Consider the following 57,671-nt stretch of genomic DNA (forward strand, 5'->3'; position numbering starts at 1 on the left):
TTTGAACGAAACAGGTTTGCTTGACAAAATCAATGCCGAACTAAAAGGCTTGGACGTTGATGATGTTGAAAAACTTGCCGAAGTGGGGGCAAAAGTGCGTGGTTGGGTCATCGCCCAAGAGTTGCCAAAAGACTTAGAAGACGAGATTCGCACGGCATTTGATACACTTACAGGCGGTCAAGATGTGGCGGTGGCGGTGCGTTCGTCAGCGACTGCCGAAGATTTGCCTGATGCGTCTTTTGCAGGTCAGCAAGAGACATTCCTTAACATTCGTGGCATTGACAACGTACTGATTGCTATCAAAGAAGTATTTGCAAGTCTATACAACGACCGTGCAATCGCTTACCGTGTCCACAAAGGCTTTGAACACGCTGGTGTGGCGTTGTCGGCAGGCGTTCAGCGTATGGTACGCTCCGAGACTGGCACGTCTGGGGTGATGTTCACGATTGACACCGAAAGCGGATTTAATGATGTGGTATTTATCACGGCAAGCTATGGCTTGGGCGAAATGGTGGTGCAAGGGGCGGTAAACCCTGATGAGTTTTATTTATCCAAAAAACTTCTAGTCGAAAACCGTCCTGCCGTGGTTCGCCGTAACCTTGGCTCAAAACACATCAAAATGGTCTATGGCGATGAAGGCACGACCAAACGCTCAACCAAAATCGTGGACGTAGAAAAAGGCGACCGTCAGCAGTTCGCCCTAAATACCGACGAGCTAACTCGCCTTGCCAAACAAGCCCTTAGCATTGAAAAGCACTACGGCTGTCCTATGGATATTGAATGGGCAAAAGACGGCGATACTAATGAGCTTTTCATCGTGCAAGCTCGCCCCGAGACCGTCAAATCTCGCCAAGACAAAACCAGCATGGAGCGTTACGTCATCAATAGCAAGGGGGCAAAAGTGCTGTGTGAAGGGCGTTCTATCGGTCAGCGTGTCGGTGCAGGCAAGGTGCGTATCGTAACGAATTTGAACGAAATGAGCAAAGTTCAAGACGGCGATGTGCTCGTGTCTGACATGACCGACCCCGATTGGGAACCTGTGATGAAGCGTGCCAGTGCGATTATCACCAACCGTGGCGGACGTACTTGCCATGCGGCGATTATTGCTCGTGAGCTTGGCGTACCTGCCATTGTCGGCTGTGGCAACGCCACCGAGCTTTTGACAGACGGTCAAGCGGTAACGGTATCGTGTGCCGAAGGCGATACGGGCTTTATTTATGACGGCATTTTGGACTTTGAAGTGCAAAAAAATTCTGTCGCCAGTATGCCCAAGCTTGGCTTTAAAGTCATGATGAACGTGGGCAACCCTGACCGTGCCTTTGACTTTGCCCAAATCCCGAACGAAGGCGTAGGTTTGGCTCGCTTAGAATTTATCATCAACCGCATGATTGGTGTACACCCAAAAGCTCTTTTGAACGTGGACACCTTGCCCCAAGAAACCCAAGCCCAAGTGTTTGAGCGTATCGCAGGGTACAACTCGCCTGTGGAGTTTTATATCAACAAACTCATCGAAGGCATTTCAACGCTTGCCGTAGCGTTTAAAGACAAGCCTGTCATCGTGCGCATGAGTGATTTTAAATCCAACGAATACGCCAACCTAATCGGCGGTAAACTGTACGAACCACACGAAGAAAACCCCATGCTCGGTTTTCGTGGGGCGAGCCGTTATATCTCGGATAATTTCCGTGATTGCTTTGAGCTTGAATGCCGTGCCTTAAAATACGTCCGTGATGACATGGGGCTAACTAACGTGAAAATCATGATTCCGTTTGTGCGTACCACAGGCGAAGCTCGCCAAGTCATTGAATTACTTGAAAAAAATGGGCTAAAACGTGGCGAGAATTCTCTTGAAATCATCATGATGTGCGAATTACCAACCAATGCCCTGCTTGCTGATGAATTTTTGCAATACTTTGACGGTTTTTCAATCGGCTCAAACGACCTAACTCAGCTTACGCTAGGGCTTGACCGTGATAGTGGCATTGTGTCGCACCTGTTTGACGAGCGAGATCCTGCGGTCAAAAAACTGCTTGGCATGGCGATTGAAGCGTGTCGCAAGCAAGGCAAGTATGTCGGCATTTGCGGTCAAGGCCCGTCCGACCACCCAGACCTTGCCAAATGGCTCATGGAGCAAGGCATCAGCTCAGTATCGCTAAACCCTGATACGGTGCTGGATACTTGGTTGTTTTTGGCGGATAAATAAAACCTATAAGACTGGGCTGTCCAATCAGTCCAGTCTTTAAAATATTTTTAAAATTTTTTATAAAAACCCCTTGACGAAATTTTAAAATAAGCTATAATACGCACCCATAGCAAACAAGCTAACCACTCATGCCAGTGTGGTGAAATTGGTAGACACGACGGATTCAAAATCCGTTGCCTAATAAGCGTGTCGGTTCGAATCCGACCACTGGTACCAACTACAAACCCTTGATTTTTCAAGGGTTTTTTGTTTTTAAAAGCAAAATCATACCCCAACTCTTTAATCTGCTCTGTCATTCGCCATTTATCTGTAAAAATCTTAACAACTTAAAATTATAACCATTTTTTATCCTGTCCATTTGTGTTAAAATAACTCATTTACCAAAGCCAAAAGTGATGACCATGACACAAACATCAAAACAACCACTTACCTTTCAGCAAATTATCCTAACCCTACAAAACTACTGGGCAGAGCGTGGCTGCGTGGTCTTGCAACCTTATGACATGGAAATGGGGGCAGGGACGTTTCATACTGCCACATTTTTGCGTGCTTTGACGCCCGAAAAATGGAACGCTGCCTACGTTCAGCCGTCTCGCCGTCCCACAGACGGTCGTTATGGCGACAACCCCAACCGCTTGCAACATTATTACCAATTCCAAGTCGTCTTAAAGCCAAACCCTGCCAATATCCAAGAGTTGTATTTGGGCTCTTTGCAGGCGTTGGGTATTGATACACTAACCCATGACGTGCGTTTTGTGGAGGACAACTGGGAGAGTCCAACTTTGGGTGCGTGGGGGCTTGGCTGGGAAGTGTGGCTAAACGGCATGGAAGTTACCCAGTTTACCTATTTTCAGCAGGTGGGCGGGATTGAGTGTTTCCCTGTAACAGGCGAGATTACTTATGGCTTGGAACGCCTTGCCATGTACATTCAAGGCGTGGACAGCGTCTATGACCTTGTGTGGACGGACGGCGAGTTTGGGCGTGTAACCTATGGCGACGTGTTCCACCAAAACGAAGTGGAGCAATCTACCTATAATTTTGAATATGCAGACGTTGCCAAACTCTTTGAATTATTTGACTTTTATGAGCATGAAGCCGACCGTCTGGTGGGCGTAAATCTACCCCTGCCTGCCTATGAAATGGTATTAAAAGCAAGCCATACCTTTAACTTATTGGACGCTCGTGGGGCGATTTCGGTTACCGAACGCCAACGCTTTATCCTGCGTGTGCGGACATTGGCTCGTAAAGTGGCGGTCAGCTATGTACAAGCTCGTGCCAAACTGGGCTTTCCGCTTGCTGATGAAGCTCATAAAAAAGAAGCGTTGGAGAAGTGGTTGCCGAAAAATGACTAAAACAAAATTATATATAATGCAGGGCTTGTATGCAATCATTTGTGGATTGATACTTGCTACTGTCATTAAGGTATTTAAAGACTATGGCGATATTAGTCAATTCGTGATATATTCCATTGTGGCAACAATTCTAATTGTGGGCTATCCATTTTTCACATTTAGCATTTTTTTAAAATCTTGGGGTAGTAGTATAGAATGCACCTTAAAAGATGTGTATTGGATTGCAAAACACACACCAACAAATATTGCATTGCCCGATTTCTTGATAAAATGTTCAATTTTATTAACCTTAATTGCAATCGCATTTTCGGCTTGTTGGGCATTTATGCCAAATAATAAAATTGCACTAATGACAGTTACTATTGTTGTCTTGATATTGCAAAGTAGATTTTCAAACATTTTTGATAAATGGGTAAAATCACTATCTGACAACTTTCATATAGGATTGTTTGAATGCAATAAACACAAGATTGCAAAACACTTTTCAAATTATATGACCGAAAATTCTTTGAATGTGTTTTTGCAATTTTATGAACACCTACCTACACATTTAAGAAGAAAATATCCAAATATTGATGATATTGCTTTAATTGCAGGAATATCGGCATTATCAGGCAGTTGTTATCAGTGTTTTGAGATTAATAAAAGCTCTTTTTCAACCATTACTGCACCCAATGGGGATAGGTTGTATGATTATGACAATCCAATAGAAGTATTTCCAATGCAAATCTCAAAAAAACTTATGCCAATTAGGAGTTATTTATCGGAAGATAATCTAAAAGACATGGCTTTTGATATGCTAAAAATTAATAATGCAGTCAAAAGTTCTATTGGTAATGAAAAGTTTGGTGTGCCAACTTTAATGCGTCATTCAAATGAACAGCCACACCCATTAAAGATAGCAAAAGAAAATTTGGATTATTGCCAATCATTGATAAAAAGTGATTATCAAAATATGTCACAAGCCTTAATGATGTGTGCTTATTTGCTAAATCATAAAAATGTAATTTATAACAAGCCTTATTTGCAGGCAGATGATTTTGAAAAATTGGTTTTAGAAAGTGCTATTCCAGCGTCAAAAATTGATTTTGAACAATTAAAAACCAAACAATTTTAATAAGGATAAAAAATGAGCACCGCATCCTTTGATAAACAATTTATTGTGCGTGATAAAAAGGCGATTGAGCAATTTTTATATGATTTGGACAATGCCAAGCCGTCAAAACCAATCAATCTTGAACCCACACAAGATGAAATTGAGCAAAAAAATAAAGTATTGGCATTACTACAAAAGCGAATGAGTAAGTTATGCTAACTGTTATTGCATTGCAAGAATTATACAATGTGCAAGGTTATAATAAAGAGCAAGTACAACATTTATTAAAGGAATTTGCTTGTCCAAAAAATCCTGATGTAGAAAGATTTTTACATCAAAAAGCCTTACGATTTGAAGAAAGTCATAATGCCAGAACTTATTTGATTGCGTCCGAAAATGGCGAACTTTTGGCATATTTTTCACTATCATTTAAGGAAGTGGTTTTGCAAGTGGATAAAATAAGCAAATCTGAAATCAAAAATTTGGACGGCATTAATAAAAATGCTAATAAAATCCGAGTATTTTTGATTGGACAAATTGGTAAAAATAGTTTAATTACCAACAACCCCATTAAACTGGCAGATATTTTTAATGAAATTGAGAAAATATTATTAAAAGCCAAACAGTTAATTGGCGGCCGTGCGGTTATTTTAGAATGCCAACCGATTACCAAACTGCTTGATTTATATAGCCATCACGACTTTAAACAATTAGCCGTTGTGAATGATGATGAAATGCTAACCCTATATCGGGTTTTGTAATGTAAATTTTTAAATAAAAAGGTTAAATAATGAGCACAATCTTATTTGAACTTGGCACCGAAGAGTTGCCCCCAAAATCCCTAAAAACCCTACAAAATGCCCTATATGACCACGTCAAAACGGCATTGGGCGAGCAAAACATCGCTTTTGATGACATCAAGGCCTACTCTGCCCCACGCCGTTTGGCATTACTTATCAAAGGCGTGGGCGACTATCAGCCCGACCGCACCGAAACCAAAAAAGGTCCAAACATCAAGGCAAGTTTTGATGCTGACGGCAATTTATCTCGTGCAGGGCAGGGCTTTTTGCAGGGGCTTAACGCAAACGGTCTAAACCTTACCAAAGACGATTTAATCACAATCAGCGACAAAAAAGGCGAATACATCGCTTACGAGCTTACCATTAAGGGCGAGAAAGTTACCGACCTGATGCCAAGCCTTATCCAAAAGGCGTTGGACGACTTGCCGATTGCCAAACGTATGCGTTCTGGGGCGAGTAAGGACGAGTTTGTCCGCCCTGTACAATGGGTGGTACTCATGGCGGACGATACCGTCATTCCTGCACGCATTTTAGGGCATGACACAGGCAGACAGTCTCGTGGTCATCGTTATCACGCCCCTGATTTTTTTGTGATTGACCATGCTGAGCATTATGAAAGCCTGCTTGCCGAGCGGTTTGTGGTGGCGGATTTTGCCAAACGCCAAGCGGACATTGTTGCCCAAGTCCAAAAACTCTCCGATGAAATCGGTGCGACCGCCATTGTCCCTGATGACTTACTTGACGAAGTTACCGCCCTTGTGGATTATCCTGTTGCCCTGCGAGCCAGTTTCCCCGAGCGTTTCTTAGCCGTTCCTCAAGAAGCCCTTATCAGCACCATGCAAGCCGACCAAAAATATTTTTGTCTCACGGACGATAACGGCAAGCTAAAACCCAACTTTATCTTTATCAGCAACATTGACAGTAAAGATAAATCTGCGGTGATTTTGGGCAATGAAAAAGTGGTACGCCCACGCCTGTCGGACGCTGAATTTTTCTTTTTGCAAGACCAAAAACGTCCACTTGCCGACTTTGCCGAAACCCTAAAAACCCGAGTGTTCCAAGACAAACTTGGCACGATTTGGGAAAAAGGTGAGCGTATCGCCAAATTGTCCGCCTTTATCAGCGAAAACTTGCGTCCGCATGGTTGGGACGTGCCGACCGATGACGTGGTGCGAGCGGGGATTTTGGCGAAGGCGGATTTGGCGACCACGTTGGTGGGCGAATTCCCCGAATTGCAAGGCATTGCAGGGACATATTACGCCCACAAATCAGGCGAAAAAGCGGACGTGGCGAACGCCATTAGCGAGCAATACCTGCCAAAATTTAGTGGCGATGAATTGCCAAAAACGCCAATTGGTGTCGCCCTTGCCTTGTCTGACCGCCTAGACACTTTGGTGGGGATTTTTGGCATTAACGAAGCTCCGACAGGCTCAAAAGACCCATTTAGCCTAAGACGAGCAAGCATTGGCATTTTGCGTATTTTGATTGAAAATAAATTGCCATTAAACCTAGCAAGCCTTGTCGGTGAAGCCATTAAAAATTATGGCAATAAAATCAACAACATGAGCGAGACTTTTAATGCCGTCATGGAATTTGTCAGCTCACGCTATCGTGCCATGTACACCGAGCAGGGCGTGAATGTGGACACCATTCAAGCGGTGCAAGCGATAAATCCGCACATGCCCCTTGATTTTGATGAGCGTATCCGTGCGGTGCAGGCGTTTCGCGCGTTGCCACAGGCACAGGTGCTGGCAGAAAATAACAAACGTGTTGCCAATATCCTTGCCAAAGCCGACAACGTGGGCGAGAATGTAGATGAGAGCCTATTGACCGAGACGGCAGAAAAGGCATTGTATCAGGCGATTTTGAGTGCCAAAGAGACGGTAAAGCCCTTACAGGATAAGGCGGATTATCAAGGGGTATTGACCGCCTTGACCGCCTTGGCAAGCCCATTGACCGACTTTTTTGACAACGTCATGGTAAATGCCGATGACGAAAACCTAAAAAACAACCGCCTAGCTTTGCTTGGACAGGTGCGTACGCTGTTTTTGAGCGTGGCGGATATTGGGGTATTGCAAGGTTAATTTCAAATTTGGTATTGTTAATTGACTATACCTTTGGGTAGATTTGTAGGGGTAAATTGCAATTTGCCCTGTGATAAAATGTTGATTTTTGGGCGAATGTGATTTGCCCCTTGTATATCCAAAATAAGATATAATAAGCCAACCCACTTATCTGTCTTTCGTTTCGCCCCTAGAATATGGCATTGACTGACTTTATACTCAAATGCCTGTTGTTCGTTTTGTAGCATTGAAACCAGATAAGCACCCATCAACAACAACCGTACAGTTGCCAGTTTAACATCCGAATGCAAGGCAGGTTTATGATGAGTATGAAATCAGCAAGCAATGAGTTAGACAAACGCTATGTTCACTTTGTTGGCATTGACATCGCCAAAAAGAGCTTTGTGCTTGCCACTTCATTATCACCCAAAACCAAAAACTATGATAACACAGCACAAGGCATTGACCAAGCCATCTGTTTTATCAAAGATGAACAAACACAATGCGATAATGGCAAAACCTTAGTGGTTCTAGAAAGTACAGGTGGACTTGAAGTGCCCCTTGCCAAAGCCTTATGTTTGGCAGGCATTTGTGTCATGATTGCCAATCCAAGACAAACACATCAATTTGCCAAATCACAGTCCTTAACCAAAACAGATAACAAAGACGCTAAAATGCTTGCTTTTTATGCCAAAGTGATGGCACAAAGAGATGATTTAGCCACCTTGCTTTATTGTCCACCCAGTCAAAGCCAAGAGTTATTAACCGCATTGATTAACAGACGCAATCAATTTGTCCAAATGTGTACGGCTGAGAAAAACCGCTTAGAGCAATCTCATCACAGTCAAGTGGGCAGCATTCAAGCTCATATTGCTTATCTAACAGAGCAAATTCATGAGCTTGACAAGCAAATCAAAACCCATCTTGATGATGATAATCACCCAGACCTAAAACAAACCAGCAGTGTCATTCAAAGCATCAAAGGTGTTGGACAAACCACTACAGCCACCTTGTTGGCAATGCTGCCTGAGCTTGGCACAATTTCACACAAACAACTGGCTAGTCTTGTGGGTGTTGCCCCACACCCCAAACAAAGTGGAGAGACTAAGTTTAAAGGTCTGTGTCAAGCAGGGCGACCAGAAGTGCGTAAGGCACTGTACATGGCAACCTTAGTAGCTACTCGCTTTGATGAGAAAATCAAAACCTTCTATCAAAGATTAAGAACCAATGGCAAGCCCTTCAAAGTTGCCATTGTTGCCTGTATGCACAAACTACTAACCATTTTAAATGCACGGGTAAGAGATGAGTTAAAAGCCAACACTAATCTGGTTATTGCAAATTAACTTTTTTTACCTTTGCGTAAGGCTTTTGTATTGCACTTTGATGGGGAGTGGAATACAGTTGCTACACGTCCAAATTTTAAAATGTATTTTTATTGAACAATACCTTAAATTTTAGCGGTAGAGTGTGTCCCACGCACCTTTTAAATGAAAATCTTATTGGTGTGCAATATTAACCTTTAAACAGCAAAAAATCCGCCCTATGGTATCATCATAGGGCGGATTTTGTTTAGCACTTATTTTTGATTGATTTTTGCCATGGCTTTTTCATAAAACTCATTGAATTTGTCTTTGGCGGTGTGGACAAATTCGCTGTCGGCTTGCTCGTCAATCATGTCGCTGATTTTGGAGAACAGCTCTTTGGTTTTTGATTTTTGATAAACGGGCAGTCTTTGGCAAACTTCGGCGACTTTGGCACGCACTTCGCCGATAACTTTTTCATCGCCTTTGGCGTCCAAAATATCGCATACCCAGCCAGCCAGCTCCACGCACTCAGCTTCTTTAAAACCACGAGTGGTAACGGCAGGTGTACCAAGGCGGATACCGCTTGTTACAAAGGGCGATTTGGGGTCGTTTGGCACGGAGTTTTTGTTCACGGTAATGTGAGCGTCCCCAAGCCATTTGTCTGCTTCTTTGCCTGTAATGCCTTGCTTGATAAGGCTGATGAGCATAAGGTGGTTTTCGGTACCGCCAGACACCACGTCATAGCCACGAGCGATAATCGTGTCCGCCATGGCTTTGGCGTTTTTGACGACTTGTTGTTGATATTCTTTGTACTCATCGCTCATTGCTTCTTTAAAGCATACCGCTTTGGCGGCAATGGCGTGCATTAGGGGGCCGCCTTGCGTACCAGGGAAGACGGCTGAGTTGAGTTTTTTCTCAATCTCTTCGTTGGCTTTGGCAAGGATAAGACCCGAGCGAGGGCCACGCAAGGTTTTGTGGGTGGTGGTGGTCGTTACGTCCGCAATCTGCACGGGGTTCGGGTACACGCCTGCCGCCACAAGCCCTGCCACGTGTGCCATATCTACCATAAGATACGCACCGACTTCATCGGCAATCTCACGAAACTTTTGCCAATCCATGACTTGACTATATGCCGAAAAGCCAGCGATAATCATCTTGGGCTTATGCTCACGGGCTAGGCGAGCCACTTCATCATAATCAATCAAGCCGTCATCGGTAATGCCATAATGCACGGCATTATACGTTTTGCCCGAGAACGACACGCTTGCTCCATGTGTCAGATGTCCGCCGTGGGCAAGGCTCATGCCAAGCACGGTGTCGCCTGCTTCTAGTAGAGCAAGATACACCGCACTGTTGGCGTTAGAGCCTGAGTGTGGCTGTACGTTGGCATAGTCCGCCCCAAACAGCTCTTTGGCACGGTCAATGGCAATCTGCTCAATCACATCAACGTGCTCACAACCGCCATAATAGCGTTTGTTAGGGTAGCCTTCGGCATATTTGTTGGTTAGGTTTGAGCCTTGGGCTGCCATGACGGCAGGGGAGCAGTAGTTCTCACTGGCGATGAGCTCAATATGGTCTTCTTGACGCTCGCCTTCGGCATCAATGGCGGTGGCAATCTCGGGGTCAATGGCGTGTAGGGAGATGTCTTTGAACATGGTGGTAATTCCTATATTAGGTAAAAGGTGTTATAAGTGTAGCATATTTTAATGAAAATAACAGGGGTATTTTGGCATCAGAAGTGATAAATAGGTCACAATCATACCAAGATACTAGCCGATTATCAATTTGAAAAATCTGTTAAAAACACTTCCTGCACCAACACCACTCGCCCTTGCCAATCATAAACCGTATTTCGCCCCCAATATCCATTGCAACTGTCAAAAAAGTAAGTACGAGCATGGGGTAGATTTTTGTTGTGCTTAAACATGACATAGCCAATCGGCGTGCGTTTTAAATGACGTAGGCGTTTGGCATTACCGACTAGGCTTGTCAAAGGGAATACGCTTTTGGCACGTACCCACGCTTTATCATCATCGCCAAACAGCTCCACTTCCCGCACCCATGCAAGGGCAGGGCGGTGGACGGGCAATCCCAACAGCTTTTTGGTGGTAAAGTCAATCATTTGATGACCTTCACGTATCACATTCACACGCAAGGCTTGCCCTGCTTGCTGTTCTAATAAGGCGGTGAGCGAGCCGTGAGAATACAGATAAGGAGCTAGGGTGGTAGGTGGTGTGGTCATGATAAAATCGTGTGAAATTTGGCAAATTTTAGCACAAAATGACCAATGTAGGGGCGAGATGGGGCGATTTTTGAGATGTTTTGTTACAATTTGGCAGATTTTTCAAAAAATTTTTATAAAAAATCAAACATCATCATCAAGACAATTTATATACCCTATTTTGATAAAATCACCCCACTTTTCAAAGGGTTATCGCTTTGCTTGTCTTAATTATCATCAATTTTTATAATGAAAAAACCAATATCATTTTTTTTAAAAATAGTCATAATTTAAGCAGACTATTGGATAAATGCCAAACTTTTGGGTATGCTAGGCACATGAAAAACAAACGAGCAATACAGATGGTTTTGCATTGCTTTTTTCATAAGTTGGCAGTTTTGTCATTCACGGTCCTAGACCCATGAACCTATAAGGAAAATTCTCATGACTTACCAATCCGCCCTAGAACACGTTCGTAACGTTAAAGCCAAATTAGGTGGCACTTGGGACACTATCCGCCCAGAAGACGCCGCTCGCATGATTGTCCAAAACCGCTTCAAAACAGGTCTTGACATCGCCAAATACACCGCAAGCATTATGCGTAAAGATATGGCGGAATATGACGCTGACAACTCCAAATACACCCAATCACTAGGCTGTTGGCATGGTTTTATCGCCCAACAAAAAATGATTGCCAACAAAAAATACTTCGGTACCACCAATAAACGCTACATCTACCTATCAGGCTGGATGGTTGCCGCCCTTCGCTCTGAGTTTGGCCCACTACCTGACCAATCTATGCACGAAAAAACTGCTGTGCCAAAACTGATTGAAGAGATTTACACGTTCTTACGCCAAGCAGATGCCAAAGAGCTAAACGACTTGTTCCGTGCCTTACAAAAAGCCGAGCAAGCAGGTGATACCGCTAAGGTAAAAGAGCTGGAAAGCCAAATTGACAATTTTGAAACTCACGTTGTGCCAATCATCGCTGACATTGACGCAGGTTTTGGTAACGAAGAAGCCACTTACCTACTTACCAAGCAAATGATTGAAGCAGGTGCGTGTGCCATTCAAATTGAAAACCAAGTCTCAGATGCCAAGCAGTGCGGACACCAAGCAGGTAAAGTTACCGTACCACACGAAGACTTCCTAGCCAAAATCAATGCCGTGCGTTATGCGTTCTTAGAATTGGGCGTGGACGAGGGCGTGATTGTCGCTCGTACCGACTCAGAAGGTGCTGACCTTACCCAAAAAATCCCTGTAAGCCGTGAACCTGGTGATTTGGCAAGCAAGTACATCAGCTACCTAGAAACCACCGAGATTGATATTTCAGAAGCCAAAGAAGACGAAATCCTTATCAAGCGTAATGGTAAGCTTCACCGCCCAACTCGCTTGCCATCAGGTCTATACCAGTTCCGTGAAGGCACACAGCACGACCGTGTTGTCCTTGACTGCGTAACCAGCTTGCAAAACGGTGCGGACATGATTTGGATTGAGACCCCAACCCCAGACGTGGCAGGCATTGCAAGTTTTGTTAATGACATCAAAAAGCAAGTGCCAGATGCCAAATTGGTGTACAATAACTCACCGTCATTTAACTGGACAATCAACTTCCGCCAACAAGCCTATGACCGCTGGGTTGCCGAAGGTCGTGATGTGTCGGGTTACGACCGTGCTAAACTGATGGACGCTCAGTATGACGATAGCGAGCTTGCTCGTGATGCGGACGAAAAAATCCGTACTTTCCAAGCAGACGCTGCCCGTGAAGCAGGTGTGTTCCATCACCTCATCACGCTACCGACTTACCACACCGCCGCCCTTTCTACGCATGAATTGGCAAAAGGTTACTTCGGCGATGAAGGAATGCTTGCGTATGTGGCTGGCGTACAGCGTAAAGAGATTCGTGGCGGTATCGCTTGCGTGAAACACCAAGCCATGGCAGGTTCTGACATTGGCGATGACCACAAAGAGATTTTCTCTGGTGAAAACGCCCTAAAAGCTGGTGATGCTAGTAAGAACACGATGAACCAGTTTGGTGGTTAATGCCGTTGTAATACATTGATATTAAAAGAATGTTTTAATATCAAAACCCAAAACGGTGTTTGAAATCCAAGCACCGTTTTGGCAAACCAATAGAAAGTTGAGGTTATTCATCAGTTGGAAAATCAAACTTGGCAAAAAGATTTTATTCATTTTTTTGTTAATGGAGTAAAAATATGGACATAACTCATCTTGCCAAAATCTTATTTTGTGCAACAGCGTTGTTCATACCCACAGTTAGCTCTGCTTTGTCCTATGCCGTTCCAACTGTCTCTGTTCAAAATGTTGCCACAGCAATTCGTATGACAGGTGCTACACTTGCCGTTTCGGTAGCTGTCAAACAATTACTAAAAGGTGTTGACTTTGTAATGGATCCTGAAAATAATCAGGCACGAAGCAAGGAGAAGGTGGATTACTGCTCACATGGTGGTACTCCCTGCGTCAATACGCCAGAAGAGGCAGTAAAATATGCAATGCAAAGCGATTTTGCCGTGCATTGGAAATATCCATTTAAGGGATGTAAACTTGACCCTAAGCAGGGTAATGGCACAATCAACTGCACCTTTGAAAAAGATGGTGATATTAGAACGGTTGCCTTTTTTAGTTTTAATACAATCGTAAAATCAGCCAGTTATGAAGAGATTGCAGAACAGATAATTGCTAATGCAAAAAATGGAGACAAAGAAGCCATTGCATACCTGCAATCAGTTGTAAATCAAAACAAACTAAAACCGAGTGTACCTGCCAATCCACCAAAAGATGAAACAAAGCCTGATGTTAAGCCGAAGCCTGCGAATCCGCCCAAACTCCTCAATCCACCCAAGAAAAAGGAGGACAAAAATGAAACCGATAATGCACCAACCAAAGCAGAGTGCAATACAGCCATTAAAATTTTGGAGCAATATGAAAGACTTTCCAGTAAAAGCGGTTCAAGATTGTCCCCAAAAAGAATACAAGAGTTGAATGCTAAGCGAGATTTGAGAACAATTACCATATATGATTTACCTGCTAGTCTTAGAAGTAAATTTCCCGCAAGATTCTTAGGTATGACACTCTCAGAAATTCGTGCAGTATGCAGTAAGGCAAGATAAGGAGCCAATCAATGACTCAAAATTTATTTGATAATATTCACATTGCTAACAAAAGTTATCAAGAATTATTGGATTTATTTAATATCAACATTCAAGATGACTGCGACTATTATCCCATTATTGCTTATCATTTATTAAAAAATAATGAACAAAACATTATTGATAACTTTGAAAATTTTAATGATGTACAAAAAGTGGCGATTATAGACGCTTTTGGATTTTTTGATAATATTAGCAATAACGCACAAGATTTTTTATTAAGTTTTTTAGACAGTAAAAATAATAATTTTACCTTTTCTGCCATTTTATCACTAAAAAATAAAGAAAATTATTATAGTGATTTAATAGAAAAATTCTTATATTCTGATGATGTGATGATAAAAAATTCCGCCATTCAATATTTTGCAAAAAAGAAAGGACTATTATTTAAAGACGAATTAAGGAAATTGTTAAATGATAAAAATGAGTTTATTAGAGAAGTCGCATTGGACGAATTAGATGATTTGGACGATGAGGATTTGATAAATGACGCATTATATTGCCTAAATGATAATAGTGAAAGCGTCAAAGATTTGGCAAATTATATTGTTAATAGATTAAAACAATCTTAATAATATACAACAATGATTTTGATAATATATTATTGAGTGCCATTTATGCAAAAGCAAGATAACCCAGTCCTACACGCCTTGTTATTATCTCATCTTGTCCATTTTATATTATGAAAGTGGAAGTGGTTCTCTAACAAAAAAGTTTACACCTGTTTGTCAATCCCTCAATGCCAACCTTTTAATTAACCCAATTTATTTTTTAACTTTGTGAGGAAAAAATTATGCCCACCACCCGCATTCAAAAAAACACCCTTGCCATTGATAAAATTCTTTATGATTTTATTGAAAATGAAGCCCTGCCTGTCGCCAAACTTGACAGCGATACTTATTGGAAAAATTTTGAGCAGGTCGTTCTTGATTTGACCCCAAAAAACAAAGCCCTGCTTGCTCGCCGTGATGAACTGCAAGCCAAGATTGACGATTGGCACAAAAACAACGCCTATGAATTGTCATCTTACAAAAATTTCTTGACCGAAATCGGTTATCTTGAACCCGAAGTTGCCGATTTTGAGATTAGCACCCAAAACGTGGACGATGAGATTGCCACTATTGCAGGGGCTCAGCTTGTCGTGCCTGTGCGTAACGCCCGCTATGCCCTAAATGCAGGTAACGCCCGTTGGGGGTCGCTCTATGATGCGTTGTACGGTTTTGACGTAATCCCTGAGACAGACGGAGCTGAAAAAGGCAAGGGCTATAACCCTGTGCGTGGGGCGAAGGTTGTGGCATTTGCCAAAAATTTTCTTGATGAAACCTTTCCCCTAGCGGACGGCTCGCACGCTGATGTAACGGCTTATAGTATTGAAAATGGTCAATTATCCGCCAAAATTGACGATAAAGTAACCACTTTAACCGAAAATAAAGTGGTTGGCTACAATGGTACGCCTGACAATCCTAGCGAAATTATCCTAAAAAACAACGGCTTACACGTCATTATCCAAATTGACCCAAATAGCCCAATTGGCAAAGACGACAAAGCAGGGGTTAAGGACGTGGTGCTAGAATCTGCCGTTACCACCATTCAAGACCTAGAAGACTCTGTGGCGGCGGTAGATGCCGAAGAAAAAGTAGAAGGCTATCGCAACTGGCTTGGGCTTATGAAAGGCGATTTGTCCGAAACCTTAGAAAAAAATGGCAAAACCATTACCCGCACCCTAAACGCTGACCGCACTTATACTGACCTAAATGGCAATGCCCAAACCCTGCACGGGCGTTCGGTCATGCTACTTCGTAATGTAGGGCATTTGATGACGAACCCTGCTATCCTAGTGGGTGGCGAAGAGATTTTTGAAGGGATTATGGACGCACTTATCACGCCCATGCTCTCTGCCATTGACATTCGTGGTGAGAATACCTTGTGCAACTCTCGCACAGGCTCCATGTATATCGTTAAGCCAAAAATGCATGGCTCGGAGGAAGTGGCATTTGCTGTTGAGCTGTTCTCTCGTGCCGAAGAAGCGATTGGCTTGCCCAAAAATAGCCTAAAAATGGGCATCATGGACGAAGAGCGTAGAACGTCCGCCAACCTTAAAAACTGTATCGCCCAAGCTCGTGAGCGGACGATTTTTATTAACACAGGCTTTATGGACAGAACAGGCGATGAGATTCACACCGCCATGCACGCAGGGGCGTTTGTGCGTAAGGGCGAGATTAAGGGGCAGACGTGGTTTGGGGCGTATGAAGAACGTAACGTCTCAATCGGTCTAAAAGCAGGACTGCGTGGCAAAGCCCAAATCGGTAAAGGCATGTGGCCTAAGCCTGATGAGCTTGCTGATATGTATCGCACCAAGATTGAACACCCAGAGGCGGGGGCAAACTGTGCATGGGTACCGTCTCCAAGCGGTGCGGTGATTCACGCCATTCATTATCACAAATGCAATGTAATGAGTCGCCAAGAAGAGCTTGCACGCCTTGCCACGCCTAGTCTTGATGACCTTTTGACCATTCCACTTGCCACCGACACAAGCTGGACAGCGGACGAAAAACGCCGTGAACTTGAAAACAACTGCCAAGGCATTTTGGGCTATGTGGTGCGTTGGGTTGATTTGGGCGTGGGCTGTTCCAAAGTGCCTGACATTAACAATGTCGGCTTGATGGAAGACCGTGCTACCTTGCGTATCTCATCTCAGCACGTCGCCAACTGGCTCGCTCACGGTATCGTAACTGCCGATGAAGTTTGGGACACCCTAAAACGCATGGCAAAAGTCGTGGACGAGCAAAACGCATCTGACCCTGCTTATCGTCCGATGTCGGCTGACTTTGACAATAACATTGCCTTTAATGCGGCGGCGGATTTGATTTTTAAGGGAGCGACCGAGCCGTCTGGCTATACCGAACCACTGCTACACAAGGCACGATTAAAGCTAAAAGGCTATCAGGGCGATTGATAGGCTGATAATGGTAAAAGAAAACCCCAAATTAGTTTGGGGTTTTTGGGTTTTTTGGTAAATGGTAGTTGCCATAGACAGTAGGGTGCGTAGTACGCACCAATAAGATTTTTCACTTAAAAGGTGCGTGGTACGCACCCTGCCACTATCTACGTCTAAACTATGACCTATTTGCAGGGCACCCCATCAGACAACCACAATACTTTGGTAAAAAAGAATGGACTGGTGGGGTGAGTTTGGGGGTGGAGTTTTAATTCACAACAATCTGCATTATGCACCCATACACCCAATCTACCCACATGATAGGTGTGAAAGTCATCTACTTCAATGTTGTAGACGGTATCGGTGTGGTTTGGAATAAGAAATTGGCTTAATACTTCTACTTCTTGATTATTTCTATCAAGCAGTATCATCCCTTGTTCTAGTAAAGACGCTTTTAGCCAGTTCCGTAGCAACTGTATCCCTAAAGAATACAGTACCACCAACCCTCATTAACTTTGTTGGCTTGTGGATGTTACTTAACGCTAAGATTAAGATGATAATCCGCTTGCCAAACACTGTCATTTCTAACAATGGCGTTAATGACGATTAGGAGTTTACGCATACAAGCGTTGATGGCAACTTTAAAGGGTTTGCCTTTGCCTATCAAACGCTCATAAAACTGTTTAAATTTGGGTTCATATTGTCTTGCCACATTGGTGGCATTGTATAAGACATTACGAACCGATTGCCTACCCCCTTTGCAATGGCTCTTGTATTTAAGTGTGCCACTTTCTTTGGGGTGTGGGGCAACGCCCACTAAGGAGGCGATTTCTTTATTGCTTAATGTACCAAGTTCAGGTAACATTGACATCAAGGTAGCGACAGTAACACCACCAATCCCCTTGATGTCTTTAAACTTTTTTGTGGTGTCATCAAAATGTTTGCTTAGGGTGTCGATGTCTTGTTCTAACTTAGCAATCTGTTCATCAAGGTAAGCAATGACTTGTTTAACACTCTCAAGCTGACTTTGATGAATTTGCCAAATACGGTTCTTTTCTTGTACACGCATTGCCACAAGCTGATGACGGCGTACTACCAATGCCTCTAAGCGTTCTTGCTCTTCGCTTGGTGGGACATAGAGCAAATGAGTAAGTTTGCTCTCATCAAGACTTAAAAACTTGGCATAAAGAGCAAGCATTTTGGCATCTTGGTTATCTGTCTTAGCATTAGAATAAGACTTAGCAAACTGGCTGGTTTTATTAGGATTGGCAATCACCACATTAAAGCCTGATTGATACAGGGCTTTGGCAAGGGGGATTTCTAATCCGCCTGTACTTTCAAGTACTACCAAAGCTAGGTTTGTGCCTGCATTGGTATTAAGATAAGCCATCGCTTGTTTGATGTCGCCCCCAGTGTTTGAAAAGGTTTTGGTTTTATCCTTACAAGAAAGTGATACCACAAAGACCTTTTTGCCCACATCAATGCCACAGTAAATGGGTTCATTGGGCTTGTTCGCTACATTGGTTTTGGTTTGCTTGGTATTTTTGGTTTGTTTAGCATTATTCATCATTAACCTGCCTTGTATTCGGTTTAGAGTCTATCAACTGTACGGTTTTGATTGATGAAAGGTTATCCACTCTTAAAGCTACGACACGAACTTAATCTTGGGTGGTTGCCCTTATGGTTCTAAGGTGCGTACAAGATGTGGATAACGGGTTTTTGCTTATTATACCTTAAAAGGGGGTATACAAAGGTGTGTACCACGCACCTTTTAAATAAAAAAGCACATTAGTGTGTCATACGTATTACTATCTAGTTAAATCATGGTTTTATTAGGTTTGTCAAAAACCCAAATCACAACTTTGCCAACCACAAATTCACCCCAAACCCAATAAATAAACACCCCACGCCAAACATTGCCAAAGTCATGACAATCGGGCGAGAGCTAAAGACATCGGCAAGTTTTTTGCCACTAAATACCAAAAGGAGCAAATATAAAAAGCTGACAAGTTGCAAAATCACCGCCAGCACAAAAAACGTCAAAAACGGCTTATCATAAGTCGGGCTGACAAATTGCACAAAAAATGAGGTATTGTTAATTGAGTATACTTTTCTAGAAAGCCGTTCGTGGTGAGCTTGTCGAACCATAACGGTTTTCCTAGACTTCGACAAGCTCAGTCCGAACGGAAAACCTTAAAATCTATCTTTATTTAACAATACCAAAAATGACAAGAAAAACAAAATCGCCTTGGGGTTGGTAAGACTTAATGATAGCGAGCGGTAAAAGTAATTTTGGGATTGGACTTTGGGCGGATTAAAACTTTTACCCGCAATCGCATGGCGGTTTTTGAAGGTGTGATACGCTCCGATGATAAGCCGTGTCCCCAGATACGCCAAATAGCACCCACCGATGAGCTTGATGACATCAAACACCGCAGGATAGAGTTTGAGTAGTGTCCCCGCTCCAAAGACGGTTGCTAGGATTAAAAGCGTATCACCAAGCAAAATCCCTGCCATCGCCTTAGCACCTGCTTGCCTGCCTTGACTTGCTGACATCGACAAGCGGTAAGGCTGTTTAAATGATGACAATTACGTCAGCAAGGTAGAAGACTAAGTTCTGTGAAGTTGTGAATTAAAGAATAAGTACACAAAACTTAGTCCTTAGTGGATACAGCTGGCTTTACCAACCTAACCTTTGATCTTGTGTCTAAGTTTTGGATTGGTTCATTTTTCGGTTTTTTTTGTGTGTGTATTGGGGCGTGCTGAACATTGATAATATTTTATAAAAATAAGATAAAACTTATTGTTTTGTCAATTTTTGCATGAAAAATGACTATCCGACCGCTTAATTATGCAAATACCAATATTCAACACGCCCCAGGCAAGACTAAAAACGCTTTTTAAACTTACCGCCCATCGCATTACTGGCATTTTGTAACTCGTTCATTTTTTGGCGAACTTGCTCTTCACTCATGCCTAGATTGATGGTGCTGGGGTCTACACCCATCTCATGAATGTCACTGGTCATTTTGGCAAATTCTTGTTGTTTGTTACCGCCAAACAAAGGACCGCCACCGCCGCCAGACATGCCACGAGTCAGCCCTTGCACCGCTTTCATCATTTTCTCGATACCATCGGGACGACTAATCATTTTCATCATTTTTGCCATCTGCTTATGCTGTTTTAGCAGGGCATTGACGTCTTGGATTTGTTTGCCCGAACCTGCGGCGATGCGACGTTTACGGCTAGGGGTGATTTTGTCGGGATTTTGGCGTTCAAAGGGTGTCATGGAGTGAATGAGTGCTTCCATTTCTTTGACTTTCTCTTCGGGTTTGGCTTGGGCGAGTGCGTCTTGGATATTTGCCCCGCTCATGCCTGGCATTTTGTCCAAAAATCCTGCCATGCCCCCCATGTTTTTCATCTGTTGGAACTGGGTCAATAAGTCTTCTAAGTCAAACTCACCGCCTTTTTGGATTTTTTTCGCCATGCGTTCGGCTTTGTCACGGTCGATTTTGTTTTCAACTTCTTCGACCAATGACAACACATCCCCCATGCCAAGAATACGCTGGGCGATACGCTCGGGGTGGAACAGCTCCAAGGCTTCTAGTTTTTCGCCACGACCCAAAAATTTAATGGGCTTGCCAGTAATCACACGCACGGACAAAGCGGCACCGCCACGAGCGTCACCGTCTGTTTTGGTCAAAATCACGCCTGTTAGGGGCAGAGCGTCGTTAAAGGCTTTGGCGGTGTTGGCGGCGTCTTGACCAGTCATTGAGTCCACGACAAACAAGGTCTCGGTAGGATTAACAGCAGCGGTTAGCTCTTTGATTTCGGTCATCATCGCTTCATCAATGGCAAGGCGACCTGCGGTGTCGATGATGAGAATGTCAGCAAACTGGATTTTGGCTTGTTCAATGGCACGATGAGCGATGTCAATCGGATTCTCGTTCACGCTCGATGGCACGAACATTGCCCCCACTTGCCCTGCGACAAATTCAAGCTGATTAATTGCGGCAGGGCGATACACGTCTGCCGACACGAGCATGACTTTTTTCTTTTGTTTGTCTTGTAGGAACTTGGCAAGTTTACCTGCGGTGGTGGTCTTACCCGCCCCTTGCAAGCCTGCCAGTAGATAGACCACAGGCGGTTTGCCCGTCATCTCTAAGCCTTGGTTTGCCGAACCCATCATCTCGGTCAGCTCGTCATAGACGATTTTGACAAAGGCTTGACCAGGGGCGAGTTCTTTTAGTACTTCTTGCCCGAGGGCTTGTTCTTTGACTTTGGCGACAAAATCACGAGCCACAGGCAGTGCCACGTCCGCTTCTAGGAGTGCCATACGCACTTCACGCAAGGTGTCTTTGATGTTGTCTTCGGTTAGGGTGCTTTGACCTGCTAGTTTATGAAGTGTGCCAGAGAGTCGTTCGGTTAAGGTGTCAAACATGATGAGTTCCAAAAAATTAATAGAAAAATTTGGGTTATTTTATGCTAAATTTAAAAATTATGCTATTATTATTGCATATTTTGTACCAATTTTATGATAAAGGGGTGGTTGTGTTCGTTTTATACCTGATTGGCGTGATGATTTATGCAGGGGTGGGGCTTCATCTGTATCACGCTTTGGTTAAAAATAAGCCAATTTTTAAGACCGCCACGTTATCCGCCCTAACCATCGCCATCATCTTGCATGGCGTGATACTCGCCCCACAAATCATCACGCTCTATGGGCTTAATTTTAACATTTTTAACGTCCTTAGTCTAACAGGGCTGTTCTGCCTTATCTTTTTTGTGCTGTTTAGTCTGTATCGCCCCATTTTGAGCCTAGGCGTGCTTGCCGTGCCGACCGCCATTATTGGCATGAGTTTTGGCGAGTTTGGGCAAGCCCCGTATCAGCCGATTACTGACATGAACATGGGGCTACAAACACACATCCTGCTGTCGTTTGGGGCGTACTGCGTGCTAATGATGGCGTGCGTGCAAGCGGTGATTTTGCGACTACAAATCCGTGAATTAAAGCACCAGACGATACACCGCTTTTGGGTTGCCAAACTGCCGTCTTTGCAGAGCATGGAGAGCCTGCTGTTTGATATGATACTCATGGGTTTTGTGATTTTAAGTGTTGCCATTGGGCTTGGGCTTGTGACCACTTATGACATCATGACTCAGCATGTGGCACATAAGCTCGTGTTTAGTGTGCTGTCGTGGCTCGTGTTCGGGGTGTTCATTGCGGGGCATTACCGTTTTGGCTGGCGAGGCAAAAAAGCGTCCAATTTTGCCATTTATGGCTTTATCCTGCTTGCCATTGGGTTTGTGGGGTCAAAGGTGGTGTTGGAGCTGATTTTAAAATAAAATGCGTGCAGGAGCAGACCATATTTAGCTAATCAAAGCCTGATGGGCAGATAAATCGCCCGACAGAATGCCCAATTTATGTTAAATGCCAAATCTATTAAACCAAGGAGCAGACCATGAAAGCCAAAATCATATTCATCCTATCACTCATCCTGTCATCCTCCCTAACCCTAACCGCCTGTGACCCATTTAAAGGTCTAAGAGACTATGGACAAGAGGCAGGGGCAAATGGGAAATTTAAAGGATTTAAAAATGCTAGGGGGGGAATATGCCAGACTGCGATGGTGAAATAATGAAAGCCAATGAAGGCAATAGTTATTTGAAAAAATATGGTCTCCCCCTAGAAATCGGTGGTAACTTTATCTGTGAAAATGGCAAGCCCAAACTCCCCAAAGACTGTCAAGGTCGGGAGTTTAGAAGTGAAGCAGAACTTAGAGTATATTGGGAAAAACATCAATTGCCTGTTGGGCTAATCCGTTTTGACTGTAGTAGCGGTACACCAAAAGTAAGACCGCAGGGTATGAAATTTTGGCAAGAAGAAGAACAACTTATGCCAACCTGCAAAGATTCTCGTGGTCGTAAACGCCCTTGTGTCTAATGATAGATAATTAAGTAGCGTGAACAAACCAAATTCACGCTACTTTTATACTTTTTACACTACCCCAAAATCGCCACCAAACTGATGTTTGACATTATGACTGATATTGGTGTCAATCGTAATTATAATTTGGACAAATACCATGCCGATAAAGTCAAAGACCCTTATTTTCAAGCATTCTCCGAAGAGTTGATTGGCGAGGCTATGAAACGATATAAGGACTTTAAAACCAACAAAACCCAATACTTTGTTAATGAAAATATCATCAATGGCACACAAGAGGGTAAAGACTACTATGTTGGTATTAAAGACATAGACAAAAACAAAATCTTATTCCACGACTACCTACACTGGTGTAGCACCATGAAAAGAGACCCAGCCAGTCTCTTACTGGCTTATGTCAGCGTTCCCCACATCAACCCAAAAACCAATCAATTTTATAGAACAGTCTATCAAGGCTAAATCACACAAGGAGCAATGCCATGAAAGCTTTTAACATCTGCCTTATCATTATGATAAGCTTATCATCTCTAACTCTAAGTGCCTGCGACCCATTTAAAGGTCTAAGAGATTATGGACAAGAGGCGGGGGCAAATGGGAAATTTAAAGGATTTAAAAATGCTAGAGGGGGAGATGTTTGGACTTGTAAAGATAATGTTATACATGCCCATGAAGGCAATAGTTATTTAGAAAAATATGGTCTCCCCCTAGAAATCGGCGGTAACTTTATCTGCGATGGCGACACCCCCAAACTCCCCAAAGACTGTCAAGGTCGGGAGATTCGTAGTGAGGCGGAATTAAATGCTTATACCACCAAATACCAACTTCCACAAGGTATGATTATTTATGATTGCAGTACTGGCACTCCAAAAATACTTAGTCATCAACTAGAATACTGGAAAAGAACAGAAAGTAACAACCCCACCTGCAAAGATTCTCGTGGTCGTAAACGCCCTTGTGTATAAATTTTTGGTATTGTTTAATAAAGATACATTAGACTTCTTGCGAAATCCTGAATCAAAAAAACCGTTCGTGGTGAGCTATGCCTGTCCATAACGGTTTTCTACCACCCACAGGCATGGCTTAGGGTGAGCGGAAAACCTAGTATCGCAAGAAGTCTATTTTAAAATTTGTCCCTACAAGCCTATCTAAGGCATAATTTATCAACAACGCCAAACATTTAAATAAATATTACACCAAAAAAGGATGAATCATGATAAAAAAATCACTCTGTATCATTATTGGTTTATGTATGGCAATGTCTGCCCATACTCACTGTATTTATAAAAAGCCCTTGGATGAACCCATAACCGATTTTCGCTGTGTTGGCAATCTCATTGAACGCAATCACGATTATGAATATTATAGTGTCATAGATAAACAGGGCAATGTTTTATTTGCTAAGGTGGATTTATTATATGATGAGTATGATAGAGGGATTGACATGGTTATGAATGGTAAAACAGGATTGATTGATAAAGATGGTCGCATAAAACTGCCTTTTAAGTATGAACATATCGGTATCTTTGAAAAAGATGACAATCTTATCTTAGTCAAATCAAATGGTAAATTTGGCTATATCAATCAACAAGGCGAAACAGTCATTGATTTTATCTATGATGATGCTTGGGGGTTTAGAGAAGGTTTGGCTTGGGTTGTACAAAAAAGAGCGGATGGTAAAGGTCGTGATTATTATTTTATTGATGAAAAAGGCAATAAGGTATTTGATGTGCCAAAAGAGCTCTCATCAATGGGGGTGAGTTTTAATGATGGGCTTTTTATGGTTAAAAAGAATGGCAAGTTTGGCTACATCAATAAAAAAGGAGAGTTTGCCATTGATTATCAGGATTATGATTATGTTGAGGGTTTTCAACATGGGCTAAATGTTGTTACTAAAAATGATAAAGAAGGTGCGATTGGCCGCATGGGTAATATTGTCATTCCCATAAAATACGATAATATCGAATATGTGGATGAGCATTATTTGATATTAACCTTGGGTGATGATATTTTTATTGCAAATTTTAATGGCGATATTTTAAAAAAGGACATGAGACTATACCGCTCATCTGACCTTTATGATGATAACAATCACCCCATATACATCGCAACTTTGACAAATGAAGAAGACTATCCAACGGCATTGTTTAATCACGAATTAAAAGAAATCGTCCCTTTTCATCGCTTTGATGACATATTTGTATTAAACGCTAATTATTTTGAAGTAAAAAATAAGCGTTTAAATCAAGATGAAGCCATGCTAATAGATGATGAGAGATATGGTATCATTGACAATCAAGGCAGGCTGATATTTGAGCCTGATTATCAAATTGATAAAACCTATCATGGTAAGGTTATGGCTGATTATTATATTTTAAAAAATAAACATCATGCAGGCGTGATTGATAAAAACATGAATGTGCTATTACCTTTTGATTTTGATGATATTTATTCGCCTGACATGCCATTTTTTATTATCAAAAAGGATGATAAAGTGGCATTGTATCAATATGACAAAGCCATGACGGGTTTTGATTATCAAAAGATTGAATTTATCACGCCAACGCTATGGGCGGTTCAAAAAGATGATAAGTGGGCGTTAATCAATGAACAAAATAAGCCTTTGACCAAATTCATATATGATGATATGGATGAGTTAAAATATGGCATGATACCTGTTTTAAGACAAGGAAAATGGGGCGTGCTTGATGAGCATTACCAAGAAATCATTGCTCCTGTGCATGACGGTTTATGGATTTTGGATAATGGGGCGATTGGCGTGAGCACATTAATCGATGGTTATCATAAGTATGGCTTGGTGGATAAAAAGGGCATGCCATTGACCCAGATTGAGTTCGATGACTTGTCAAGTTTTGGGGCGACAACAATAAGAGTGGCAAAGCAAATCGGCGATAAGCAGTACTATGGACTGCTTGATACCACGGGTAAGGAGATTTTCCCTGTCAAATACGACTTCATCACACAGTCAAATGGGGCGGCCGAAGAGATGTATCTTAATGATGAGACCATTACCATAAATAAGGCAGGCAAGATATTGACAAATAGGTAATGGCTAAGTAACGGCTAGGTAACAGCTGGGCGATGTGTATCATCACAGCCCATTTTGGCTAAGTACGCTCTCGCCTGCTTGCTTGATGTCGTCCACGGTGAGATTTCGTTTACCGCTCAAATCTTGTCGCCATTTTCTTGCTCCTGTCAAGCCTTGAAACAGCCCCAGATAATGCCGTGTCAAGGTTGCCAAATTCGCCCCTTGCTCGGCTCGTTTTTCAAGATAAGGGTGGAGATTTTCTAGGATTTCACGGTGCGTTGGGATAGGCTCGCCCCACAGCTCATTGCACGCCCCCATGAGCATGGGATTATGATAAAACGCCCGTCCTACCATCACGCCGTCCACATGGGTTAGGTGGATTTTGATGTCATTAAGATTGTCTACACCGCCATTGATTTCTATAAACAGATGGGGAAACTCTGTTTTTAGGCGGTAAATATCATCGTAGCGTAGGGGCGGGATTTCTCGGTTTTCTTTGGGGGATAAGCCGTTGAGCCATGCGATACGAGCATGAGCGATAAAGTGCGTACAGCCAGCGTCCGACACTGTCCCTACAAAATCACGCATAAACTCATAACTGTCAAACGTATCAATGCCAATGCGGTGCTTGACGGTAACGGGCTTGTCCGTACTGTCTTTCATCGCACGCACCATGTTCGCCACCAGTTTTGGCTCTGCCATAAGGCACGCCCCGATTTTGTTGTGCTGAACACGGTCGGACGGACAGCCCACGTTGATGTTAAATTCATCATAACCCATCTTATCGGCAATCTGTACGCATTGTGCCATATCGTTAGGATTTGACCCACCAAGCTGTAACACCACAGGGTGTTCGCTGTCATCATATCGCAAAATATACTCGGTATCTCCCTTTAAAATGGCACTCGTGCTTATCATCTCGGTATACAGATGTATATGTTGGTTAAACAGACGAGCAAAATAGCGAAAATCGGCTGTCGTCCAATCTATCATCGGGGCAAGGCTAATGCGTTTATTATCTTTAAAATCAATCATTTGGTAAAAATCTTGTGGTTGTATTGGGCAGATGGTTTACGGCTTTTTTTATTTGCTTATGGTTTTAGGGTGTGGGTTTGAATAACCAATGTAACGCCAAATCATCTCGTTTGGGTTTGCCATTATTGCCATCATCAGGAAAGGACATGCTCTCGCCCGTGAGCTGATAACCACGTCGTTCGTAGTAGGCGAGCAGTTCGGGGCGGTGCGATAGGATGGACATGGCACAGCCGTCTAAGGCGTGGCGTGTGGCGTGTCGCCCTGCAAAGGTCTCGACCGCTGTCAGTAGGGTGTTGCCCACGCCTTTGCCTTGGAGTTCGGGCGAGACAGCAAAGGTGCCGATGTAGGCGACATTTTTGTCGTGCATGGTGGTAAACTGCACTCCGATACATGCTAAGATTTGCTTGTTGCCGTCAAGCTCTGGCTCAAACACGAAGACATACGACCCATCGGCGGTAATGATTTTTTCTATCTCGGCTAAGGTGGTGCGAATACCATCGATGAGTTGACTTTCGTTTGTCCAGCCTTCATCGTTGCGGTAACAGCGGTTTAGGAGCGTGACTAAAGCCTGAACGTCGCTGATGTCGGCTCGGCGTAGGCGGATGTCATCGGTGCGGATGGTTGGGGCAGATGTGGTCATGATATGTCCTTGGTGTGTTGGTGTTATGGCAATGAGTGTCGCCGATAGGGCAGGCGTGGCGTTAGCGTGATTTTTCCATGTCGCCCAGATGGGTCAGCAGGATGTCGCTGAGCTTGTCCGACAGCTCGGAGCGGACGGCTTTTTTGTCATCATAACGCCCGTCCAGACTGCTATAATGTGGATAGGCACGAGCTTTTTTAAGCGGCGTGGGGAGCTTGCCTGCTTGCCACACCAGCGTGTCATGATGATGAGTGCTGATGATGTCAAGGCTAGCATGCCCTAGGTGGCGTAAGGTGTAATGCAGGTTTTGGCTTTGGATGGCGAGCAGGGCAAGCGTCTCATTGTTGATGGTCAGGGTCTTAACGCCCATCGCTTTGTCCTTAATGGTACCGCTGTTAGGTAGCAGTCCGCCAAGCACGCCCCCGATGGCGGTGCCTAGTCCCAGACTTGCCCCAAGGGTCGCCACATCAATGCCTGCCCCAACTATCATGCCTGCCATGCTACCACTGGCGGTGCGAATGCCATAACGGGCAAGCAGTTCACTGTCAAAAATATCCTGTTCGGCACCTGTGACGGCAAACTCGCCATGCTCGGTCTGTACATGATAAAATTTATACAAATCCAACAGCTTTTGTTGCATGATGTCAAAGGCTTGACGGGTGGCGTGTTGCATGGTAGTGAGAGTGGGCGTGGGGTCGTCATCTTCCCCGATTTTTTTGTGAAAACTTGCCACATTAACGAGAAAATCAGCAATCACCAAACTGCCCATCTCCGCCATGTCTTGCCATAGTTCGGTGCGTTCGTGCTTTAAGGTGGCAAAGGCAGGATGATGAGTGAGCGTGCCTAGGTTGTCCCATAACGCCATCTCGCTGGCAAAGTCAAAAGCGATGGTATCAAAGGGCTGATAAGCATGCAACGCCCGCCGTGTTAGGGTCTCACGCCAGTCATCGAAGTTTGCCCGCTCATCTTTGATGAAGTTAAATACAGGCAATACAGGCACGCCCGAGCTTGCCAAAATCGCCAGCTCGTCCTTGTATTTGGACAGCACAGGCTCACGCACGTCCACGACATAAATGGCGACATCGGCAGAGAGTAGGGCGTTAATGACTTTGGCTTCTTGACTATAATCATCGCTCAGTTTGGGGTCACTGCTTGCAACCGCTCTTAGAAAGGCTTGCAACCGCTCCACGCCATCGGCTCGCCCGTCGGTGTGTTCATGCAAAAAATCCATCACGCCCGAGCCATCTTCTAAGCCGGGGGTGTCATACAGAGCAACCAAGGGCTTGCCATCGTTGGCATAGAGCGTGACGGCTTCGACATGGCGGGTGGTGGCGGATGCATTTTTGACTTCGCCAAATTCACCATCTCGGAGCAAGGTTCGCATGAGTGATGTTTTGCCGACATTGGTGTGTCCGATGACGATGAGTTTGATGGGCGTGGCAGGTTGGTGTGACATAATGAACGGTCGTGATAAATTGGCTTTTATTATAAAATAAATGGCAAAAGAATGATAGTCAGATGATGGCTGATGATAATTTACTTTTAATAAAAGACTACAAATGTATGCTGTTTTTTATGAAAAAATGTGTTAAACTAGGCAAATAAATTTGTAACTAAATTTTTCAAACACAACATAATACATAAGGCAAAAGCGGAGTATCTATGACCATTTGCATCACCGCCACAGGGCTACACATTCCCAAAGACAAAATCACCAATGAAGAGTTGGTAACGGCATTTAACACTTATGTGGATAATTATAATGAAGCCCACGCCCAAGCCATTGAATCTGGCGAAAAGGTCGCTTTACAGCATTCTACCGTAGAATTTATCGAAAAAGCATCAGGCATCAAATCTCGCTATGTCATTGATAAAAAAGGTATTTTAGACCCGAACATCATGGCACCGATTTTCCCTGCTCGCAAACTTGGTGAGGAGCTGTCTATCATGGCAGAGATGGGGACGGACGCACTCAATCAAGCCTTAGCTAATGCTGGCTTAGAAGGCAAAGATTTGGACGGGATTATCTGTGCTTGCTCCAACTTTCAGCGTGTCTATCCTGCCATTGCCATTGAGATTCAGCATGCCGTGGGTATGGTGGGCGGTTTTGCCTTTGATACCAACGTGGCGTGTAGTGCGGCGACTTTTGGTATCGCCCAAGCGGTCGGTATGATAAAAGGCGGTGTCGCCAAACGCATTGCCGTGGTCAATGTCGAGATTACGTCCGCTCATCTCAACTGGCGTAACCGTGATAGTCATTTCATCTTTGGCGATGTGGCGGCAGCGACCATTATCGAAGAGACCGACACACCAAAAGGCTATGAAGTGCTAGATAGCAAGCTGTGGACAGAGTTTTCAACCAACATCAAAAACGAATTTGGCTTTATGGACAGAAGTGAATTTTTGCACGCCAAAACATCCATGTATCCTGACCTAGACGAGCCTGTTACCGATAAATTATTCTTACAAGAAGGGCGTAAAGTATTCCGTGAAGTCTGCCCCAAAGTGTCCGAGATTATCAGCACGCATTTGGCAGAAAACAACATCAGCACCGATAAAGTCAAAAAACTGTGGCTACACCAAGCCAACATTAACATGATTGATTTGATTTTACGCACCGTCATGGGCAAAGATGCGGACAAATCGATTGCTCCGATTGTCATTGATGAATTTGGTAATACCAGTTCGGCAAGTCCGATGATTGCGTTTCATCGTTGCCAAGACGGCATTGCCAGCGGTGATTTGGCGGTGATTTGCTCGTTTGGGGCGGGATATTCTATTGGTTCGGTGATTGTGAAAAAGGTGTGATAAAAATCATTGACCATTGACATAATAAAAAGAGCGGATGATTTTCGCTCTTTTTATTGTTATTAAAATTTATAAAATTAAAGATTTTTTAATAATTCCCCAACTTGTTTTATTCTATTTTCCAAATTTCCCGAAATGGCGTGATAAGTTAATTGGCGGTTTTCTAATTCTTTAATAATCGTTTGTCGCATTTGCTGTCGCCCATTGGGTAAATCTCTCATGCCATCATCTATCCATGTAATGCCAATATCATCGGTTACTAAAATTAAATCATATTGGTTATTTAAATTATCCAAAATAATCTTAGGCGTTTTATTAAAATAATGCTGACTATAAATATATAGTAGTAATAATGACGTATCTATAAAGCAATAACGATGGGCAGTAGCAACCGCATGCTTCTCGCTGTCCATTTGTCCTTGTGCGATGGGCGTTAAATCATCAAAGGTGCAGACATGACCTGTTGGCTTTTGTTCTAGGTAGGTACGCAGGTATTCGGGCGTGTAAGTGGTGTTGTATTTGTCCGCTAGGGCGTGGGCGAGCGTGGATTTGCCAGTGCATTCGGCACCGATAAGCAGGATTTTCTTGACGGTCATTTTGGGCAGAATGATTTGATGGGTAAATAGGCTATTATAGCGTGCCATTTGCTTTTTGGCGAATATTTTTATAAAATGGCGGTTTTATTTGACATTAGCCATATTATGACACACACCGCCTTTACGCACGATGATTACCACGCTCAATTATCCGCCAAAATTGACCGCATTAGCACCCAATTCGCCCCTTTTAATCCGCCTGCCTTAGAAGTCTATGAATCGCCGATAAGCCATTTTCGCCAACGTGCCGAATTTAGAATTTGGCATACCGAGCGAGACGGGGTGGACGATATGTTTTATGCGATGTTTGAGCGAGACGGTAAATCAAAAAAGGTGATTGAAATTACCGATTTTGCTATTGCCAGTCGTGCTATCAACGAGCTGATGCCTGTTTTATTAAATGAATTAAAACAACATAGCCTATTAAAAGATAAATTATTTCAAATTGATTTTTTAAATACCTTACACGGGCAAATGCTCGTTACGCTCATTTATCATAAAAAATTAGATGAAAACTGGCAAGCATTGGCAAATTCATTGGCGGATAAATTAAAAATTAAACTCATCGGGCGAAGTCGTGGACAAAAATTGGTATTAGATGATGATTTTGTCATTGAAAAAATGAGCGTGGCTATTAAAGGGCAATCCCAAGATTTTTATTATCAGCAAATAGAAGGTGGATTTAGTCAGCCCAATGCCCATGTATGCCGTCATATGCTAAACTTTGCCTGTGATGTGGCGGATAATATTAGCCAGCATGATAAAAAAGATTTGTTAGAATTATATTGTGGTAATGGCAATTTTACCTTGCCGTTATCTAGGTATTTTAATCAAGTTCTGGCAACCGAAATGGCAAAATCATCGGTCAATTCTGCCAAATGGGCGATTGATTATAATAATATCTCCAATATCGCCATAGCTCGCTTATCCGCCCAAGAATTTAGCCAAGCTCATAATGGCGAGCGTGAATTTAGAAGGCTTGCCGAGAGTGATATTGATATTAAATCTTATGACTTTAATACCGTCTTTGTCGACCCGCCACGAGCAGGGATTGATGATGAAACCTTAAAGATTTTGGCGAATTTTGACAATATCATTTATATTTCATGCAACCCTGATACTTTATTTGAAAACTTGAAATTTTTAAATCATACCCACGAAATAAAACGCTTTGCCTTATTTGACCAATTCCCCTATACACACCATATAGAAAGTGGGGTGTGGCTAGGGCGTACCCACCATTGATAACTTTTATTAAACGCTAAAAACATTGGCAAAATTTGACAATTTATGGCAAAATAACACGTTTTGATATTATTAGATAATAACCATGAAAGAATCCCTACGCCACCGCCTAGACCAAATGGCGGACAGATTTGAAGAAGTTACCGCTTTGTTGTCCGACCCTGAGACCATTGCTGACAGCAAAAAATTCCGTGCCCTGTCGGTTGAGCATAGCGATTTGTCCGAGCTTGTGGATGCTTGGGGGAAGTTTTGTCAAGCCGAAGAAGATTTGGCGACCGCAAGCGAAATGCTTGCCGACCCTGATATGAAAGAGCTGGCACAAGACGAGATAGATACCGCAAAATCCAAAATTGACGAATTAACCGAAATTCTCAATGTTATGATGCTCCCCAAAGACCCCAACGACAAGGCGACCGCCTTTTTGGAAATCCGAGCAGGCACAGGCGGAGACGAAGCGGCGATTTTTAGTGGCGATTTGTTCCGTATGTACCAAAAATACGCCCAATCGCAGGGCTGGCAGGTGGAAGTCCTATCCGCCAATGAAGGCGAACACGGTGGTTATAAAGAAATCATCAGCCGTGTGTCGGGCGTGGGCGTGTATGGGCGACTCAAATTTGAAAGTGGGGCTCATCGGGTTCAGCGTGTGCCAGCCACCGAAAGCCAAGGGCGTGTACATACGTCCGCTTGCACGGTTGCGATTATGCCTGAGATTGAACTTGATGACACGGTTGAGATTAACCCTGCCGACCTGCGGATTGATACTTATCGCTCAAGCGGGGCGGGCGGTCAGCACGTCAATACCACCGATTCTGCCGTGCGAATCACGCACATCCCCACAGGCGTGGTTGCCGAGTGCCAACAAGAACGCTCACAGCACGCCAACAAGGACAAGGCGATGAAAATGCTTGTCGCCAAAATCCAACAAGCCAAAGTCCAAGCCCAAGTAGATGCCACCAGCGATATGAGACGAAATTTGGTGGGTTCTGGCGACCGCAGTGAGCGCATTCGCACTTATAATTTTCCACAAGGGCGAATGACCGACCACCGTATCAATTTAACGCTGTATAAATTGGACGCAATTATGGAAGGGGATTTGGGCGAATTGCTTGATAGCTTATTAAGAGAACATCAGGCGGATTTAATGGCAAGTGTGGGTGGGGAATAATGAAACAATGGGAAAGTACTTTTAATAATAATCATTTAAGACTAATGCGGGTGCATATTGGTTTGATGATTTTTTATGCTGTGTTTTTCTTATTTTGTTCTTATTTTTTATATAATCTTAGAATGGATAGAGTGATCGAAATTAGTTTTTTGCGAGTTTTTACATCGGTCATGCTTTTATATATTCCATTTTTTGCTTTCCATTTATTACTTGCAATCGGTGCAAAAAGGAAGTCAGAGATGTCTCGCAAAATCTCTGAAATTGTTTTTGCAATTATGTTATTGGGGTTTCCTGTTGGTACAATATTGTCTGCATTCTATTTTTTACCAAAAACTATTTGGAAAAGCAAAGAAAGTTAATGAATATAAAGGGCTTTATTTCTGCTAAATTTACTCCTTTTATCTTTGCTTTTTATATGTCGGGCATTATGGCGTTTTTAATGTCGCTTGTGCTTGTGGCGGTTAATACAGGCTTTGGCGGTAATTATATGGTGCGAGTGTTTAGGGCGTATGTAATTTCTTTTCCCATTGCCTTTTGTTGTGTTACGGCGGTGCGTCCATTGGTAATGAAACTTGTGGACTTGACCATTAAAAAAGAGTAATTTTTAATTGAAAATTTTTGTTAAATTAAGACAATGTTGGTAATAAAAAATGAATAAATTTTTAATCACAATCACAAGTATTTTGGCATTAACTGCTTGTACGCCTAATGCCATCAATGAGCAAAAGGTGGATAATACGCCAAGCATTCAAAAACCCCAAGAAATAAATAAACCAAACCAAACTTTAACTGCCAAAGACATCAAACACCCACAAGGTAAAACCGCAACCCCTAGCGAGATTGCCGAATGCCAAAAACAAGGTGGAACAATCAGTCCGCAAGGCTTGTTGGCACACGATTTTTGTGTGGTGGAATTTGCTGATAAAGGCAAAGTGTGTACGGACGGTGGCGACTGTCAAGCAGGGCGGTGTATTGCTAAGGTAAATAGCTCTATTGAAAATAGCAGTCAAGCAAAAGGCGTATGTCCAAGTAATAATGTGCCATTTGGTTGTTATGGTACGGTTAATAAAGGTCAATTTGGTGGGTTTTTGTGTGTGGATTAAAAAATGAGCCGAACAAACGCAATGGCGGATTTTTAGTTGGCATAGATAATACTTCCGCTCCCGATGATTTTGATAGAATGTTTGAAGATGAAATTGCCGAAATGTTTTATGATGAAGATATTGAAACGCTCAATAAAATATGGGCAGAATTAGCAAAAAATCAATCAAGCTCGTAAGGTGTGTATTACGCACCGTTATAGAAAAAAAGGAATAATTTATGGCAAAATTTTTAAATACCAGTGGTACAACTTACCATTTGGAAGAATTGATTAAAAAGGCAACCGACAGACTTGTTTTAATCAGTCCTTATTTGCAATTTAATGAACGCATTAAAGAATTATTGGAAGATAAAAACCGCCTAAAAATTGACATTCGCATTGTGTATGGCAAAAGTGAATTATCGCCACAAGAAATTAATTGGTTAAAAGATTTAAATTTTGTGCGTACCAGCTTTTGCAAAAATTTGCACGCCAAATGCTATTTAAATGAACACGAGTGTATTATTACCAGTCTAAATTTATATGAATTTAGCCAAGTCAATAATAATGAAATGGGCGTGCTTATCAATAAAAATGATGACGCTCAATTATATGCTGATACTTATGACGAAGTACAGCGTATCATTAGAATTAGCGAAGAAGTCAGATTATCAGCAGATACTGAAAAATCTACCACTTATCAAGAAAAACCAAAAACCGAAAGCAATACCAAACCAAAAAATTATGATAAAATCACCACCGCCAAACTTGCAGAGAAATTTGGTATTGATAGCAATGAATTTACCAAACTACTTGCTGAAAATGGCTATATTGAATTAAAAGGTAAAAATACCTTTTTAACCGATAAAGGTCGTGAAGTGGGTGGCGAAGTTAAAAAAGGTCAATATGGTTATTTTATTGTTTGGTCGGTGGATTTAGAAATTTCTTTTGATGATGAAAAAACAAGTTTTGCTGATAAGTTAAAAAACTTATTTAAACGCTAATTTTTATTTTATTTATTTTATTTAATTTAATTGATATTAAGGCTTTTATTATGTCAAACCAACCTCAAACCCCAGAAACCCAAATCAGTGAAAATGATTTAATCGCCCAACGCCACGCCAAATTGCAAGAATTGCAAGCAAAAGCCCAAGCGAATGGCAAAACTGCTTATCCAAATACCTTTAAACGAGAAGATTATGCGTTGGATTTGCAAACTAAATTTGAAGGCGTGGATAAAGAAACCATTGAGAATGGCGAAAAAGTCTATGTCAAAGTCGCAGGGCGGGTAATGCTCAATCGTGGCTCTTTTATTGTTATCCAAGATATGACAGGTCGTATTCAGCTTTATGTGGATAGAAAAGGCTTGGATAATGATACGCTAGATTTAATTAAATCCTTAGACTTAGGTGATATTGTCGCAGGAAGTGGTTATATTGGGCGTTCTGGTAAAGGGGATTTGTATATTCATTTAGAACAATTTGAATTATTAACCAAATCATTACGCCCATTACCTGATAAATTTCACGGCTTGACCGATACCGAAGTCAAATATCGTCAGCGTTATTTAGATTTAATGGTTAATGAAGACACTCGTAAAACTTTTGAAATTCGCTCCAAAGTGGTGGCAGGCATTCGTGAATATCTTACCAATGAACGCTATATGGAAGTAGAAACGCCAATGATGCACATTATTCCAGGTGGTGCGTCTGCTCGTCCGTTTGTTACCCACCATAATGCCTTGGATATGGATTTATATTTGCGTATTGCTCCTGAATTATATTTAAAACGTTTAGTCGTTGGTGGATTTGAGCGGGTATTTGAAATTAACCGTAATTTTAGAAATGAAGGCGTTTCTACTCGCCACAATCCTGAATTTACCATGATTGAATTTTATCAAGCCTATGCTGATTACAAAGATTTAATGGCACTCACCGAAAATATGCTTGAAAAATTGGCAATGGATATTTTGGGAACAACCGATGTGCCTTATGGTGAAGAAGTATTTAGCTTTAAAGCCCCATTTGCCAAAATTCCAATGAGTGAAGCGATTTTAAAATATAATCCAAATCTAACTTTGGAAAATATCAATGACCGTGAATTTCTGGCGGACTTTGTTAAAAATACGCTAAAAGAAGAAGTCAAACCATCGTTTGGTTTGGGTAAATTACAAACGATTGTTTTTGAAGAAACGGTAGAAACAAAGTTAAGACAACCGACTTTTATTACTGAATATCCAGCCGAAACTTCGCCACTGGCTCGCCGTAATGATGACAATCCGCACATTACTGACCGTTTTGAATTCTTTATTGGCGGACGGGAATTAGCAAATGGCTTTTCAGAATTAAATGACCCAATTGACCAAGCCGAACGCTTTAAAGCACAAGTCGCAGAAAAAGACGCAGGTGATGATGAGGCAATGCATTATGATGCCGACTTTATTGAGGCACTGGAATATGGTTTGCCACCAACCGCAGGTGAAGGGATTGGTATTGACCGCCTTGTGATGCTCTTTGCCAATGCCCCAAGTATTCGTGATGTGATTTTGTTCCCGCATATGCGACATAAATAATCACCAATAAAAATAACCCTGTTTTTTATAAAATGGGGTTATTTAAAAAGAAGTTATTATGGAAGAAATCCCCCAAACTGATTTTACTTATTCTGAAATCACTTGTATATGCCATACAAATTACTGGTGAATTTTGTTTGTCTTGCGGTCAATTTATCAACAATCGCTATGCAATTTGGTGGGTAATTGGCATTACCCTAACCATTGTGATAAGTTGTATCATAATGTTTTGGGGAAATTAAATGGCGATTGGTATTATAGCATTTATTTTGGTGGTTGTTTATGTCATTATTGAATGTTTGACACACGTTGACGACCCAATCTTTAATACTCGTTATTGGAAATGGTATCTCGTCATTTGTGTGATTGCTGCTATTATTGCCATTGGGTTTTATTATAAAGAATTTTTGGCAATATTGTCATAGTGTTGTTGATTTCATATTTCATAATCATGGTGTACACACCTTACAGTCATTTTTGAATCAATTTAGGGGTAAAAATGGATGAATTTTTAAAACTCATTTGGTATCCATTATCTATGATTGCTCAAATTTGGGTGGAAATTGCAGATGAAAAGATTTGGCGAAAATACACCTTTTGGTATGTGTTATTTTTGATAGTGATTGTTGGTTTGGCGATTTATTTCATCGTTAATTCTTGATATCTTTTTTTAATAAGATGATTGCCTATGGGAAGTTTTATTTTTTTAGAAATTTTTACGGTTGTTTGTTTAATTTCTATTATTACGACTTTATTTAATAAACGCATCTTGGGAATGCCCCAAGCCATTGGCGTGCCAATTGTCTCGGCGGTATTGGTCTTTATTTTGCAATGGTCAGCGACATTATTGGCAGGCAACCAATTTATTAATATCAACATTCACGCCATTGAAGAAGCTGTCCGCCAAATCAATTTTTATGATTTTTTAATTAATGGGGTGATTTGTTTTATCTTAACTGCCTCCGCCCTTAAATTTAAAATGGCGGATTTAAGAACTTATTGGAAACCCATTGGGATTTTGGCAAGTTTAGCACTACTGTTTTGTGCTTTTGTTTTTGGCGGTCTATTATTTGGCTATCAATTCATCACAGGTCATCATGTTCCCTTAATTGTGTTGTTATTATTAGGCTCGGCACTTGGAGCAACCGACCCGATTGGCATTAAAGGCGTATTAAGCTCCATTAAAGCCCCCAATCATTTGATGATTAAATTAGAGGGTGAATCCTTATTTAATGATGCCATGTGTATTGCGGTATTTATGACGATTTTAAAAGTCATTCAAGGCAGTGAATTTAATTTATTGCACGTTATTGAACATTTGGCATTTGAAATCATTGTGGCGGTGATTATTGGTTTTGCTTTTGGTAAAATGGCGTTGTATTTATTAAAAGGCAAAAACGAAATGGAGTCATTGATATTAACCACTGCCGTGTTAGCCTCAGGCTCTTATCTGGTGGCACTCTATGCTCATGCATCCGCACCGATTGCTTGTGTGATTGGTGGTTTGATGGTGGGCGATAAATGGCAAGAGATTTTAGCTCATAAAGATGTAGAAGAAATCAACCATTTTTGGCATACCATTGAAGGGATTATTAATTCCTTTTTATTTACCTTAATTGGGCTTGAATTATTTATTTTGGATTTGAATGCTCATATTGTCATTGGCGGTATTGTGGCGTTTATTATTTTGCATTTAGCTCGTTTTTTAGCAAATTATTTGGCATTTTCGTTTTTTCCCAGTGTGCGTAAAAATGCCTATAAAGGCAGTTTGGAGATTTTGTCATGGGGCGGGGTGCGTGGTGGTATTTCGCTCGCCCTGATTTTGGCGGTTGCCAACGTCCCACAATTAAAAGAATACACCAACGTGTTGATTGGTTATACCTTTATCGTGGTACTTTTGTCAGGGGTGGTGTGTGGTTTGGGATTGCCTGCAGTGATTAATGCCTTTTATTATAATCCCAATGAGCCAAGCGAAGGGTTTGCAGGCTGGTATCAACGCCTAATGCACAAAATAATGAATCGCTCTGATAGATTATATGTGTTAAATGAGGATAAATTTGGCAATCAAACCATTAGCCTATATGAGCCTACGCCAGAGGAATTGGAGGAATTGCCTAAGTTTGATGACACTAAACACGAAACGCAAGCGACACTTAATGACCCCAATCGTTTTTGATGTTAAAATGATGGGTCATTATAAGACAATTAAGGAGATTTTATGTTTCACTTTACCCATGCACAAACCCCATTAAAAGATGCCATTACCGCCGCTTATCGCTTGGATGAGACGGTGGCAGTACGAAATTTGGCAAGCATACTTGACTTTACCCAAACCCAAAGAGACAATATTCAGTCGCTTGCCCGTTCGCTCATCACTCAGGTGCGTGCCGACCGCTCCAAATCATCGGGCGTGGATGCGCTTATGCATGAGTTTTCGTTATCCAGCGAAGAAGGCATTGCTCTTATGTGCCTTGCCGAAGCCCTGCTACGCATTCCTGATAACGCCACCAGAGATAAGCTCATTCGTGATAAGCTCGCCGATGGGGATTGGCGACGTCATGTCGGTAATAGCCCATCCATGTTCGTCAATGCTGCTGCTTGGGGGTTGGTCTTGACGGGTAAGCTGACCACGGATGTGTCGGATGACTCGATGGGTTCATCTTTGACCCGTGTCTTACAAAAAGGTGGCGAACCCTTTATTCGTGGTGGTGTGAACTATGCCATGAAGCTCCTTGGCAAGCAGTTTGTGACAGGGCAGACGATAGAAGAAGCCCTTACTAATGGTAAAGAGCGTGAACGTCTGGGCTATCGTTTTAGCTTTGACATGCTTGGTGAAGCTGCCATGACACAGGCGGATGCTGACCGTTATTTTAATGACTATGTCAGTGCCATTCATGCCATTGGCAAAGATGCTAAAGGGCGTGGGGTTTATGATGGTAATGGCATCTCAGTCAAGCTGTCCGCCATTCATCCCAGATATTTTCGCTCACAGCATAAGCGTGTGATGAGTGAGCTATTGCCTAGATTGAAGGCATTGTTTTTGCTTGCCAAAGAGTATGACATCGGGCTAAACATCGATGCCGAAGAAGCTCATCGCTTGGAGCTGTCGCTTGAACTCATGGAAGCCTTGGTGTCTGACCCTGATTTGGCAGGTTTTCGTGGCATTGGCTTTGTGGTGCAAGCCTACCAAAAACGCTGTCCTTTTGTCATTGATTATCTCATTGACTTAGCTCGTCGCCATAACCAAAAACTCATGATTCGCCTTGTCAAAGGAGCGTATTGGGACAGTGAGATTAAATGGGCTCAGGTGGATGGCATGGATGGCTATCCTGTCTATACCCGCAAAGTCCACACGGATGTGTCTTATTTGGCATGTGCCAAAAAACTACTGTCCGCCCAAGATGCCATATTCCCCCAATTTGCCACGCATAACGCCCAAACGCTGGCAACCATCTATGAGGTGGGTAAGGAGCTTGATTTTGAATTTCAATGTTTACACGGCATGGGCGAGACGTTATATGACCAAGTGGTCGGCGACAAACTTGACCGCCGTGTGCGAATCTATGCCCCTGTCGGTACACACAAGACCCTGCTCGCCTATCTGGTACGCCGTCTTTTGGAAAATGGGGCAAACTCATCATTTGTCAATCGTATCGTGGATGAGAAAGTCAGTATTGATGAGTTGGTCATCTCGCCTTTAGATGAGATTGATGTCGGCAACATTACACCAAACCCACTCACACCAAACCCGCGCCATATTTATGGCGAACGCAAAAATTCATGGGGCATGGATTTATCTAACGAGCATGTCCTATCCCAGCTCCAAGATGATATGACCATGGCAAGTGGCATTGACTTTAACGTTAGCTCCTTGACCCATCATGATGTCGTCCATATACCTGCCTTTGCCGTGCTAAATCCTGCCAATCACACCGATGTGGTCGGACAAGTAGCATTTATTAACCCAAATCAGGTGTCAGATGTGGTTGGAGTTGCCATCAATGCCCAACACTCATGGCAAAACGTCTCGCCAAAAGAGCGTGCTGACATGATACGAGCCTTTGCCGATTTGATGGAAGAGCCCAAACGCATGGCACTGCTTATGATGGTGGCGGTGCGTGAAGCAGGCAAAACCCTGCTAAATGCCATTGCCGAAGTGCGTGAAGCGGTGGATTTTTGCCGTTATTATGCCGATGAATGTGAACGGCTAAACCTAACCACGCCACTAGGCACGGTGGTGGCGATTAGCCCGTGGAATTTTCCTCTAGCGATTTTTGTTGGCGAAGTGGTCTCTGCCTTGTGTGCAGGCAATACGGTTGTTGCCAAACCTGCCGAACAGACGTCCATCATCGCTCACTTGGCGGTTTCATGGCTACATGAAGCAGGCATCCCAACTGATGTATTACAACTGGTGCTGGGTGCTGGGGATGTGGGTGGTGTTTTGACAGCGGACGAGCGTATTGATGGCGTGATTTTCACAGGTTCAACAGACGTCGCCAAACGCATTAATACCTTGCTTGCCAAACGCTCTGACAATCCTGTGCTCATCGCTGAGACAGGGGGCATGAACGCCATGATTGTGGATTCTACCGCCCTGCCTGAGCAGGTGTGTGCCGATGTATTGGCATCTGCCTTTGACTCAGCAGGTCAGCGTTGCTCTGCCTTGCGTATCTTATGTATCCAAGAAGACATCGCCGAGCCTATGATTGAGATGATAAAAGGGGCGATGGATGAGCTTGTCGTGTCAGACCCACGCCTACTTAGCACAGATGTCGGGCCTGTGATTGACAGCGAAGCCCAGGCGAATCTGCTAGACCATATCAATACCCTAAAACAAACCAGCGATTATCATGAAGTGCGTGTTACAGATGGCGAGCAAGGCACCTTTGTTGCTCCGATTTTATTTGAACTAAAAGACCTATCACAGCTTAAAAAGGAAGTCTTTGGACCCGTGCTACACGTTGTCCGTTATAAAGCCCATGAACTTGATGACGTGATAGACAGCATTAACAAAAAAGGCTATGCCCTAACACACGGCATTCACAGCCGTATCGATGGCACGATAGAGCATATCACAAATCGCATACAAGCAGGTAACGTCTACATCAACCGCAACATCGTCGGGGCGGTGGTGGGCGTCCAACCCTTTGGCGGTCATGGCTTATCGGGTACAGGACCTAAGGCAGGCGGATGCTTTTATCTGCAACGCCTAAGCCGTCTGGACAGTTGGGACATACCTACCCTTGATAAGCCTGCCACGACTTATGATAACAATGTAGCTCGTGTCATGGACGTTGCTCGGTCGGTAGGTGTCAATCTAGACAGCACCATCAAGCACGCTTATCAAACGGCACTCAATCACGCCCAAACTACCCTACAAGGGCCAACGGGCGAGACCAACACCCTATCATGGCATGCCCCACGCTCGGTGGCTTTGACAAATGGCACGCCAGACAAGGCTCTGGCGGTGCTTGTTGTGCTTGCCCTAAATGGCACCAAGGCGCACGTTACCCCAAGCCATGAGCTTGCCCCTTACGCTGATAAGCTGACAGATGTGCTTGACGTCATGGAGCAACAAGGCGTGGATAAAAACACCATCATCGTGGCGTTGTCCGACCTACCGACTTCTGAAAAAGTGCGACTGTCAGAGCTAGACGGGGCGATTCGTCGTGTGATGGATGCCACAGATGGCTTTGACATGACACGTCTGTATCATGAAGTCAGCCAAAGTTATAACACCACAGCGGCAGGGGGTAACGCCAGTCTGATGGCAAGTGCCTAATCTAAAATCGGTATTCTAAACGGACAAAATGCGGTATAATGGCACAAATTTATACCGCTCATTTGCCAATCTGTCATGTCCGAATACCAAGTTTTAGCACGCAAATACCGCCCCAAAAATTTTAGCGAATTATTGGGGCAAACCCACGTCTCCCAAGCCCTATCGCACGCCATTGATACAGGGCGATTGCACCACGCTTATCTGTTTACAGGCACTCGTGGCGTGGGTAAAACGACCATTGCACGGATTTTGGCAAAGTGCCTAAACTGCGAAACGGGCATTACCAGTACGCCCTGCGGTGTGTGCGATACTTGCGTGAGCGTGGATAATGGGCGGTTTATTGATTTGATTGAGATTGATGCGGCAAGTCGCACCAAAGTAGAAGACACTCGGGATTTGCTAGAAAATGTCCCCTACGCTCCCACGCAGGGGCGGTACAAAGTGTATCTCATTGACGAGGTGCATATGCTCTCCACGCATTCGTTTAACGCCCTATTAAAAACACTAGAAGAACCGCCCCAGCACGTCAAATTTATCCTAGCGACCACCGATCCCCAAAAGCTCCCCATTACCATTGTCTCTCGCTGTTTGCAATTTGTGCTTCGTCCGATGTCGCAAGCGTTGCTCCACGCCCATTTAGCCAAAATCCTACACGCTGAGAACATCGCACACGATGACACCGCCCTGTGGCAACTGGCTCAGTCCGCCAAAGGCTCGGTGCGTGATGCCTTATCCTTGACCGACCAAGCCATTGCGTTTGGCGGGGGACAAGTCGGGGCGGATACCGTCATGGAGATGCTCGGGCTTGTGGATAGCCTTGATGTGCTGGATTTGGTGCGTGATATTTATCACGATGACCGCTCGGGCGTGGCTCGCCATATTGCCCGAATGCGTGAGCAAATGGTGGACGCAACCGCCTTGCTTGACCGCCTTGTGGACAGCTTTCATGCGATGGCTCTGGTGCAGATTTTGCCCGATATGCCCCTTGATATGAACGATGAGCAAAAACAGGCATTTTATCATCTTGCCCACACTTTACCTGCCGATGTCATACAGCTTTATTATGAGATTAGTGTCAAGGCACGAGACAGCGTTCGCCTTGCCAGTACACCCATGCAGGCGTTGGAAATGGGGATTTTGCGACTGCTTGCGTTTCGTCCGCTTGCTCATAATGAAGTCATTTATCAAGAACCCAAACCAATTTTAAATCAAGAAATAAATAATGCTATCAATCAAAGTTTAAATGATGAGAGTTTAAATGATGAGAGTTTAAATGATGAGAGTTTAAATGATGAGAGTTTAAATGATGAGAGTTTAAATGATGAGAGTTTAAATGATGAGAGTTTAAATGATGAGAGTTTAAATGATGAGAGTTTAAATGATGAGAGTTTAAATGATGAGAGTTTAAATGATGAGAGTTTAAATGATGAGAGTTTAAATGATGAGAGTTTAAATGATGAGAGTTTGGCGATTTCACAAAATACAGAAATTATAGAAAATCACCATCAAGAAATTGGCAATCAAGAAATTGGCAATCAAGAAATTGGCAATCAAGAAATTGGCAATCAAGAAATTGGCAATCAAGAAATTGGCAATCAAGAAATTGGCAATCAAGAAATTGGCAATCAAGAAATTGGCAATCAAGAAATTGGCAATCAAGAAATTGGCAATCAAGAAATTGGCAAAGCGGTAAATAATTCTCAATCAATCAATGACATTAAGCCATCAGGACAGATAACCAAAGAGCAGTTAAAAAATGAACTCATGCCACAGCAGGTAGCGTTGGCAGGCGAGTGGACACCAGAGAAATGGGATTATTGGGTGGCGGTGGCACGCCGTGAGCATAAGCTCGATGCCGATGAATTGGCGATGGTGAGTCATGCGATGATGGTGGGGCAGATAGATGGCGACTGTCAGCTGTATGTGCCTGAGCATAATAAGCAGATTTTTTCAAGTTTTAAGAGCTTTGCCAAAAAATTTGGTCAAGATTTTGCAAATGGTCGCTTGTGTGATGAGATGCCACTGCTGTCCCAAAGCGAATTTGCTCATCTTGCCACGCCTGTACAAAAACAAAAACAACGAGATGAGCAGGTATTAGCCATCGCCAGCAATCAGCTGTTAAACAGCCCTGTCTTACAAAGCCTGTATCGAGGCAACTTTATCAATGATGACAATGCCATCACGTCGGTGCGACTGACGTTAAATGAGTAGAAGTGAGCAGGGCGATTGCTACACTTCATACACAAAAGCGTCTTTTAGCTGACTAAAATCATTCACACTCACCTCTAAGTCATGAATCAAGCCGTCTTTTAACCCATAAATCCAGCCGTGTACGGACAGCTTTTGCCCCCTGTGCCATGCGTTTTGGACGATGGTGGTGTGGCAGACGTTGGTCACTTGGCGTTTGACATTAAGCTCGCACAAAAGGTCGGTTTGCTCATCGATGTTTAGGTTGTCAAATTTATCCAAATATTGATAATGAATGCCTTTGAGTGAGCGTAACCAGTTATCAATCAGTCCAAACTCTTGGTGCGACAGTGCCGCAAGCACCCCACCACAGCCATAATGACCGCAGACGATGATATGCTCAACCTTTAACATGTCTACGGCGTATTGTAGGGCGGACAGTAGATTCATGTCGGTGGCGACGACCATGTTCGCCACATTGCGATGGACAAACAGCTCGCCTGGCATGAGTCCAACCACTTCATTGGCAGGGACACGGCTGTCAGAACAGCCAATCCAAAAATAATTGGGCGACTGCTGACGGGCAAGACTGGGAAAATAATCAGGGTCACGAGCGGAGAGGCTCTCTGCCCAAAAACGGTTGGATTCTAATAAGTCGGATAACATGACGGCTCCAAATGCAGTAAACTATACTATTAAAATAGCACATTTATCAAGCGTTGCCATACCAATAACCGCCAAAGTCAGTAGGTAAAAACTAGCCAAAAGGGGTAGGTCGCGGTTTTGGTCTGTGCTTTTGGGGAATATGGCAGGCAGGCAGGGCAGGGTATGATAATGCCACTTATTTTGTATAGCTGACATCATGAAATCTGCCGAACACACCAAAAAAGCCTACCTTGATATCCTACAAACGCACCCTTTATTCGCTCTGCTGCCCCAATCTGAGACGGGGCAGGCGGTCAAAGATGAACTGCTTAGCCAAGTGGTGATTCATGAATATGCCAAGGGTGAGCTGATTTTTATTCAGCACAGCGTGGTTGAAAATTTGTATTTTTTGCTAGATGGGCAGGTGATGTGTCATCGTGAACTGCCGAGCGGGCAGGCGTGCTTGATTGCCAGCTATCATGAGATGGGGCTGATTAACGAGAGCGTGCTGTGGGGTTTGGAGACAGATGATTATCCCAACTTTGGTACGGGCATTTATCGGGTTGGGCAGGTGGATGATGTGGATGGGAAAACCCCTAGCAAAGCCAATATCGCCACACGTCATTCCAAACTGCTCATCAAAGAGCGAGGCATTCATCAGCTGACCGCCACCGCCAAACAGCCGACCATTGTGGCGACGTTGCCAGTGCAGGCTTATTTTGAGAGCATTGCTAGCTTTGATTTAGGCAACCTCATCATGTGGTTTTGTGATACCATCAGCAAACGCATGTACTATCATCTTATCAGTAGCGACCTGCTTGCCTTTGTTCAAGCAAAATCCAAACTTAGCTACTATTTTCTTACTCATTATCCTGTGGGCGTGCCGTTTGAATTGCCATTTAGCCAAAAACAGTTGGCAGGGCAGATTGGACTGCGTCCTGAGACACTCTCTCGCACCCTAAAAGAACTCATTAGTGCAGGACTCATCACCAAACGCAAGTCGCAATACTGCCTGATGGACGCCGAAGGGTTATTGGAACTCGTGAGCGAGTAGACTATTTATCCAAATGCCCGACCGCCCATACCGCCGCTTCGACACGAGTACGCAGACCGATTTTGGCTAGGATGTGCTTGACGTGGACTTTGACAGTGGATTCGGCAATGCCCAGTTTGTTGCCTATCATCTTGTTGCTCATGCCGTCTCGTATCATGTACAGCACTTGGAGTTCACGGTCGGTCAGGTCAAGATTACTCTCAGGCTGGGCAGGTTTTCGCATGGCGGCCGCCAAAATAGGGGCAAGGGCAGGGCTGATGACAAGCTCGCCACGCAGGATACGGCGGATATTACCAATAATCTCATCAGGTTCCATGTCTTTTAACAGATAACCGTCCACGCTCAACGCTAGGGCGTCTTGGACGTCTTTGATGTTGTCAGAGACGGTAAATAGTAGCACCTTGCCGTCAATTTGGCGTTCTCGGATGGCTTTTAGAGTTTCAAGTCCGTTCATCACGGGCATGTTGTGGTCTAGCACAATCAAATCCACGCTCTCATCTTGTAAAAAGCTCAACGCTTCAATGCCATGATTGGCTTCCCCTGCCACTTCAATATCCATCTCTAAGGATAATAAGTCTGCCATGCCACGCCGTAACATGGGGTGGTCATCAACAAGTAATAGGTGGGCAGGGCTGGTGGCGGTATAGATTTTTTGACTCATGATAATATTTTTGGTTGGTTGGGTGAAATCGGTTAAGTTAAATAAATAATCGGTTTAATAAATGTGACAGAATACTCTATTATACCCCATTTATGACTCCGATGTTTTACCAAATTCATCATCGAGTTCATGGGTAAGCTCATAAGTGACGGTGCTGATTTGTTCGGCAGTCCATTCTTTGAGCTTGGGTTTGGGGCGTGGACTTTTTAGCTTTTTTAAGAAAAATTGGGGTAAAAAGCGAACGAATACTTCGGTGCCTGTGGGACGAGTTGGCTCGGTGCTAATCGTACCACCTAGACTCAACGCCCGCTCGCCCATGGTACTAAGCCCGTAGTGTTCAGGTTTTTCTTTGTCACTTTGACGAATGCCAATGCCATCATCACTGATACGCAAGATGACTTCATAACTGATGCTGTCTTGGTAGAGCGTGATATTGACGTTCTTGGCGTGGGCGTGCTTGTGGACGTTGGACAGAGCTTCTCGGGTGATTTGCAACAAATCCACCTGCTCGGACGCAGATAGGTTTAGGGTTAATACTTGGTTGTCAAAGTTGATGTTAAATCCGCCTTTGGCTTCAAACTCTTTAACCGTTATTTTTAAGGCGTCATTAAAATCGCCCCCATCCACTTTTAGGCGGAAGGTGTTTAATAAGTCTCGCAATTGGGCGTAGGCGTGACTGGTGCCGTCATTTAGGTCGGTGCGGACTTTGTCTTGTTTTTGATGGATTTTTAGTAAAGTTTCTCTATTTTGTAGGTTTGGCTCATTAGCAAGCAGTTTTTTCTCTTGTTCGCCTAGGGTTTTTAGCATGGCGGACTGGATTTTTAGGTGCGACAACGTCTGGGCAATGGAGTCGTGCAATTCACGGGCAAAGGTGTTACGCTCTTCGGACAGCAGTAGCTCTTCGGCTTGTTTTTGGCGTTGGTTTGACATAAAGGTCAAGGCGATGAGCTGTGCCAAAATACCAAGCAGGTCATGCTCAGATAAGCCGTTATCGTCGCTGATGTTAAGTAGGGCAATGCGGTTTTTTGCCACGGGGCTGACAGGCTCACGCACCAGTAGCTCACCCCAGTTGGCATCAGTGCTTTTGATGGGGATGATACGGGTGTGCGTGTCGGTTTTTAGGTCGCAATACTCGCAGTCGTCAGGCGTACAAAAGTCATGATGTTTACGCTCCGATAGACTCATGATGACGTTATTTTCAAAATTTTGCCCATGAATGCACAGCGACAGCTCCGTGTTGGGCAGTAGGTGGGCGAAATTTTGAATGAGTTCATGAAGCTCTTCGGTGTTGAGATGGTGCGTGGTGGCGATTTTCTCAGCAAAATGGTACAGGCTGTATAGAGCCTTGTTGCTTTGGGTGAGATGGTGTGTTTTGCGTTTGACTTCGGCTTCAAGCTCGGCTTGGTGGTTTTTGATGAGTGTGAGCATGGCAAAAAAAGCGTCCGACAGCTCGTTTAGCTCTTGATAGCCTTTGATGTCCATCTTGCCCGCCTGCATGTCAAGCGATTTGCCTTGCCTAAAGTGCCGAGCGGTGGCAGTTAGGTTTTTTAGGGGGGTTAGAGCATTGCGGTGTAGCTCCCACATGCCGACCAACATTACAAAGGTGATGAGTAGTAGCGAGATGATTTGGACGTGCTGTTGGTGTTCTTGGCGGTACTCGTTGCGTTTGCCGATGGCGTCCACCAGATGATTGACATCATCCAAAAACACCAAAGAATGCTGATAAAATGCCGTGCTGTCGCTTTGTTTTAAACTTGGAAGTAAGGTGTGTTCCCAATCATGGCGGATTTTGGTGAGTGCCTTATCAATGTCGCCATGTTTATTGCTGTTCTTGGCTTGGTATAGGCTTAGTTTGTCAAGACGGGCGGTCATGTCGTCTGCCAAGATGGGGTTTGGCGTGTGGGGTGAATTTGGGTTTGCCGACAGTGCCAACTCGTGATTGATACGGTAGGTTGCCATACGGATGGAACCTGCGTCATTGATGGCTTGGGCGTCCTTTTCGGCGGTATTGGCAAGATAAAAACTGTATGCAGAAGCGGTCAAAATCGTACAAAAAATAAACGCCACCGCCAAGCCTGCACGCCGTGTCATGGAATGCCCGACCGTGGTCGGATTTATCCAATGGGCAAATTGTTTTAATAAGGCAAGTGGCACGAGCTATACTCCCAAAAAGTTCATGACTAAAAATGATGAATGATTTTTAGTAAAATTGGTCAGCTAATTTTTATAAGTAATTGAAAAAAAGTATTTTATAAGTGATAAACCCAAATTAAGCCATACTACCAAAGAAGTAGTTGGCTATTATATAGAAATTTTGTCAATAAAAACTTGATTATAATCAAGGATTTTTTAATAAAATTTCACTATGATAACAACAATATTGAAACATCTCTTTAACAAACTTGGCGATGGTAGGTAGGACAACTTTATCATTAGCCACGCCAATTATACCTTAATTAAGGGGGGATTATGGCAACCGAAAAATCAAAACAACTGCTGGTCTTGACATCATCAACCATCGCATTTACCGTCTGCTTTATGATTTGGATGATGTTTGCGGTGCTTGGCATTCCAATCCAAAAGGCACTTGACTTATCCGAAACCCAATTTGGACTACTTGCCGCCACGCCTGTCTTGACAGGCTCGCTTGTCCGCTTACCGCTTGGTATGATGACGGACAAATATGGCGGTCGCATTGTGTTTTTTGCTCTGATGATAGCGTGTGTGGTGCCGATATTTTTGATGAGCTATGCCAATGCTTATTGGCAGTTTTTGGTACTGGGTCTGTTTGCAGGGCTGGCAGGCGGGTCGTTCTCGGTGGGGATTGCCTATGTTGCCAAATGGTTTGAAGCGGAGCGTCAAGGCTTTGCCATGGGTGTGTTTGGGGCGGGTAATGCAGGCTCGGCACTGACCAAGATGATAGGCCCTGCGATTATTGTTTACGGTGGCTGGCAGTTTTTGCCAAAGGTGTATGCAGGCATTATGCTCATTACTGCCATCGGTTTTTGGTTTATGTCGTTTGACAAAAAAGAACACCGCTCGGCAAGTAACGCAAGTTTCGCCAGTCAATTGGCGGTACTAAAAGACCCCAATGTGTGGCGTTATAGTCAGTATTATTCTATCGTCTTTGGCGGTTATGTCGCCCTTGCCTTGTGGATGACCAAATACTATGTCAATGAGTATGGATTTAGCCTACAAACGGCAGCGTTTTTGGCGGCGTGTTTTAGTCTACCAGGGGGCGTTTTGCGTGCGCTCGGTGGGTGGCTGTCGGACAAATATTCTGCCCATACCGTAACTTGGTGGGTGCTTTGGGCGTCATTTTTGTTCTTGTTTGTCTTGTCTTACCCACAAACAAGCCTTGTGGTGCAAACGGTGGATGGTGAGCGGGCATTTCATATCGGGCTAAATTCTACCATCTTTACCATCTTGATTTTCTTATTGGGCATTGCCTTTGCCATCGGTAAAGCGTCCGTGTTCAAATACCTATCGGACGAATACAAAGACAACATGGGGGCAGTCTCTGGCGTGGTTGGTCTGGCAGGGGGCTTGGGCGGATTTATCCTACCCATCATGTTTGGGGCGGCGGTGGATATAACAGGCGTACGCTCATCGGCATTTATGATTATGTTTGGCGTGGTGTGGGTGAGCCTTGTGTGGATTTATATCTGTGAAGTCAAACCAAAAATGGAAGAAGGTCATCAGGCGATGTTAAAGATGAAAAATAAATCATAAAACATCGGCTAATAACCAATCATCAAATCAGGCGGTCTATGACGGGTCGCCTGATTTTTGTTTGTGTTTTGGGTGGGGGTTTGGTATGATGGCACCAAGTATCAATGAATTTGGCAAGATTGAAATTAAGGCGGTATCAATCATGCCCTAACAGGAAAGCCCCATGCTCACTCTTCATCATCTTAACCAATCTCGCTCGTTTCGTATTTTATGGCTATTGTGCGAACTAAACGCCTTATACGGCACGCCCTTTCGTGTCATCAAACACAACCGCACCAAAAGCCACCTTGCCCCAAAAGAGCTAATAGAAATTCACCCCATGGGTAAAGCCCCGATTTTGGTGGATGAAACCCGTGGGCGGACGCTTGCCGAGTCGGGCTTTATCATTGAATATCTACTACGATATTATGACACGGACGGCAAATTATCACCCGCTGATGAGACGTGGGAGGACTATACGTTTTGGTTGCATTTCGCCGAAAGCTCGCTCATGCCTAACTTGGTCATGCGATTGGTATTTGCTAAAATCGTGCAAAAGTCGCCATTTTTTATCCGTCCTGTCATCAAAAGTGTGCAAAAGGGCGTTGAGAAGTCTTTTATCTCGCCTAATGTAGATAAAGCCCTGACTTTATTAAATAAGCATTTGGCAAATCGGCATTATCTGTCAGGGGCAGGGCAGGGGGTGTTTGGTGCTGTGGACATTCATCTGCATTTTGGTATTGCCCAGATGAAAAAATCGGGTGGGCTGTCTGATAAATGGATGCATGTCCATAACTGGCTAGCATACTGTGAATCTCGCCCCAGTTTTGAGATGGCACAAAGTTATGAGTAGTAAGCCCTACTCATCTTTTAATGAAAACTCTTCGGTATATAAGCTCCAATTAAGCTTGGTGCGACAGGCTTGGTAAAAATCTACGTCCAAAGGGTGTAGGAGAATTAAAGATTTTTCATGCTTGGTGATGAGTAGGGTTTGGTCGTTGTCTAGCGGTACGCTTGCTTCGCCGTCAGAGCTGACCATGGGCTGAGTGCGGTTGTCTTTGTGGATTTTGATGGTGATTTTGCTGGTGCCTGCAACCACGATGGGGCGACTAGACAGTGTGTGCGGGTGCATGGGAGCCAGACAAATGGCATCTAGGCTTGGATGAATGATAGGGCCTCCTGCTGAGAGTGAATAGGCGGTAGAACCTGTTGGGGTTGCCACAATCAGCCCATCAGCATGCTGACGATAGACATCAATGTCATCAATTTGTAGTTTAAAATCAATGGTATGCACTGATTTACCTGCGTGTAGTACCACATCATTTAGGGCATAGCTTTCATGAAACACTTGCGTGTTGCCGTCATCATCTCGCCCGAGTACCTGCATTTTTAACAAAAAACGCTCATCGGTGTGATACTCGCCAGCAAAGACTTCTGATAGCTCCATCTCCAAACGCTCAGGGTTGATGTCCGCCAAAAACCCCAGTCGCCCACGATTGACCCCGAGTACTGGCACGCCCGTTCCCGCCAAGAGAGAACCCGCCTGCAAGATAGAGCCGTCGCCACCGACCACCATGACCAAGTCGCAATGCTCGCCCATGCGACCACGTGGCACGATTTTGATGGGGTTGTCATCTCTATCAAAATCGATGTGTATACCCTCAATGCTGGCGGTGCTGGTGTCAATGGTGATTTCTAGTCCCCACTCTGACAGCAGGTTAATGAGTTCGTTTAATGTGGTGATGATGCTTTTTTTGCCGGCACGCCCCATGAGTCCAATGCGTTTGAAATGGCTCTTTTGGATATTAAAAGATGTCGGTGAAATGGCGGTTTCGCTCATGATGGCAACAGTCCTGATATTATTATCTTTAAAAAATAAAAAGCATATGATAACCAAACTCCGCCCAGACTACAAGTAAAAACCCATAAAGCTTGTAAATGATACCAACATCCCCATTAATCAAAAAAATACCCATGCTGTTTTATTAAAATGGCAAAAATACTTGATTTTTAAAAGCAAATATAGTATAAAACACCAAACTGTTTTAACTCTCAATTTATCAATCTATTCTTAATTTTTATATAAGGAAAATTATGGCAAACCCTATTGTTAGTCGTACCGAACTACTGGCAGGTGATGTACCGATGACGGTCAATGGTGTGGTCAAAAAGACTGCTCTACTGCTTGGCATTTCTGCTGTTTCGGGCTTTGGAATGTTTTTCTTTGCTTTGATGAGTGGCGCGTCATCAGGAGTATTAATGGGCTTGGCGGTGGTTGCCATGTTGGTTACCATGGGTCTAGGTCTCGCCACTGCCTTTAAGCCACATCTGGCCAAAACACTTGCTGTGCCTTATGCTCTGCTAGAAGGCGTATTTATCGGTGTTGCCTCTGCTTTTGCCTTTTATAAAGCCCCAAGCGTGCCACTACTTGCCTTATCAGCAACTTTTGTTACTGGGGCGGTCATGCTGACCCTTTATACTACGGGCATCATTAAAGTGACCGAAAAATTCCGCTCATTGGTAATATCTGCCTCTATCGCTATCATGATTGTTTATGCCATTCAGTGGATTATGTCGCTGGTGTTTGGTAGCTCGATCCCACATCTGTTCGGTGGCGGTATGATTGCCATTGGGTTTAGTGTTTTTACCACGCTCATCGCTTCTTTCTTTTTGTTAATTGATTTTAAAAACATCGAAGATGGTGCCATGTATGGCGTGAACAAAGAGTTTGAATGGGTCTATGGCATTGGCGTGTTAGCAACGCTGGTGTGGATGTACGTTGAATTTTTACGCTTGATTGGTTATTTGCAAGAATAATCATCTGTTAAAACAACAAAAACGCTCTGATGTCAGGGCGTTTTTTATGGCTGGTTTTGATGAGAAATAATAAACATCTCCCCAATTTTTTGTTATAATTTGCCAATTTTAATAAAGCATGAGTTTATAATAATGACTTCTCGTATGTTGATGATGGTGGGGCTAGGCACTGTTTTGCTAGGCTGTCAATCATTGCCATCCACACCGCACCTTCCTAAAAGCATCGAGCTGACCGAGCGGGTGCATTTGGCACATGAAGCGTTGCTTGCCAAGCGCTTGAATAATCAAAGCAATCACAGTCAGGCTTATCTCAACCAGCGAGATGATGACCCAGATACAGGTTTTTTGGGCAAAGAAATCAATCTGGAAACAGATGCTCCGTCTCAAGAAGAGTTGTCTTTGAGTACCATCATTGATGAGCAGACCGAATACCATCCCACGCTATCGGGGTATTATCCCATCGCCACAGGAGCGAATGCGTTTGCATCGCGCAGTATTTTATCTGACATGGCAACGCACACTATTGATGTACAGTACTATATCTGGCATGATGACGAAGCGGGATTTTTGATGCTAAAGGACTTGTGGCAAGCGGCAGAGCGAGGTGTGCTTGTTCGCTTGCTTTTGGATGATTTTAATGGCAATCCTAGGCTTGATGAACAGCTTGCCTTGTTTGCTAAGCACCCTAACATTGCTGTGCGTGTGGTAAACCCCTTTACCTATCGCCGTTATAAATTCATGAATTATCTGACATCGCCTGTGCGTATTAACGTGCGCATGCACAACAAGAGCATGACTTTTGATAATCACATCAGCATCATCGGTGGGCGTAATATCGGCAATGAGTACCTAAACAACCATCAAAACAACCACTTTGCTGACCTAGATGTTCTGCTTATTGGCGAAGTGGTGGGCGACATTACCAAAAGTTTTGATGAATACTGGCAATCGCCAACGGCTTATGATATTGAGACACTAGTATCAACAGGCAAAGAGCGACCCCACCAGTCGGCGATGGCGGTATTTAGTAAAGATAACGACGATGGTTTAAATGCCACCAAAAATGAGCGAGCCTTGCGTACCTACCGCAGTGCCGTGGCGAGCAGTACCATTGGCAAGGATTTGCTCAATAAAAATGTGCCATTTCGCTGGGTTGATATGAAATTTTTGGCGGATGATGTGGCAAAGCTCAACACCAAAGTCAAAAATGAAAATCCCAAGGACGGTCATCTGGTCAGCAAACTTCGCCATGAACTCGGTCGCCCCAAAGAACGCCTAAGCATCATCTCATCGTATTTTGTTCCCACCAAGGACGGTGTGCGTACACTGACCACCCTTGCCAAAGATGGTGTGAACGTGAGTATACTGACCAACTCATTTGATGCCACTGACGTGGGTGCGGTGCATGCAGGATATGGGCATTGGCGTCAGGAGTTGTTGTCAGCAGGCGTGAAGATTTATGAGTTAAAATCCACGGCTAAAAACACCAAAGAAGATGAAAATAAACTATGGCGTACCAAACGCATGACCACCACCAGTCTGCACGCCAAAGCCTTTGCTGTGGACAATCATAAAGTGTTTATCGGTTCGTATAATATTGACCCACGTTCGGCAAACATCAACACCGAGCTTGGCGTGATGATTTATGATGAAGAGCTGGCGTATCAGCTTCACAATGCCCTAAATAATGCTGGCGACCAAGAAAATTCGGTCATTTTAAACCAAGTTTATGAAGTGCGCTTGGTGAATGGGGAGCTTCAGTGGCGAACCTTAGAACAGGGGCAAGAAGTGATTTTTGACAAAGAGCCACACATGAACACCCCTGAGCGTATTGGCGTATCATTCATGAGTTGGTTGCCGATAGATTGGCTATTGTGATTGCTTATGTCTAGGGCGTGCCTGCCATTGATAACATGTTTGCAAAATACGATGAAAATTTGACAATTTTAAGCAATTCTTGCAGGAAAAACGTGCGATTTTTATCATTTTATTGCAAATACCAAAAACACGCACGTCCTAGATGGCTGAATGTTAATTTTAACAAAATACATAAAAATTGTTGCTATTTTAAGCAGTTTTTAGTACATTATACAAAAATAATACACAAATATTTACAATGCCACAAGCTACCTTATCCTCTCATCATATCCGCCTGATTGCCACGGTCGCTTCGGTGACCATGTTGGCATTTTTTGATTATGCCTTGGTGTTTTATCTCAAAGAGGTGATTGCTGACAATTTCTTTGGCGGGCGTGAAGTGATGTGGTTGTATTCGATGCAGGTGGTGGGACTGTTTTTAGGGGCATATATCGCCCACCCTATTGGTGGGTTTTTATTGGGGCAATATGGTGATGCCAACGGCAGGCGAGCGGTCTTATTCTTGAGCTTACTGGGCTTGACTGTGTTTACTTTTATCATTGCAGTACTGCCAACCTATCATCATTTGGGGGTGCTTTCTCCGATTTTATTTATCGTTGCTCGCTTTGGGCAGGGGTTTGCTTATGGGGGTCAGATTCCGTCTGCCTTGGTGCTACTTACTGAACAGTTGCCCATGAGACGAGTGGGGTTTGGGTGCAGTTTTGTTGTGGTGGGTGTTTTGATCGGGGTGCTTTTGGTGAGCCTGCTGTCCAATTTTTTGGCAAACATTCTAAGTTATGCAGACATGCTCAGCTATGGGTGGCGGATCCCTTTTGTCATTGGTGGTGTGCTGTCAGCATCATTGCTGTTGTCGCTACACACTTTAAAAGAAACCTCCATCGATGTGCAGACCAAAGACCGCCATGCTGAAGCTGGGCATACGCTCAGTGCCATGAGTTTTGATGGATTAACTAAGACCCAAATCCAAGACTTAGCAGATGCTAATATTTTTCATGATGACAAACCCCAATCCATCCAAAAATCACCTTTAGTTCAAATCATCACCAAAAATCGCCTATCCAGTCTTATCCCTGCTGTACTAGTATCATGGATTATGCTGAGTGTCTTTATTGTCATTGCCATAATAATGCCGATGCTACTTAACATTAGCTTTGCGGTGTCGGAGAGTATTTTGGTATTCGGGTCGGGTCTTGCGGTCTTTTTTATGATGATTGGCTGTGCGTTTTATGGCTATTTGATGGATAGGGTGAATGCAGGTAAAGTGATGATTTTCGGCGGTATATTCTTTATCGTTAACACATCACTGTTTTTTGTCCAGTTGGGGCTTGGTAGTGATTTAATGCTACTGTGGTTTGCTCTGCTTGGGTTTTCGGGAGGTATGATTGCGACGTTGCCTGCGGTCTTGGTGCGACTGTTCCCCAGTAAAATCCGCCTAACCAGCATTGCCTTAACTTATAATGTTACTTATGCATTGGTAGCAGGTGGTGTGCCGTCACTGTTGGCATTTGCCACGTTTCATCTACCACTTGCCCCTGCTTTGTATCTCTTATGGGTGGGGCTTCTGACGATATTTTTAAGTTTTTATATCTATTATCTGCCCAGAAGCGAGCGAGACATCGCCAGATAATCATGTGATAATCATGTGACAGTCATG

General features: G+C 43.5%; 51 protein-coding genes, 1 tRNA gene and 1 pseudogene (2 of these 53 only partly in view). 38 read left to right on the forward strand and 15 right to left on the reverse strand.

All coding sequences use genetic code 11. From position 1 onward, the window contains the following. The 8 genes from ppsA to DX073_RS11915 form a co-directional block, all read left to right on the forward strand. Positions 1 to 2,203, forward strand: partial view of a phosphoenolpyruvate synthase gene (gene ppsA, locus DX073_RS11875; RefSeq protein ID WP_115008239.1) — the 3' portion only. The gene continues 158 nt to the left of window position 1, outside the view; the window shows 2,203 of its 2,361 coding nt (coding positions 159-2,361); the start codon falls outside the window, past its left edge; its stop codon occupies positions 2,201 to 2,203. A 130-nt stretch (positions 2,204 to 2,333) separates the two neighbouring features. After that, positions 2,334 to 2,419, forward strand: a tRNA-Leu gene (locus DX073_RS11880). A gap of 185 nt (positions 2,420 to 2,604) precedes the next feature. Then, on the forward strand, positions 2,605 to 3,555 hold the full coding sequence (gene glyQ / locus DX073_RS11885) for a glycine--tRNA ligase subunit alpha (protein ID WP_115008352.1): 951 nt from the start codon (positions 2,605 to 2,607) through the stop codon (positions 3,553 to 3,555). Further along, the gene (locus DX073_RS11890; protein ID WP_115008240.1) at positions 3,548 to 4,672 is read left to right on the forward strand and encodes a hypothetical protein; all 1,125 of its coding nucleotides are present in this window, start codon (positions 3,548 to 3,550) and stop codon (positions 4,670 to 4,672) included. The genes glyQ and DX073_RS11890 overlap by 8 nt, the downstream gene beginning before the upstream one ends. Before the next feature lie 12 nt (positions 4,673 to 4,684). Further along, entirely contained in the window at positions 4,685 to 4,870 is a 186-nt protein-coding gene (locus DX073_RS11895; protein WP_115008241.1) for a hypothetical protein, read from the forward strand. Then, positions 4,864 to 5,412 (forward strand): acetyltransferase, encoded by a 549-nt coding sequence (locus DX073_RS11900; RefSeq protein ID WP_115008242.1) that lies wholly within the window; start codon positions 4,864 to 4,866, stop codon positions 5,410 to 5,412. Before DX073_RS11895 ends, DX073_RS11900 begins: the two co-directional genes overlap by 7 nt. Before the next feature lie 29 nt (positions 5,413 to 5,441). Continuing rightward, complete coding sequence (glyS, locus tag DX073_RS11905; RefSeq protein WP_115008243.1) at positions 5,442 to 7,535, forward strand: glycine--tRNA ligase subunit beta; 2,094 nt, start codon at positions 5,442 to 5,444, stop codon at positions 7,533 to 7,535. A 308-nt stretch (positions 7,536 to 7,843) separates the two neighbouring features. Then, positions 7,844 to 8,857 (forward strand): transposase, encoded by a 1,014-nt coding sequence (locus DX073_RS11915; protein ID WP_115008353.1) that lies wholly within the window; start codon positions 7,844 to 7,846, stop codon positions 8,855 to 8,857. Between the two features lie 233 nt (positions 8,858 to 9,090). On the opposite strand, the gene glyA is transcribed toward DX073_RS11915, so the two are convergent. After that, positions 9,091 to 10,473, reverse strand: a complete 1,383-nt coding sequence (gene glyA / locus DX073_RS11920) for a serine hydroxymethyltransferase (RefSeq protein WP_115008245.1) — start codon at positions 10,471 to 10,473, stop codon at positions 9,091 to 9,093. Positions 10,474 to 10,598: 125 nt separating this feature from the next. Continuing rightward, on the reverse strand, positions 10,599 to 11,060 hold the full coding sequence (locus tag DX073_RS11925) for a chorismate--pyruvate lyase family protein (RefSeq protein ID WP_115008246.1): 462 nt from the start codon (positions 11,058 to 11,060) through the stop codon (positions 10,599 to 10,601). 423 nt (positions 11,061 to 11,483) lie between these two features. On the opposite strand from DX073_RS11925, the gene DX073_RS11930 reads away from it, so the two are divergent. The 4 genes from DX073_RS11930 to DX073_RS11945 all read left to right on the forward strand — a co-directional run bounded on the left by DX073_RS11930 (position 11,484) and on the right by DX073_RS11945 (position 17,165). Then, the gene (locus tag DX073_RS11930) at positions 11,484 to 13,082 is read left to right on the forward strand and encodes an isocitrate lyase (protein WP_115008247.1); all 1,599 of its coding nucleotides are present in this window, start codon (positions 11,484 to 11,486) and stop codon (positions 13,080 to 13,082) included. Positions 13,083 to 13,255: 173 nt separating this feature from the next. Beyond that, positions 13,256 to 14,170: a hypothetical protein gene (locus DX073_RS11935; protein WP_115008248.1), complete on the forward strand. Its 915-nt coding sequence runs from the start codon at positions 13,256 to 13,258 to the stop codon at positions 14,168 to 14,170. Positions 14,171 to 14,181: 11 nt separating this feature from the next. After that, on the forward strand, positions 14,182 to 14,781 hold the full coding sequence (locus tag DX073_RS11940) for a hypothetical protein (RefSeq protein WP_115008249.1): 600 nt from the start codon (positions 14,182 to 14,184) through the stop codon (positions 14,779 to 14,781). A gap of 221 nt (positions 14,782 to 15,002) precedes the next feature. After that, positions 15,003 to 17,165: a malate synthase G gene (locus DX073_RS11945; protein WP_115008250.1), complete on the forward strand. Its 2,163-nt coding sequence runs from the start codon at positions 15,003 to 15,005 to the stop codon at positions 17,163 to 17,165. A 167-nt stretch (positions 17,166 to 17,332) separates the two neighbouring features. Here the strand turns inward: DX073_RS11945 and DX073_RS11950 are convergent, their stop codons facing one another. From DX073_RS11950 to ffh, 4 genes and pseudogenes are all read right to left on the reverse strand, one after another. Continuing rightward, entirely contained in the window at positions 17,333 to 17,620 is a 288-nt protein-coding gene (locus DX073_RS11950; protein ID WP_258556944.1) for an HINT domain-containing protein, read from the reverse strand. 59 nt (positions 17,621 to 17,679) lie between these two features. Beyond that, the gene (locus DX073_RS11955) at positions 17,680 to 18,717 is read right to left on the reverse strand and encodes an IS110 family transposase (RefSeq protein WP_258556830.1); all 1,038 of its coding nucleotides are present in this window, start codon (positions 18,715 to 18,717) and stop codon (positions 17,680 to 17,682) included. Between the two features lie 284 nt (positions 18,718 to 19,001). Further along, positions 19,002 to 19,737 (reverse strand): annotated as a pseudogene (locus tag DX073_RS15095) (LysE family transporter). 297 nt (positions 19,738 to 20,034) lie between these two features. Continuing rightward, a complete protein-coding gene (ffh, locus tag DX073_RS11970; protein WP_029102218.1) occupies positions 20,035 to 21,588 on the reverse strand; it encodes a signal recognition particle protein in 1,554 nt (517 codons plus the stop codon). Between the two features lie 110 nt (positions 21,589 to 21,698). Here ffh and DX073_RS11975 point away from each other — a divergent pair, with 110 nt between their 5' ends. From DX073_RS11975 to DX073_RS11995, 6 genes are all read left to right on the forward strand, one after another. Continuing rightward, positions 21,699 to 22,493, forward strand: coding sequence for a cytochrome C assembly family protein (locus tag DX073_RS11975; protein ID WP_181814448.1), 795 nt, complete (start codon positions 21,699 to 21,701; stop codon positions 22,491 to 22,493). A gap of 116 nt (positions 22,494 to 22,609) precedes the next feature. Next, positions 22,610 to 22,786 carry a cupredoxin domain-containing protein gene (locus DX073_RS14390; RefSeq protein ID WP_181814449.1) on the forward strand — a complete coding sequence of 59 codons (177 nt, stop codon included), beginning with the start codon at positions 22,610 to 22,612 and terminating at the stop codon, positions 22,784 to 22,786. Beyond that, positions 22,786 to 23,091, forward strand: coding sequence for a hypothetical protein (locus tag DX073_RS11980; RefSeq protein ID WP_115008254.1), 306 nt, complete (start codon positions 22,786 to 22,788; stop codon positions 23,089 to 23,091). The genes DX073_RS14390 and DX073_RS11980 overlap by 1 nt, the downstream gene beginning before the upstream one ends. Positions 23,092 to 23,175: 84 nt before the next feature. Next, positions 23,176 to 23,553, forward strand: a complete 378-nt coding sequence (locus DX073_RS11985; protein ID WP_115007480.1) for a hypothetical protein — start codon at positions 23,176 to 23,178, stop codon at positions 23,551 to 23,553. A 20-nt stretch (positions 23,554 to 23,573) separates the two neighbouring features. Continuing rightward, positions 23,574 to 24,056, forward strand: a complete 483-nt coding sequence (locus tag DX073_RS11990) for a hypothetical protein (RefSeq protein WP_115008255.1) — start codon at positions 23,574 to 23,576, stop codon at positions 24,054 to 24,056. A 248-nt stretch (positions 24,057 to 24,304) separates the two neighbouring features. Further along, positions 24,305 to 26,161, forward strand: a complete 1,857-nt coding sequence (locus DX073_RS11995; protein WP_115008256.1) for a WG repeat-containing protein — start codon at positions 24,305 to 24,307, stop codon at positions 26,159 to 26,161. A gap of 42 nt (positions 26,162 to 26,203) precedes the next feature. Here the strand turns inward: DX073_RS11995 and dusA are convergent, their stop codons facing one another. The 3 genes from dusA to DX073_RS12010 form a co-directional block, all read right to left on the reverse strand. Continuing rightward, positions 26,204 to 27,175 (reverse strand): tRNA dihydrouridine(20/20a) synthase DusA, encoded by a 972-nt coding sequence (dusA, locus tag DX073_RS12000; RefSeq protein ID WP_115008257.1) that lies wholly within the window; start codon positions 27,173 to 27,175, stop codon positions 26,204 to 26,206. Between the two features lie 64 nt (positions 27,176 to 27,239). Then, complete coding sequence (locus DX073_RS12005) at positions 27,240 to 27,815, reverse strand: GNAT family N-acetyltransferase (RefSeq protein ID WP_115008258.1); 576 nt, start codon at positions 27,813 to 27,815, stop codon at positions 27,240 to 27,242. Positions 27,816 to 27,876: 61 nt separating this feature from the next. After that, positions 27,877 to 29,271: a DUF3482 domain-containing protein gene (locus DX073_RS12010; protein WP_115008259.1), complete on the reverse strand. Its 1,395-nt coding sequence runs from the start codon at positions 29,269 to 29,271 to the stop codon at positions 27,877 to 27,879. A 206-nt stretch (positions 29,272 to 29,477) separates the two neighbouring features. Here DX073_RS12010 and DX073_RS12015 point away from each other — a divergent pair, with 206 nt between their 5' ends. Continuing rightward, positions 29,478 to 30,623 (forward strand): beta-ketoacyl-ACP synthase III, encoded by a 1,146-nt coding sequence (locus DX073_RS12015; protein WP_115008260.1) that lies wholly within the window; start codon positions 29,478 to 29,480, stop codon positions 30,621 to 30,623. 77 nt (positions 30,624 to 30,700) lie between these two features. Here the strand turns inward: DX073_RS12015 and DX073_RS12020 are convergent, their stop codons facing one another. Continuing rightward, entirely contained in the window at positions 30,701 to 31,267 is a 567-nt protein-coding gene (locus tag DX073_RS12020) for an AAA family ATPase (protein WP_115008261.1), read from the reverse strand. Between the two features lie 57 nt (positions 31,268 to 31,324). Between DX073_RS12020 and trmA the strand changes: the two genes are divergently transcribed. From trmA to dnaX, 13 genes are all read left to right on the forward strand, one after another. Beyond that, positions 31,325 to 32,464, forward strand: a complete 1,140-nt coding sequence (trmA, locus tag DX073_RS12025; RefSeq protein ID WP_115008355.1) for a tRNA (uridine(54)-C5)-methyltransferase TrmA — start codon at positions 31,325 to 31,327, stop codon at positions 32,462 to 32,464. An 85-nt stretch (positions 32,465 to 32,549) separates the two neighbouring features. After that, positions 32,550 to 33,629, forward strand: a complete 1,080-nt coding sequence (gene prfA, locus DX073_RS12030) for a peptide chain release factor 1 (protein WP_115008262.1) — start codon at positions 32,550 to 32,552, stop codon at positions 33,627 to 33,629. After that, on the forward strand, positions 33,629 to 33,988 hold the full coding sequence (locus tag DX073_RS12035) for a hypothetical protein (RefSeq protein ID WP_115008263.1): 360 nt from the start codon (positions 33,629 to 33,631) through the stop codon (positions 33,986 to 33,988). Before prfA ends, DX073_RS12035 begins: the two co-directional genes overlap by 1 nt. Beyond that, the gene (locus DX073_RS12040; protein WP_115008264.1) at positions 33,988 to 34,230 is read left to right on the forward strand and encodes a DUF2798 domain-containing protein; all 243 of its coding nucleotides are present in this window, start codon (positions 33,988 to 33,990) and stop codon (positions 34,228 to 34,230) included. Before DX073_RS12035 ends, DX073_RS12040 begins: the two co-directional genes overlap by 1 nt. 49 nt (positions 34,231 to 34,279) lie before the next feature. Continuing rightward, positions 34,280 to 34,732 (forward strand): hypothetical protein, encoded by a 453-nt coding sequence (locus DX073_RS12045; RefSeq protein WP_115008265.1) that lies wholly within the window; start codon positions 34,280 to 34,282, stop codon positions 34,730 to 34,732. Then, entirely contained in the window at positions 34,720 to 34,908 is a 189-nt protein-coding gene (locus DX073_RS12050; RefSeq protein ID WP_115008266.1) for a hypothetical protein, read from the forward strand. Before DX073_RS12045 ends, DX073_RS12050 begins: the two co-directional genes overlap by 13 nt. Positions 34,909 to 34,949: 41 nt before the next feature. Beyond that, positions 34,950 to 35,714 (forward strand): phospholipase D family protein, encoded by a 765-nt coding sequence (locus DX073_RS12055; RefSeq protein WP_115008267.1) that lies wholly within the window; start codon positions 34,950 to 34,952, stop codon positions 35,712 to 35,714. Between the two features lie 50 nt (positions 35,715 to 35,764). Then, a complete protein-coding gene (gene lysS, locus DX073_RS12060) occupies positions 35,765 to 37,282 on the forward strand; it encodes a lysine--tRNA ligase (protein WP_115008268.1) in 1,518 nt (505 codons plus the stop codon). Between the two features lie 242 nt (positions 37,283 to 37,524). Then, the gene (locus DX073_RS12065) at positions 37,525 to 37,707 is read left to right on the forward strand and encodes a hypothetical protein (RefSeq protein WP_115008269.1); all 183 of its coding nucleotides are present in this window, start codon (positions 37,525 to 37,527) and stop codon (positions 37,705 to 37,707) included. A gap of 74 nt (positions 37,708 to 37,781) precedes the next feature. Then, entirely contained in the window at positions 37,782 to 37,943 is a 162-nt protein-coding gene (locus DX073_RS14395) for a hypothetical protein (protein WP_181814450.1), read from the forward strand. A 27-nt stretch (positions 37,944 to 37,970) separates the two neighbouring features. Further along, on the forward strand, positions 37,971 to 39,458 hold the full coding sequence (locus DX073_RS12070; protein ID WP_115008270.1) for a cation:proton antiporter: 1,488 nt from the start codon (positions 37,971 to 37,973) through the stop codon (positions 39,456 to 39,458). 42 nt (positions 39,459 to 39,500) lie between these two features. Continuing rightward, the gene (putA, locus tag DX073_RS12075) at positions 39,501 to 43,064 is read left to right on the forward strand and encodes a bifunctional proline dehydrogenase/L-glutamate gamma-semialdehyde dehydrogenase PutA (RefSeq protein WP_115008271.1); all 3,564 of its coding nucleotides are present in this window, start codon (positions 39,501 to 39,503) and stop codon (positions 43,062 to 43,064) included. A gap of 75 nt (positions 43,065 to 43,139) precedes the next feature. Further along, positions 43,140 to 45,275: a DNA polymerase III subunit gamma/tau gene (gene dnaX / locus DX073_RS12080; RefSeq protein ID WP_115008272.1), complete on the forward strand. Its 2,136-nt coding sequence runs from the start codon at positions 43,140 to 43,142 to the stop codon at positions 45,273 to 45,275. Positions 45,276 to 45,293: 18 nt separating this feature from the next. Here the strand turns inward: dnaX and can are convergent, their stop codons facing one another. Beyond that, positions 45,294 to 45,917 (reverse strand): carbonate dehydratase, encoded by a 624-nt coding sequence (can, locus tag DX073_RS12085; protein WP_115008273.1) that lies wholly within the window; start codon positions 45,915 to 45,917, stop codon positions 45,294 to 45,296. 196 nt (positions 45,918 to 46,113) lie between these two features. Here can and DX073_RS12090 point away from each other — a divergent pair, with 196 nt between their 5' ends. After that, complete coding sequence (locus DX073_RS12090; protein WP_115008274.1) at positions 46,114 to 46,950, forward strand: Crp/Fnr family transcriptional regulator; 837 nt, start codon at positions 46,114 to 46,116, stop codon at positions 46,948 to 46,950. A 1-nt stretch (position 46,951) separates the two neighbouring features. On the opposite strand, the gene narL is transcribed toward DX073_RS12090, so the two are convergent. Together narL and DX073_RS12100 are read right to left on the reverse strand one after the other, a co-directional pair. Next, positions 46,952 to 47,611: a two-component system response regulator NarL gene (gene narL / locus DX073_RS12095; protein WP_115008275.1), complete on the reverse strand. Its 660-nt coding sequence runs from the start codon at positions 47,609 to 47,611 to the stop codon at positions 46,952 to 46,954. Between the two features lie 90 nt (positions 47,612 to 47,701). After that, positions 47,702 to 49,765 carry a type IV pili methyl-accepting chemotaxis transducer N-terminal domain-containing protein gene (locus tag DX073_RS12100; protein ID WP_115008276.1) on the reverse strand — a complete coding sequence of 688 codons (2,064 nt, stop codon included), beginning with the start codon at positions 49,763 to 49,765 and terminating at the stop codon, positions 47,702 to 47,704. 315 nt (positions 49,766 to 50,080) lie between these two features. Here DX073_RS12100 and DX073_RS12105 point away from each other — a divergent pair, with 315 nt between their 5' ends. Continuing rightward, positions 50,081 to 51,343: an MFS transporter gene (locus tag DX073_RS12105; protein ID WP_115008277.1), complete on the forward strand. Its 1,263-nt coding sequence runs from the start codon at positions 50,081 to 50,083 to the stop codon at positions 51,341 to 51,343. A 163-nt stretch (positions 51,344 to 51,506) separates the two neighbouring features. Further along, positions 51,507 to 52,175 (forward strand): glutathione S-transferase, encoded by a 669-nt coding sequence (locus DX073_RS12110; RefSeq protein WP_115008278.1) that lies wholly within the window; start codon positions 51,507 to 51,509, stop codon positions 52,173 to 52,175. A 6-nt stretch (positions 52,176 to 52,181) separates the two neighbouring features. On the opposite strand, the gene DX073_RS12115 is transcribed toward DX073_RS12110, so the two are convergent. After that, positions 52,182 to 53,162, reverse strand: a complete 981-nt coding sequence (locus DX073_RS12115) for an NAD(+) kinase (protein WP_115008279.1) — start codon at positions 53,160 to 53,162, stop codon at positions 52,182 to 52,184. 254 nt (positions 53,163 to 53,416) lie between these two features. On the opposite strand from DX073_RS12115, the gene DX073_RS12120 reads away from it, so the two are divergent. From DX073_RS12120 to DX073_RS12130, 3 genes are all read left to right on the forward strand, one after another. Beyond that, on the forward strand, positions 53,417 to 54,139 hold the full coding sequence (locus DX073_RS12120; RefSeq protein WP_115008280.1) for a Bax inhibitor-1/YccA family protein: 723 nt from the start codon (positions 53,417 to 53,419) through the stop codon (positions 54,137 to 54,139). A gap of 132 nt (positions 54,140 to 54,271) precedes the next feature. Beyond that, complete coding sequence (locus DX073_RS12125) at positions 54,272 to 56,017, forward strand: phospholipase D family protein (RefSeq protein ID WP_258556946.1); 1,746 nt, start codon at positions 54,272 to 54,274, stop codon at positions 56,015 to 56,017. 238 nt (positions 56,018 to 56,255) lie between these two features. Then, positions 56,256 to 57,644, forward strand: a complete 1,389-nt coding sequence (locus DX073_RS12130) for an MFS transporter (protein WP_115008281.1) — start codon at positions 56,256 to 56,258, stop codon at positions 57,642 to 57,644. Between the two features lie 22 nt (positions 57,645 to 57,666). Here DX073_RS12130 and DX073_RS12135 read toward each other — a convergent pair whose 3' ends face one another. Then, positions 57,667 to 57,671, reverse strand: partial view of a LysR family transcriptional regulator gene (locus DX073_RS12135; RefSeq protein ID WP_115008282.1) — the final stretch only. It continues 859 nt past the right edge of the window; 5 of the gene's 864 nt are visible here — the last part of the coding sequence; the start codon falls outside the window, past its right edge — the gene reads right to left on this strand; the stop codon is at positions 57,667 to 57,669.

Origin of the sequence: Moraxella lacunata, assembly GCF_900453205.1 — a bacterium.
Taxonomy (GTDB): Bacteria; Pseudomonadota; Gammaproteobacteria; order Pseudomonadales; family Moraxellaceae; genus Moraxella; species Moraxella lacunata_B.

Excerpts from the sequence above, each read along its gene's own strand:
- DX073_RS12130 (WP_115008281.1), top strand. The coding sequence starts at position 56,256 with ATGCCACAAGCTACCTTATCCTCTCATCATATCCGCCTGATTGCCACG.
- DX073_RS12045 (WP_115008265.1), top strand. The coding sequence starts at position 34,280 with ATGAATAAATTTTTAATCACAATCACAAGTATTTTGGCATTAACTGCT.
- putA (WP_115008271.1), top strand. The coding sequence starts at position 39,501 with ATGTTTCACTTTACCCATGCACAAACCCCATTAAAAGATGCCATTACC.
- DX073_RS12115 (WP_115008279.1), bottom strand. The coding sequence starts at position 53,162 with ATGAGCGAAACCGCCATTTCACCGACATCTTTTAATATCCAAAAGAGC.
- DX073_RS12125 (WP_258556946.1), top strand. The coding sequence starts at position 54,272 with ATGACTTCTCGTATGTTGATGATGGTGGGGCTAGGCACTGTTTTGCTA.
- narL (WP_115008275.1), bottom strand. The coding sequence starts at position 47,611 with ATGAGTCAAAAAATCTATACCGCCACCAGCCCTGCCCACCTATTACTT.
- DX073_RS12040 (WP_115008264.1), top strand. The coding sequence starts at position 33,988 with ATGAATATAAAGGGCTTTATTTCTGCTAAATTTACTCCTTTTATCTTT.
- DX073_RS12035 (WP_115008263.1), top strand. The coding sequence starts at position 33,629 with ATGAAACAATGGGAAAGTACTTTTAATAATAATCATTTAAGACTAATG.
- DX073_RS12105 (WP_115008277.1), top strand. The coding sequence starts at position 50,081 with ATGGCAACCGAAAAATCAAAACAACTGCTGGTCTTGACATCATCAACC.
- DX073_RS11940 (WP_115008249.1), top strand. The coding sequence starts at position 14,182 with ATGACTCAAAATTTATTTGATAATATTCACATTGCTAACAAAAGTTAT.
- trmA (WP_115008355.1), top strand. The coding sequence starts at position 31,325 with ATGACACACACCGCCTTTACGCACGATGATTACCACGCTCAATTATCC.
- DX073_RS12020 (WP_115008261.1), bottom strand. The coding sequence starts at position 31,267 with ATGGCACGCTATAATAGCCTATTTACCCATCAAATCATTCTGCCCAAA.
- DX073_RS12015 (WP_115008260.1), top strand. The coding sequence starts at position 29,478 with ATGACCATTTGCATCACCGCCACAGGGCTACACATTCCCAAAGACAAA.
- DX073_RS11945 (WP_115008250.1), top strand. The coding sequence starts at position 15,003 with ATGCCCACCACCCGCATTCAAAAAAACACCCTTGCCATTGATAAAATT.
- DX073_RS11930 (WP_115008247.1), top strand. The coding sequence starts at position 11,484 with ATGACTTACCAATCCGCCCTAGAACACGTTCGTAACGTTAAAGCCAAA.
- DX073_RS12010 (WP_115008259.1), bottom strand. The coding sequence starts at position 29,271 with ATGTCACACCAACCTGCCACGCCCATCAAACTCATCGTCATCGGACAC.
- DX073_RS12065 (WP_115008269.1), top strand. The coding sequence starts at position 37,525 with ATGGCGATTGGTATTATAGCATTTATTTTGGTGGTTGTTTATGTCATT.
- prfA (WP_115008262.1), top strand. The coding sequence starts at position 32,550 with ATGAAAGAATCCCTACGCCACCGCCTAGACCAAATGGCGGACAGATTT.
- DX073_RS11935 (WP_115008248.1), top strand. The coding sequence starts at position 13,256 with ATGGACATAACTCATCTTGCCAAAATCTTATTTTGTGCAACAGCGTTG.
- DX073_RS11890 (WP_115008240.1), top strand. The coding sequence starts at position 3,548 with ATGACTAAAACAAAATTATATATAATGCAGGGCTTGTATGCAATCATT.
- DX073_RS12090 (WP_115008274.1), top strand. The coding sequence starts at position 46,114 with ATGAAATCTGCCGAACACACCAAAAAAGCCTACCTTGATATCCTACAA.
- DX073_RS11915 (WP_115008353.1), top strand. The coding sequence starts at position 7,844 with ATGAAATCAGCAAGCAATGAGTTAGACAAACGCTATGTTCACTTTGTT.
- can (WP_115008273.1), bottom strand. The coding sequence starts at position 45,917 with ATGTTATCCGACTTATTAGAATCCAACCGTTTTTGGGCAGAGAGCCTC.
- DX073_RS12055 (WP_115008267.1), top strand. The coding sequence starts at position 34,950 with ATGGCAAAATTTTTAAATACCAGTGGTACAACTTACCATTTGGAAGAA.
- DX073_RS12070 (WP_115008270.1), top strand. The coding sequence starts at position 37,971 with ATGGGAAGTTTTATTTTTTTAGAAATTTTTACGGTTGTTTGTTTAATT.
- dnaX (WP_115008272.1), top strand. The coding sequence starts at position 43,140 with ATGTCCGAATACCAAGTTTTAGCACGCAAATACCGCCCCAAAAATTTT.
- DX073_RS11985 (WP_115007480.1), top strand. The coding sequence starts at position 23,176 with ATGTTTGACATTATGACTGATATTGGTGTCAATCGTAATTATAATTTG.
- dusA (WP_115008257.1), bottom strand. The coding sequence starts at position 27,175 with ATGATTGATTTTAAAGATAATAAACGCATTAGCCTTGCCCCGATGATA.
- DX073_RS14395 (WP_181814450.1), top strand. The coding sequence starts at position 37,782 with ATGGATGAATTTTTAAAACTCATTTGGTATCCATTATCTATGATTGCT.
- DX073_RS11900 (WP_115008242.1), top strand. The coding sequence starts at position 4,864 with ATGCTAACTGTTATTGCATTGCAAGAATTATACAATGTGCAAGGTTAT.
- lysS (WP_115008268.1), top strand. The coding sequence starts at position 35,765 with ATGTCAAACCAACCTCAAACCCCAGAAACCCAAATCAGTGAAAATGAT.
- glyS (WP_115008243.1), top strand. The coding sequence starts at position 5,442 with ATGAGCACAATCTTATTTGAACTTGGCACCGAAGAGTTGCCCCCAAAA.
- glyQ (WP_115008352.1), top strand. The coding sequence starts at position 2,605 with ATGACACAAACATCAAAACAACCACTTACCTTTCAGCAAATTATCCTA.
- DX073_RS11995 (WP_115008256.1), top strand. The coding sequence starts at position 24,305 with ATGATAAAAAAATCACTCTGTATCATTATTGGTTTATGTATGGCAATG.
- DX073_RS11980 (WP_115008254.1), top strand. The coding sequence starts at position 22,786 with ATGAAAGCCAATGAAGGCAATAGTTATTTGAAAAAATATGGTCTCCCC.
- DX073_RS11990 (WP_115008255.1), top strand. The coding sequence starts at position 23,574 with ATGAAAGCTTTTAACATCTGCCTTATCATTATGATAAGCTTATCATCT.
- glyA (WP_115008245.1), bottom strand. The coding sequence starts at position 10,473 with ATGTTCAAAGACATCTCCCTACACGCCATTGACCCCGAGATTGCCACC.
- DX073_RS11925 (WP_115008246.1), bottom strand. The coding sequence starts at position 11,060 with ATGACCACACCACCTACCACCCTAGCTCCTTATCTGTATTCTCACGGC.
- DX073_RS11955 (WP_258556830.1), bottom strand. The coding sequence starts at position 18,717 with ATGATGAATAATGCTAAACAAACCAAAAATACCAAGCAAACCAAAACC.
- DX073_RS12110 (WP_115008278.1), top strand. The coding sequence starts at position 51,507 with ATGCTCACTCTTCATCATCTTAACCAATCTCGCTCGTTTCGTATTTTA.
- DX073_RS12120 (WP_115008280.1), top strand. The coding sequence starts at position 53,417 with ATGGCAAACCCTATTGTTAGTCGTACCGAACTACTGGCAGGTGATGTA.
- DX073_RS14390 (WP_181814449.1), top strand. The coding sequence starts at position 22,610 with ATGAAAGCCAAAATCATATTCATCCTATCACTCATCCTGTCATCCTCC.
- ffh (WP_029102218.1), bottom strand. The coding sequence starts at position 21,588 with ATGTTTGACACCTTAACCGAACGACTCTCTGGCACACTTCATAAACTA.
- DX073_RS12005 (WP_115008258.1), bottom strand. The coding sequence starts at position 27,815 with ATGACCACATCTGCCCCAACCATCCGCACCGATGACATCCGCCTACGC.
- DX073_RS11895 (WP_115008241.1), top strand. The coding sequence starts at position 4,685 with ATGAGCACCGCATCCTTTGATAAACAATTTATTGTGCGTGATAAAAAG.